The organism is Cupriavidus agavae, from assembly GCF_004217045.1.
Classification (GTDB): Bacteria; Pseudomonadota; Gammaproteobacteria; order Burkholderiales; family Burkholderiaceae; genus Cupriavidus; species Cupriavidus agavae.
In genome coordinates this window covers 55293-111376 of the sequence record NZ_SGXM01000009.1, presented here as the reverse complement: position 1 = coordinate 111376, position 56084 = coordinate 55293, and the positions used below count along the sequence as shown (strand labels likewise).

At 66.9% G+C, this 56084-nt stretch carries 51 protein-coding genes (2 of these 51 cut by a window edge); 27 read left to right on the top strand and 24 right to left on the bottom strand.

Annotation, left to right across the window (positions count from 1 at the left end; all coding sequences use genetic code 11):
* Both EV147_RS22490 and EV147_RS22485 read right to left on the bottom strand, forming a co-directional pair.
* A protein-coding gene (locus EV147_RS22490) for a type II toxin-antitoxin system Phd/YefM family antitoxin (RefSeq protein WP_130393428.1) crosses the window boundary here: on the bottom strand, nucleotides 1–49 show its start. It extends 221 nt beyond the left edge of the window; 49 of the gene's 270 nt are visible here — the first part of the coding sequence; the start codon lies at nucleotides 47–49; its stop codon lies off the left edge, out of view.
* Nucleotides 50–183: 134 nt separating this feature from the next.
* A complete protein-coding gene (locus EV147_RS22485) occupies nucleotides 184–1293 on the bottom strand; it encodes an NADH:flavin oxidoreductase/NADH oxidase (RefSeq protein ID WP_130393427.1) in 1110 nt (369 codons plus the stop codon).
* Nucleotides 1294–1387: 94 nt separating this feature from the next.
* Here EV147_RS22485 and EV147_RS22480 point away from each other — a divergent pair, with 94 nt between their 5' ends.
* Nucleotides 1388–2260 carry a LysR family transcriptional regulator gene (locus tag EV147_RS22480; protein WP_130393426.1) on the top strand — a complete coding sequence of 291 codons (873 nt, stop codon included), beginning with the start codon at nucleotides 1388–1390 and terminating at the stop codon, nucleotides 2258–2260.
* A gap of 17 nt (nucleotides 2261–2277) precedes the next feature.
* On the opposite strand, the gene EV147_RS22475 is transcribed toward EV147_RS22480, so the two are convergent.
* Both EV147_RS22475 and EV147_RS22470 read right to left on the bottom strand, forming a co-directional pair.
* Nucleotides 2278–2580: a Txe/YoeB family addiction module toxin gene (locus EV147_RS22475; protein WP_130393425.1), complete on the bottom strand. Its 303-nt coding sequence runs from the start codon at nucleotides 2578–2580 to the stop codon at nucleotides 2278–2280.
* Nucleotides 2534–2821 carry a type II toxin-antitoxin system Phd/YefM family antitoxin gene (locus EV147_RS22470; RefSeq protein WP_328591149.1) on the bottom strand — a complete coding sequence of 96 codons (288 nt, stop codon included), beginning with the start codon at nucleotides 2819–2821 and terminating at the stop codon, nucleotides 2534–2536. Before EV147_RS22470 ends, EV147_RS22475 begins: the two co-directional genes overlap by 47 nt.
* A gap of 272 nt (nucleotides 2822–3093) precedes the next feature.
* Here EV147_RS22470 and EV147_RS22465 point away from each other — a divergent pair, with 272 nt between their 5' ends.
* The 5 genes from EV147_RS22465 to EV147_RS22445 all read left to right on the top strand — a co-directional run bounded on the left by EV147_RS22465 (nucleotide 3094) and on the right by EV147_RS22445 (nucleotide 8634).
* Nucleotides 3094–4014, top strand: a complete 921-nt coding sequence (locus EV147_RS22465) for a DMT family transporter (RefSeq protein ID WP_130393423.1) — start codon at nucleotides 3094–3096, stop codon at nucleotides 4012–4014.
* The gene (locus EV147_RS22460) at nucleotides 3998–4789 is read left to right on the top strand and encodes a helix-turn-helix transcriptional regulator (protein ID WP_130393422.1); all 792 of its coding nucleotides are present in this window, start codon (nucleotides 3998–4000) and stop codon (nucleotides 4787–4789) included. The genes EV147_RS22465 and EV147_RS22460 overlap by 17 nt, the downstream gene beginning before the upstream one ends.
* An 83-nt stretch (nucleotides 4790–4872) precedes the next feature.
* Nucleotides 4873–7155, top strand: coding sequence for a VTT domain-containing protein (locus EV147_RS22455; protein WP_130393421.1), 2283 nt, complete (start codon nucleotides 4873–4875; stop codon nucleotides 7153–7155).
* A complete protein-coding gene (locus tag EV147_RS22450) occupies nucleotides 7152–7907 on the top strand; it encodes an endonuclease/exonuclease/phosphatase family protein (protein ID WP_130393420.1) in 756 nt (251 codons plus the stop codon). Before EV147_RS22455 ends, EV147_RS22450 begins: the two co-directional genes overlap by 4 nt.
* Before the next feature lie 301 nt (nucleotides 7908–8208).
* On the top strand, nucleotides 8209–8634 hold the full coding sequence (locus tag EV147_RS22445) for a hypothetical protein (RefSeq protein WP_130393419.1): 426 nt from the start codon (nucleotides 8209–8211) through the stop codon (nucleotides 8632–8634).
* Nucleotides 8635–8661: 27 nt separating this feature from the next.
* On the opposite strand, the gene EV147_RS22440 is transcribed toward EV147_RS22445, so the two are convergent.
* The 3 genes from EV147_RS22440 to cls form a co-directional block, all read right to left on the bottom strand.
* A complete protein-coding gene (locus EV147_RS22440; protein ID WP_235844927.1) occupies nucleotides 8662–9168 on the bottom strand; it encodes a hypothetical protein in 507 nt (168 codons plus the stop codon).
* 251 nt (nucleotides 9169–9419) lie between these two features.
* Complete coding sequence (locus EV147_RS22435) at nucleotides 9420–10076, bottom strand: TetR/AcrR family transcriptional regulator (RefSeq protein WP_130393418.1); 657 nt, start codon at nucleotides 10074–10076, stop codon at nucleotides 9420–9422.
* Between the two features lie 93 nt (nucleotides 10077–10169).
* Complete coding sequence (cls, locus tag EV147_RS22430) at nucleotides 10170–11603, bottom strand: cardiolipin synthase (RefSeq protein WP_130393417.1); 1434 nt, start codon at nucleotides 11601–11603, stop codon at nucleotides 10170–10172.
* 367 nt (nucleotides 11604–11970) lie between these two features.
* On the opposite strand from cls, the gene EV147_RS22425 reads away from it, so the two are divergent.
* From EV147_RS22425 to EV147_RS22410, 4 genes are all read left to right on the top strand, one after another.
* Entirely contained in the window at nucleotides 11971–12744 is a 774-nt protein-coding gene (locus EV147_RS22425) for a response regulator transcription factor (protein ID WP_130393416.1), read from the top strand.
* A 202-nt stretch (nucleotides 12745–12946) separates the two neighbouring features.
* Complete coding sequence (locus EV147_RS22420) at nucleotides 12947–14551, top strand: methyl-accepting chemotaxis protein (protein WP_130393415.1); 1605 nt, start codon at nucleotides 12947–12949, stop codon at nucleotides 14549–14551.
* Nucleotides 14552–14725: 174 nt separating this feature from the next.
* Nucleotides 14726–14926, top strand: a complete 201-nt coding sequence (locus tag EV147_RS22415; protein WP_130393414.1) for a hypothetical protein — start codon at nucleotides 14726–14728, stop codon at nucleotides 14924–14926.
* 350 nt (nucleotides 14927–15276) lie between these two features.
* Entirely contained in the window at nucleotides 15277–15927 is a 651-nt protein-coding gene (locus EV147_RS22410) for an HAD domain-containing protein (protein WP_130393413.1), read from the top strand.
* A gap of 88 nt (nucleotides 15928–16015) precedes the next feature.
* Here the strand turns inward: EV147_RS22410 and EV147_RS22405 are convergent, their stop codons facing one another.
* On the bottom strand, nucleotides 16016–16561 hold the full coding sequence (locus tag EV147_RS22405; protein WP_130393412.1) for a carboxymuconolactone decarboxylase family protein: 546 nt from the start codon (nucleotides 16559–16561) through the stop codon (nucleotides 16016–16018).
* A gap of 128 nt (nucleotides 16562–16689) precedes the next feature.
* Between EV147_RS22405 and EV147_RS22400 the strand changes: the two genes are divergently transcribed.
* Nucleotides 16690–17598, top strand: coding sequence for an AraC family transcriptional regulator (locus EV147_RS22400; RefSeq protein ID WP_130393411.1), 909 nt, complete (start codon nucleotides 16690–16692; stop codon nucleotides 17596–17598).
* Here the strand turns inward: EV147_RS22400 and EV147_RS22395 are convergent.
* The 4 genes from EV147_RS22395 to EV147_RS22380 form a co-directional block, all read right to left on the bottom strand.
* Complete coding sequence (locus EV147_RS22395) at nucleotides 17595–19742, bottom strand: TonB-dependent receptor (RefSeq protein ID WP_130393410.1); 2148 nt, start codon at nucleotides 19740–19742, stop codon at nucleotides 17595–17597. The genes EV147_RS22400 and EV147_RS22395 overlap by 4 nt on opposite strands.
* A gap of 188 nt (nucleotides 19743–19930) precedes the next feature.
* The gene (locus EV147_RS22390) at nucleotides 19931–20326 is read right to left on the bottom strand and encodes a DUF3325 domain-containing protein (RefSeq protein ID WP_235844925.1); all 396 of its coding nucleotides are present in this window, start codon (nucleotides 20324–20326) and stop codon (nucleotides 19931–19933) included.
* On the bottom strand, nucleotides 20323–21996 hold the full coding sequence (locus EV147_RS22385; protein ID WP_130393409.1) for a PepSY-associated TM helix domain-containing protein: 1674 nt from the start codon (nucleotides 21994–21996) through the stop codon (nucleotides 20323–20325). The genes EV147_RS22390 and EV147_RS22385 overlap by 4 nt, the downstream gene beginning before the upstream one ends.
* A complete protein-coding gene (locus EV147_RS22380) occupies nucleotides 21996–22295 on the bottom strand; it encodes a DUF3649 domain-containing protein (RefSeq protein WP_130393408.1) in 300 nt (99 codons plus the stop codon). The genes EV147_RS22385 and EV147_RS22380 overlap by 1 nt, the downstream gene beginning before the upstream one ends.
* Before the next feature lie 301 nt (nucleotides 22296–22596).
* On the opposite strand from EV147_RS22380, the gene EV147_RS22375 reads away from it, so the two are divergent.
* The 3 genes from EV147_RS22375 to EV147_RS22365 all read left to right on the top strand — a co-directional run bounded on the left by EV147_RS22375 (nucleotide 22597) and on the right by EV147_RS22365 (nucleotide 25497).
* Complete coding sequence (locus tag EV147_RS22375) at nucleotides 22597–24162, top strand: class I adenylate-forming enzyme family protein (protein ID WP_130393407.1); 1566 nt, start codon at nucleotides 22597–22599, stop codon at nucleotides 24160–24162.
* An 8-nt stretch (nucleotides 24163–24170) separates the two neighbouring features.
* Nucleotides 24171–25052, top strand: coding sequence for an IclR family transcriptional regulator (locus tag EV147_RS22370; protein WP_235844924.1), 882 nt, complete (start codon nucleotides 24171–24173; stop codon nucleotides 25050–25052).
* Between the two features lie 76 nt (nucleotides 25053–25128).
* Nucleotides 25129–25497 carry a 5-carboxymethyl-2-hydroxymuconate Delta-isomerase gene (locus EV147_RS22365; RefSeq protein WP_130393406.1) on the top strand — a complete coding sequence of 123 codons (369 nt, stop codon included), beginning with the start codon at nucleotides 25129–25131 and terminating at the stop codon, nucleotides 25495–25497.
* Between the two features lie 24 nt (nucleotides 25498–25521).
* Here EV147_RS22365 and yjjJ read toward each other — a convergent pair whose 3' ends face one another.
* The 3 genes from yjjJ to EV147_RS22350 form a co-directional block, all read right to left on the bottom strand.
* Nucleotides 25522–26874, bottom strand: coding sequence for a type II toxin-antitoxin system HipA family toxin YjjJ (gene yjjJ / locus EV147_RS22360; RefSeq protein ID WP_130393405.1), 1353 nt, complete (start codon nucleotides 26872–26874; stop codon nucleotides 25522–25524).
* Nucleotides 26875–26980: 106 nt separating this feature from the next.
* Nucleotides 26981–28564 (bottom strand): galactarate dehydratase, encoded by a 1584-nt coding sequence (garD, locus tag EV147_RS22355; protein ID WP_130393404.1) that lies wholly within the window; start codon nucleotides 28562–28564, stop codon nucleotides 26981–26983.
* A 16-nt stretch (nucleotides 28565–28580) separates the two neighbouring features.
* Complete coding sequence (locus EV147_RS22350; RefSeq protein WP_130393403.1) at nucleotides 28581–29939, bottom strand: MFS transporter; 1359 nt, start codon at nucleotides 29937–29939, stop codon at nucleotides 28581–28583.
* A gap of 430 nt (nucleotides 29940–30369) precedes the next feature.
* Between EV147_RS22350 and kdgD the strand changes: the two genes are divergently transcribed.
* Nucleotides 30370–31284, top strand: coding sequence for a 5-dehydro-4-deoxyglucarate dehydratase (kdgD, locus tag EV147_RS22345; protein ID WP_130393402.1), 915 nt, complete (start codon nucleotides 30370–30372; stop codon nucleotides 31282–31284).
* 105 nt (nucleotides 31285–31389) lie between these two features.
* On the opposite strand, the gene EV147_RS22340 is transcribed toward kdgD, so the two are convergent.
* Nucleotides 31390–32631: an NAD(P)/FAD-dependent oxidoreductase gene (locus EV147_RS22340; RefSeq protein ID WP_198680332.1), complete on the bottom strand. Its 1242-nt coding sequence runs from the start codon at nucleotides 32629–32631 to the stop codon at nucleotides 31390–31392.
* A gap of 453 nt (nucleotides 32632–33084) precedes the next feature.
* On the opposite strand from EV147_RS22340, the gene EV147_RS22335 reads away from it, so the two are divergent.
* Nucleotides 33085–34077 carry an isopenicillin N synthase family dioxygenase gene (locus tag EV147_RS22335; RefSeq protein WP_130393400.1) on the top strand — a complete coding sequence of 331 codons (993 nt, stop codon included), beginning with the start codon at nucleotides 33085–33087 and terminating at the stop codon, nucleotides 34075–34077.
* Between the two features lie 129 nt (nucleotides 34078–34206).
* Here the strand turns inward: EV147_RS22335 and EV147_RS22330 are convergent, their stop codons facing one another.
* Both EV147_RS22330 and EV147_RS22325 read right to left on the bottom strand, forming a co-directional pair.
* Nucleotides 34207–34668, bottom strand: a complete 462-nt coding sequence (locus EV147_RS22330) for an HU family DNA-binding protein (protein WP_130393399.1) — start codon at nucleotides 34666–34668, stop codon at nucleotides 34207–34209.
* A gap of 261 nt (nucleotides 34669–34929) precedes the next feature.
* Nucleotides 34930–35427: an Mpo1 family 2-hydroxy fatty acid dioxygenase gene (locus tag EV147_RS22325; protein WP_130393398.1), complete on the bottom strand. Its 498-nt coding sequence runs from the start codon at nucleotides 35425–35427 to the stop codon at nucleotides 34930–34932.
* 148 nt (nucleotides 35428–35575) lie between these two features.
* Here EV147_RS22325 and EV147_RS22320 point away from each other — a divergent pair, with 148 nt between their 5' ends.
* From EV147_RS22320 to EV147_RS22310, 3 genes are all read left to right on the top strand, one after another.
* On the top strand, nucleotides 35576–36469 hold the full coding sequence (locus EV147_RS22320; RefSeq protein ID WP_130393397.1) for an arylamine N-acetyltransferase family protein: 894 nt from the start codon (nucleotides 35576–35578) through the stop codon (nucleotides 36467–36469).
* A 224-nt stretch (nucleotides 36470–36693) separates the two neighbouring features.
* Complete coding sequence (locus tag EV147_RS22315; RefSeq protein ID WP_130393396.1) at nucleotides 36694–37458, top strand: SDR family oxidoreductase; 765 nt, start codon at nucleotides 36694–36696, stop codon at nucleotides 37456–37458.
* Between the two features lie 69 nt (nucleotides 37459–37527).
* Complete coding sequence (locus EV147_RS22310; RefSeq protein ID WP_130393395.1) at nucleotides 37528–39282, top strand: class I adenylate-forming enzyme family protein; 1755 nt, start codon at nucleotides 37528–37530, stop codon at nucleotides 39280–39282.
* Between the two features lie 60 nt (nucleotides 39283–39342).
* Here the strand turns inward: EV147_RS22310 and EV147_RS22305 are convergent, their stop codons facing one another.
* The 3 genes from EV147_RS22305 to EV147_RS22295 form a co-directional block, all read right to left on the bottom strand.
* A complete protein-coding gene (locus EV147_RS22305; RefSeq protein WP_130393394.1) occupies nucleotides 39343–39813 on the bottom strand; it encodes a CreA family protein in 471 nt (156 codons plus the stop codon).
* Nucleotides 39810–40298, bottom strand: coding sequence for an acyl-CoA thioesterase (locus tag EV147_RS22300; protein ID WP_130393393.1), 489 nt, complete (start codon nucleotides 40296–40298; stop codon nucleotides 39810–39812). The genes EV147_RS22305 and EV147_RS22300 overlap by 4 nt, the downstream gene beginning before the upstream one ends.
* Before the next feature lie 179 nt (nucleotides 40299–40477).
* Nucleotides 40478–40759, bottom strand: coding sequence for an HU family DNA-binding protein (locus EV147_RS22295; protein WP_008651272.1), 282 nt, complete (start codon nucleotides 40757–40759; stop codon nucleotides 40478–40480).
* Between the two features lie 552 nt (nucleotides 40760–41311).
* On the opposite strand from EV147_RS22295, the gene EV147_RS22290 reads away from it, so the two are divergent.
* The 7 genes from EV147_RS22290 to EV147_RS22260 all read left to right on the top strand — a co-directional run bounded on the left by EV147_RS22290 (nucleotide 41312) and on the right by EV147_RS22260 (nucleotide 50428).
* Nucleotides 41312–42514 (top strand): ammonium transporter, encoded by a 1203-nt coding sequence (locus EV147_RS22290; RefSeq protein ID WP_130393392.1) that lies wholly within the window; start codon nucleotides 41312–41314, stop codon nucleotides 42512–42514.
* 108 nt (nucleotides 42515–42622) lie between these two features.
* Entirely contained in the window at nucleotides 42623–45142 is a 2520-nt protein-coding gene (locus tag EV147_RS22285) for a type VI secretion system Vgr family protein (protein ID WP_328591147.1), read from the top strand.
* Between the two features lie 2 nt (nucleotides 45143–45144).
* Nucleotides 45145–47049, top strand: coding sequence for a T6SS effector phospholipase Tle3 domain-containing protein (locus EV147_RS22280; protein WP_130393391.1), 1905 nt, complete (start codon nucleotides 45145–45147; stop codon nucleotides 47047–47049).
* Entirely contained in the window at nucleotides 47049–47741 is a 693-nt protein-coding gene (locus EV147_RS22275) for a T6SS immunity protein Tli3 family protein (RefSeq protein WP_130393390.1), read from the top strand. The genes EV147_RS22280 and EV147_RS22275 overlap by 1 nt, the downstream gene beginning before the upstream one ends.
* Complete coding sequence (locus EV147_RS22270) at nucleotides 47738–47995, top strand: PAAR domain-containing protein (RefSeq protein ID WP_130393389.1); 258 nt, start codon at nucleotides 47738–47740, stop codon at nucleotides 47993–47995. Before EV147_RS22275 ends, EV147_RS22270 begins: the two co-directional genes overlap by 4 nt.
* On the top strand, nucleotides 47992–49416 hold the full coding sequence (locus tag EV147_RS22265; RefSeq protein WP_130393388.1) for a hypothetical protein: 1425 nt from the start codon (nucleotides 47992–47994) through the stop codon (nucleotides 49414–49416). Before EV147_RS22270 ends, EV147_RS22265 begins: the two co-directional genes overlap by 4 nt.
* A gap of 145 nt (nucleotides 49417–49561) precedes the next feature.
* Nucleotides 49562–50428, top strand: a complete 867-nt coding sequence (locus tag EV147_RS22260; RefSeq protein WP_130393387.1) for a mechanosensitive ion channel family protein — start codon at nucleotides 49562–49564, stop codon at nucleotides 50426–50428.
* Between the two features lie 14 nt (nucleotides 50429–50442).
* Here the strand turns inward: EV147_RS22260 and EV147_RS22255 are convergent, their stop codons facing one another.
* Nucleotides 50443–51657, bottom strand: coding sequence for a Bcr/CflA family multidrug efflux MFS transporter (locus tag EV147_RS22255; protein ID WP_130393386.1), 1215 nt, complete (start codon nucleotides 51655–51657; stop codon nucleotides 50443–50445).
* Between the two features lie 260 nt (nucleotides 51658–51917).
* Between EV147_RS22255 and EV147_RS22250 the strand changes: the two genes are divergently transcribed.
* On the top strand, nucleotides 51918–52496 hold the full coding sequence (locus EV147_RS22250) for a hypothetical protein (RefSeq protein WP_130393385.1): 579 nt from the start codon (nucleotides 51918–51920) through the stop codon (nucleotides 52494–52496).
* A gap of 72 nt (nucleotides 52497–52568) precedes the next feature.
* On the opposite strand, the gene mdoH is transcribed toward EV147_RS22250, so the two are convergent.
* Together mdoH and EV147_RS22240 are read right to left on the bottom strand one after the other, a co-directional pair.
* Entirely contained in the window at nucleotides 52569–55175 is a 2607-nt protein-coding gene (mdoH, locus tag EV147_RS22245) for a glucans biosynthesis glucosyltransferase MdoH (protein ID WP_130393384.1), read from the bottom strand.
* On the bottom strand, nucleotides 55148–56084 hold the 3' portion of the coding sequence (locus tag EV147_RS22240; RefSeq protein WP_407923272.1) for a glucan biosynthesis protein G. Its footprint extends 653 nt past the window's final position; the window shows 937 of its 1590 coding nt (coding positions 654–1590); its start codon lies off the right edge, out of view; it ends in the stop codon at nucleotides 55148–55150. Before EV147_RS22240 ends, mdoH begins: the two co-directional genes overlap by 28 nt.

The window sequence follows — 56084 nt, the reverse complement described above, 5'->3', positions numbered from 1 at the left end:
TCACCGCCTTGAGGTTATTCCGCGCGTCAGAAAAGTGGACAGTGCGCATCGCAAACTCCAGTACTTGTTCAATTAACTGTACAAGTATAGCCCTTCAACCGGTTGGCCGATACCCGCCATGCAACGCAAAAACCCCGGTCGACGCGATGTCGGCCGGGGCTGGCGAAAACCGTCAAACGGAGGTTACGCCGACTGCACGCGATACCGCTCCAGCCAGTGCGCATATGGCGCCGGCAGCACCCACGACGGGCGCTCCAGGCCCAGCTTGAGCGCTGTCTGGTACGGCCAGTGCGGGTTCGCCAGCATCGCGCGGCCCACCATCACCAGGTCCATCTGGCCTTCCTCGACCACGCGGTTGGCTGCCACCGGGTCATCGATACCCCACGACGACGCCACCGGCAGGCCGGCTTCGCGCTTCACGCGGTCGGACACCGGTGCCAGGAAGGCCGAGCCCCAGGGGATCTTGGCGTCCGGCGTCGAGAAACCGACGCTGACGTTCAGCATGTCGAGACCACCCTCGCGCATGGCACGGACCAGTTCGATCGATTCGGCCAGCGTCTGCTCGTCGCGGCCGTCGTACTCGATCACGCCGAAACGGGCAGTCAGCGGCAGGTTGGCCGGCCAGACCTCGCGCACGGCGGCCAGCGTTTCCAGCAGGAAGCGGCCCCGGCCGGCGGCGTCGCCGCCATAGCCATCGGTACGCGTATTGCCGTGGACCGAGAAGAAGCTCTGCGCCAGATAGCCGTGCGCAAAGTGCAGCTCAAGCCACTGAAAGCCGGCATCGCGGGCACGGATCGCGGCGGCCACGAAATCGGCCTGGACGCGCTCGATGTCCGCCTGCGTCATCGCCTTCGGCATCTTGTTCAGATTCGCACCGAACGGCACCGCCGACGGCGACAGCGTTTCCCAGCCGCGCGGATCGTCTTCGGCGATGTGGTCGTCGCCTTCCCACGGCCGATTGGCGCTGGCCTTGCGGCCGGCGTGGGCAATCTGGATGCCCGGTACGGCGCCGCCTGCCTTGATGGCTGCCGCGATCTTCGCCATACCCACCGCCTGCTCGTCATTCCACAGGCCCGTGTCTCCCGGGGAGATCCGGCCCTCCGGCGAGACCGCGGTGGCCTCGACGATCACCAGACCCGCGCCGCCGCGCGCCAGACCGGCGTAGTGCGACAGATGCCAGTCGGTGGTGAAGCCGTCGACGGCGCTGTACTGGCACATCGGCGGCACCGCGATGCGGTTGCGCAGCGTGACGTCCTTGAGGGTGAACGGCGTGAAAAGTGCGGGCGTAGTCATGTCAAATCCATATTCTGTTGCAATGCAGCGAATATAGTGGCGCCTCGCTATAATGAAAACCGATTCCGCGTTATCCCCTCGATAAGATTTCATTATGCTGAACCCGCAATGGCTGCGTTCGTTCGCCATGTTGGCGCAGGCCGGCAGCTTCACCGCCGCCGCCGACGAACTGAAACTGACCCAGGCCGCCGTCAGCCAGCACATCCGCCACCTTGAAGACGCGCTTGGCCCGCTGCTGATCCGCCGCCCCCGCGCGCTGGAACTGACCCCGGCCGGCAAGGCGCTGCTTGAATACTGCGCCGAGATGGAGCGCGCCAACGAACGCCTCCATGCCCGGCTGGCCGATGACGGCGAGGTCGGCACCGTGGGCCTGATCACGCCCGGCAGCATCGGCCTGTTCCTCTATCCGCGCCTGCTCGACCTGCAGGCGATGACCCCGGGCCTCGTCATCCGCCACCGCTTCGCCCCCGACGCCGAAGTCCTCGAAGCCGTGCTGCACAACCGCTTCGAGATCGGCCTGGTCATGCTCAAACCCGACGATCCGCGCCTCACTGCGAGTGCGTTCAGCGAGGAACCACTCGAACTGGTCTATCCGGCCGGCGAGCGCATCGATTCGTGGCAAGACCTCGAACGCATGGGTTTCATGGACCACCCCGACGGCAAGGCAATGGCCAGCCGCCTGCTGAGCCGCCATTTCCCCGGCAACCCCGGCGTCCAGACCCTGCCCTGCCGCGGCTTCAGCAACCAGGTGGGCCTGATGCTCGAACCGGTGGCGCGCGGCTTCGGCTTCACGGTCATCCCGCGCTACGCCCGCCAGGCATTCGCCAACCAGGAGGCGATCGAAGTCGTGCAGTGCAATGTGCCCGTGGTCGACACCCTCTGGCTCATCCACCGCGCCGAATGGCCACTGTCGCCGCGGGCGGCACGGGTGGTCGAGTACCTGCGGCGGCAGGTGAAGGCGGTGTGAGACCAGATTCCACGTCATCAGTCATGCTGGCGGCATTGCATCACGTGGACGACACCACCTTCCACGATGTAGACCAGCCGGTCGCCCCGGCTGATCCGGCGCGACCAGAAGCCCGAGAGATCCCCCCTCAGAGGCTCCGGCTTGCCCGTGCCGGTGAAAGGCGTCCTGGAGATTTCTTCGATCAGTGCATGGATGTCTTCAACAATGCGCGGGTCGTTCGCCTGCCAAAAGAGATAGTCTTCCCAGGCGTGGCGGGAAAATGCCACTTTGCCCCTACCTGCGACGGACGCTTTGTTCCTTGCTTTCTGCTTCTGCGTCATTCTTCAGCAATTCCCGTTCTACGGTTTTGCCGGCCTTGAACTCGGCGATGGATTCCCGCAGCCGCGCTGCATTTTTCTCGGAGCCCAACAGATGCAGTGTCTCCAGCATGCTGTTGTAGTCCTCGAGCGAGATCAGTACGACATGCTCGCCACGCTGCCGGGTGATAACCGTCGGTTCATGGTCCCTGCACACGGCATCCAGCGCCTGCTTGAAGCTGGCGCGTGCCTCGCTGAAAGTCATTACGTTCATATCTGATGGCGGGGTAGGCGGCGCACATCCCACATGTAAGCGCCAGAGAAACATTGTACTAACTTCTGTACCTACCATGAACAAACTCCCTTGATTGGCCGCGAGGTTGAATACTGCATATCCATACAGTGTTCGGACGTTTTGGCGCAACGCAAATCCTGTGCAGGAATCGCCAAGACAACCCCGCCCACCTCGCATACCCTCTCCACCCAATCTCCACCACTGCGCCCCGAACCGGCAGCCCCCGCTCGCCGATCCACACCATGCCCCGCCCCGTTCCTGCCTGGTTGCCCGTCGTGGGCTTCGTCCTGATCTGGTCCACCGGTTTTATCGTCGGCAAGGCTGTCGTGCCGGTGGCCGATACGAGCCTGTTCCTGCTGGCGCGGTTCGCGCTGGCGGCGCTGCTATTCCTCGGGCTGGCGCTGGCCGCCGGGGTCGCGTGGCCGCCGCTGGCGCAGGTGCCGCGCCACCTGCTGGCCGGGGCGCTGATGCAGGGCGTCTACCTGTGTGCCGGTTACGGCGCGGTGGCGCATGGGATGTCGCCGTCGATCATGGCGTTGCTGGGCGCGCTGCAGCCGCTGCTGACGGCGCTGCTGGCCATTCCGCTGCTCGGCGAGCGGCCGTCCGGGCGCACCTGGCGCGGACTGGGGCTGGGCGCGGCAGGGGTGGCTCTGGTAGTCTTGCCGGCGATGCGGGCCGGCGCGCCGCACACGGTGTCGCCGCTCGTGCTGCTGATCGGCCTGCTGGCCATACTCTCGATCACGATGGGAACGCTGCTCCAGAAAACCTCGATCGCGCGCGCGGACATCCGCGCCAGCTCGGCCTGGCAGAACGCCGGGGCCTTGCTCGTGGCCGTGGTGGTGGTGGGCGTCACGTCGGCAACATCGGGCGGCTTCACGGCGCTGCGCTGGACGCCCGGCGCCACGCTCTGGGTCACCCTGGGCTGGGCCGCGCTGGTGCTGTCCGGGCTCGGCACGTGGCTGTTGCTCGGCCTCGTGCGGCGCGGCCAGGCCGCAAAGGCTGCCGCGCTGATGTTCCTGGCCCCGCCGCTGGCAGCCGTGCAGGCCGCGCTGCTGTTCGGAGACCGGCTCGGGCCGGTGCAATGGCTCGGCATGGCCGTGGCCGGCTTCGGCGTATGGCTGTGCCAGACGCAAGGTAGTGCGCGGCATGCCGAAGCTCGTTGACCACGCCTCGCCGCTGGTCGAGCCGCGCCGCTATCCGCGCCGGCCGTTCGGCCATGCGCACGATTACCACCAGTTGCTGTTTGGCGTCGATGGCGAGATCGAACTCGAAATCGACGGCCACGCCTATCGCGTCGATGCGGGGCGCGGCCTGGTCATCCCGGCGGGTGCCCACCATCTCTGCGCCGGGCTGACCGACAACCTCCAGCTCGTGGCCGATTTTCCGGCCAGTTCCGTGGCGCTGCCCGCACGGCTGATGGCCCGGCCGCGCACGTTCCCGATCGATGGCGCGTTCGCCTCGCGCGTACGCCTGCTCGCCACCGTGCAGGAGGCCGGCAGCACGTCGAGCCAGATGGCCTGGCAGCGGGCGGCCGCGCTGGCCGGGGGGCTGTCCGGCATGCTCGGGCTGCGCGACATGCCGGCTGACGCCGCGCGGTTTCCGGTATCCGATATCGACCGCTACCTGCGCGCCAACCTGGCCACGCCGCTGCGTGTCGAGGCGCTGGCGGCCCGCATTGGCTGGGGCGCGCGCCGCTTTCACACGCTGTTCTGCGAGGCGTTCGGCGACACGCCGCACGGCTACCAGACCCGCCTGCGGCTCGATCAGGCCGTGCAGTGGCTGATGGTCGGCACCATGCCGCTGGCGGAGATCGCCCAGGGGGTGGGCTACCCCGACCAGACCACCTTCACGCGGGCCTTCGCGCGCCGTTTCGGCATGCCGCCCGGCACGTGGCGATCCGCCTCCACGGCGCCCGGCAATATTTACAAAGGCAAGTAAGTAGCACACGGCGCCGGCGCGAGCCGCCACGCAGGCACAAGGCCGGGCCACCGGTACGAAACTTGCGCAGCGTACCCTTCGCCATGCCAAACACCGCCGACGCCCCCCTGCTCCGCCCCGGCCACAACTGCTGGCGCGTGGAACCGTGCAACCGCTTCGCCATGCTCGTCGATGGCGACGCGTACTTTCCCGCGCTGCGCGAGGCGCTGACGCGCGCCGAGCACACGGTCTTCATCCTCGGCTGGGACATCGACAGCCGCATGCGCCTGCTGCCCGACGAGCCCAACGATGGCCTGCCCGCCGAACTGCGGGATTTCCTGATCGCACTGTGCCGGCGGCGCCGCAAGCTGCGCGTCTACGTGCTGAGCTGGGACTTTGCGATGGTGTTCGCGCTCGAACGCGAATTCCTGCCTTCGGCCCGGCAGCACTGGCAGAGCCACCGCCGGCTTTCATTCCATCTCGACGGCAACCATCCGCCCGGCGCCTCGCATCACCAGAAAGTGGTCGTGATCGACCATCAACTGGCATTCTGCGGCGGGCTGGACCTGACGATCCGCCGCTGGGACACCCACCACCACCTGGCCGACGAGCCGCGCCGCGTGGACCCTGACGGCAAGCCCTACACCCCCTTCCACGATGTGCAGTGCGTGGTCGACGGGCCGGCCGCCGCCGCGCTGGGCGACATTGCCGCCGAGCGCTGGTTCAGCGCCACGGGCCGCCGTCCGCGCGTGCCGAAGGCGAAGGCGAAAGCGGTCCCCGGCCCGGACCGCTGGCCGCAGCAGGTCAATCCCGATGTCACGGACGTACGCGTCGGCATCAGCCGCACGTTCCCGCCGCGCGACGACACGCCCGCCATCAACGAGATCCGTGCGCTCTACGTGGATGCCATCGCCGCCGCGCGCGACCACATCTATCTCGAAAACCAGTACTTCAGTTCGGGGCTGATCGCCGATGCCTTCGAGGCGCGCCTGCGCGACGCCGACGGGCCGGACATCGCGCTGGTCTCGCGCCGCACCGAAAGCGGCTGGCTGGAGGAAGCCAGCATGGGCGTGCTGCGCGCGCGCCTGTGCCGCGAGCTGCGCGACGCCGATCCGCAAGGCCGCTTCCAGCTCTACTGCCCCCATGTGCCCGACCTCGGCGATGCCTGCGTGAACGTGCACAGCAAGGTCATGGCCGTGGACGACCGCCTGCTGACCATCGGCTCGGCCAATCTCAGCAACCGCTCGTTCGGGCTCGACACCGAATGCAACGTCACGCTCGAAGCCAACGGCGACCCGCGCGTGGCCAAGGCAATCCGTGCGATGCGCGACCGGCTGCTCTGCGAGCACCTGGCGGTCACCCCCGAGGAACTGGCGCAGGCGGTGCAGGCCAGGCCGCGCCTGAACCAGGCACTGGCCGCGCTGCACCGGCCCGAGGGCCGCACGCTGCAGCCGTTCACGCCGACCGTGCCCGACGACATCGACGCCGCCGTGCCGGACGCCGCGCTGCTCGACCCCATCGAGCCGATCGACACGGACCAGATCATGGCCGAGTTCGTGAGCCACGAGGCGCGTCCGCAAGTGGCCAACCGGGTGGCGGTGCTGATGGCGCTGGTACTCGTGGTGGCCGGCGTGGCGTTTGCCTGGCGCTATACGCCGCTGCGCGAATGGGCCGACTTCCGGCACGTGCTTGGCATCGTGCAGGACATCGGGCGCATGCCGCTGGCCCCGCTGGCGATGGTGGGGGTCTTCGTGGCCGGCGGGCTGCTGATGGTGCCGGTCACGGTACTGATCGTGGTGACAGTGGTGGTGTTCGGGCCGCTCTACGGCGCCGCGGTGGCACTGGCGGGCACCGTGCTGAGCACGGCGGCCACCTACACCGTGGGCCGCCTGCTCGGCCGCAACGCCGTGCAGCGCTTCGGCGGCACGCGGCTGAACCGGCTGAGCCAGCAGGTTGGCCAGCACGGCCTGCTGGCGATGGTGGTACTGCGGCTCGTGCCGGTGGCGCCGTTCACGCTGGTCAACCTGGTGGTGGGCGCCTCGCGCATCCGGCTGCGCGACTGCCTGCTCGGTACGGCCATCGGCATGACGCCGGGCATCCTGCTGTCGGCCTCGCTGGTCAATCGCATCGCCGCGGCGGCGCGCGATCCCAACGCCATCACGTTTGCGCTGCTGGGGCTGGTGCTGCTGATTCCGGCGGGCCTCTGGTGGGTGCTGCGCAGGCGGCGCCGGCGTCGCAGCGATGCGGCAGCCCAGGCCGCCGAGGCCGCGCGCTGGGGCACGCCGGGCCAGGCCTGCTGCACGCCGCGCGCCCCCGGTACGGCCACCACCCGCCCGGCCCGTCGCGCGGCCGGCACGGAGGCTCCGCACGCGGGAGGCGCCCGGTGAACGCACCCCACCCGGCTTCCCACCTTCCCGTGGGCGCGCTCCACGCCGATATCTCGGTGGCCAGCTACAACATCCATGGCGGCGTCGGCACCGATGGCCACTTCGTGCCGAACCGGATCTGCGACGTGCTCTGCGAACTGCGCGCCGACCTCGTGGCGCTGCAGGAGGTGGAGACACGCGGCACGGGCTTCGACATGCTGCAGTTCCTGTCCCAGCGCACGGGCCTGCACGCCATTCCCGGCCCCACGCTCGTGCGCGACGATGGCGACTACGGCAACGCACTGCTCACGCGCTACCGGCCGCTGAGCGTGCGCCACATCGACCTCAGCGTGAAGCGCCGCGAGCCGCGCGGCGCCATCGATGCCCAGCTCGAATGCAATGCGATCGAGTCCGGCACCTTCGCGCTGCGCGTGATCGCCACGCACCTGGGGCTGCTGCCGAGCGAACGGCGCTGGCAGGTACGCCGGCTGCTGACCGCGCTGGCCGAAGCACCCGAGCAGCCCACCATCCTGCTGGGCGATGTCAACGAGTGGTTCCTGTGGGGACGTCCGCTGCGCTGGCTGCACGCGTACTTCGAGCGCACGCCGCATGTGTCCACGTTCCCGTCGCGCTGGCCCTTCCTCGCGCTCGACCGCATCTGGACCTCGCCGCGCGCCCATCTGCTGGCCGTGGCCAGCCACCGCACCGCGATGGCAAGACTTGCATCCGACCACCTGCCGCTGCTGGCACGCATGCGGCTCGTTTCGCGTTAGCGTTGCCGATAGTTCTGGCGTTTTTACGATGTTTGTGGCCCGCTGCGGTGCAATACGGCACGCCTGCGCGCGGCCATCCACCATGGCCGGCACGGTATGCGGCGCAGCGGCAATACGGGTATTTCGCTAGGCTTGCGCGCTAGATCGGGGCATCGTGCATGCCTATACTGAAATTGCGCCCGGTGCGTCGCGTGCAGCGTGCGATGCCGGTGCCGAATAACGACAGGGCAGGCGAATGGCGCTCCCGGGAGGACGCCGCCGATGGTTCGACAGAGCCTGCCCGAACAACAGGAAAGTGGAGATGGGCATGCCCAGCGAACAGTTCCTAGCCATCCAGGAAACCCGCCGCTCGGGGCTACGTGCCTTGCGCGCGGCGCTGCTCGAGGTACACAAGGAAGTGATCGGCTACGACCGCGGCCAGTACGAGAGGCTGCACGGTCCGATTCCCGCCGGGCAATTTGTCCAGCTCATCACCGAAGAGGCGTTCTTCCGCTGGCTCGATCCGCTGTCGCGGCTGATCGTCGAGATCGACGAGGAACTGGACGGCGACGAGCATCACGACGAAACCTGCCGCGCGGTGGCCGGTGCCACGCAGAAGCTGTTCAGCGATCGCGGCGACGAAGCCTTCCGCAAGCGCTATCAGGAGGCCCTGCAGGACGAGGCCTCGGTGACCGTAGCGCATGGCCGGCTGATCTCGGTGATCGGCCAGTTGCGGCAGCTTCCCTGACTGGCTGATGCCAGTCAGGCCGCCACGCTAGCGGCGGCCGCGACCGCCCCCGCCGCCCCGGTAGCCGCCGTGGCCGCCGCCGTAGCCACCTCGATAACCACCCCGATAGCCTCCGCCATACGCGCCCCGGTAGCCGCCACGGTAGCCGTGGTAGCCCCGTCCGCCGTAGTAGCCGGGATAGCCGCGATAGCCCCGGTAACCGTAGTAGCTCCCGCTGCCGATCCACACCCCGCCGTAGACACGCGGGCCGTAGTACGCATTGGGATAACCGTACGGGTAGCCGCCGTAGTAGTAGGTTGAGTAGGGGTAGGTGGGCGGATAGGACGCGTAGCCGGTCGAGTAGGTGACACTTCCCGAGCCGCCCGAGACATAGGCCGACGTGTAGCCCGGCGAATAGGCCGAGGGATAGGCAGTGGAGTAGGCGGGATACCCGTCGTAGCCCGGATACGCCACGCAGCCGGCGAGCACGCTCGCGAACGCGAGCACGATGCCCGCCCTGATCCTCGGCATCGCACCATGCAGGTCACCACGCATACCGGCCTCCGTCGTCTGCTTCGGCGCCGGGTTGTCGCGCCGCAAACGTTAGACACGAATCGGCGCAAAGAAGTCCATATTTAAAGATTCTTCGATTTCGGAATCAGAATCCTCTCCATACACTCCGTCTCACCCGTGCAACACGGGTGACCCAACGGAGTTCAGGGTGACCCCTCCCCTGCGACTCATGCTTCAGATGCCACGTTGCTCCCCGCCGCGTGGCATCCTTTTTTTTTGGGTGTCTGCCGGCCTCAGCCGGCCAGCAATCCCTTCTCCACCATCTCCAGCAACCTTGGCCCGATCTGCGCGGCCTGCTCGCGTGCGTGGCTGCGCAACGGACCGTCGATCAGCATGATCGCGAGCCCGTGCACCGCTGCCCACGCAATGTATTCGGCGCCGGGCCGGCGCTGCGCAGGCAGGATACCGGCGTCGACCCAGCTATCCAGCGCGGCGCCGAGCAACTCGAACGGATTCATGCCGCTGTTGCCGGCCTTGGCGGGATCGGTATCGCTCTCCACATCGTCAGGCACCGAGAACGCGGTGCGGAACAGCCCCGTCTCTTCGAGCGCGAAACGCAGGTAGCCCGTGCCCACCGCGCGCAGGCTGCCGCGCGCCCGCTCGGTGGGGGAGGCATCGGCCGGCAGCGCGGCAAGCTCGGCTTCCATTGCCATGGCCAGGCTCGACAACGCCGCAGCGCGCACGGCCTGCAGCAGATCCTGCCGGTTGGCGAAATGGCGATAGGCGGCGTTCGGCACCACCCCGGCCCGGCGCGTGGCCTCGCGTAGCACGATCGCATCGGGTCCGCCGTGGCGCGCCAGGTCGATGCCGGCTTCGAGCAGCGCCCGGCGCAGGTCGCCATGCCGATAGGTGGTACGGGTGGGCGGCGGGCTGGCGGCGAGTCGGGTCATGCTCCCCCTATGTGGACAGCGTCCATCTCATTGGCATTAATAGTAGACAGTGTACACAAATAGTGCCAGTTTCCCGGGGTGCGCGGGGCGCCGCTAGAGGATGGGCGCGAACAGCTTGGCCACGTGCATGGCCACGCGCAGCACCGCCGGCGCGCCAAGAAAATCGGCGCTGTCGATCCGTCGCGCCTGGGCGAAATCGGCTTCGAGCATGCGCGCCACATCGGCCGCGAACGCCGGATGGGCGGTCATCACCATCATTTCGAAGTTGAGCCGGAACGAGCGATTGTCGAGATTGGCCGTCCCCACGGCCGCCGCCACATCGTCGATCAGCACCACCTTCTGATGCAGGAAGCCAGGCTGGTAGCGGTAGATCTTCACGCCGGCGCGGATCGCCTGGTAGGCGTAGATCGTCGATGCGCCAAAGACCACCAGATGGTCCGGCCGCGACGGGATCAGGATGCGCACGTCCACGCCGCGCAGCACGGCCAGCCGCAGCATGGCGAACACGGCCTCGTCGGGCACGAAATAAGGCGAGGTCATCCAGAGCCGGCGCGTGGCCGACTGGATCGCCTCGACGAAGAACAGCGAGCAGGTCTCCTGCGCATCGGCGGGGCCGGACGGCACCACCTGGCACACCATGTCGCCGGCCTTGCCCGGCGGCGGCATCATCAGGTATGGCACCTCGCGCGCGGCCCAGTACCAGTCTTCCGCGAACGCCATCTGCAAATCCAGCACAGCCGGGCCGCGGATCTCGATATGGGTGTCGCGCCACGGCGCCAGCGGGGCGCGCTTGCCCAGGTATTCGTTGCCCACGTTGTGGCCGCCCACGAAGGCGCGCGCACCGTCCACCACCACGAGCTTGCGGTGGTTGCGGAAATTGAGCTGGAAGCGATTGACAAAGCCGGGATGCGTCGAGAACGGCCGCGCCTGCACGCCGGCCTGGTGCAGCACGCGCACGTACTCGCGCCCTAGCCCGTGGCAGCCGATGCTGTCATAGAGGAAATAGACCCGCACCCCGGCCTGGGCGCGCTCGCAGAGCCGGCGCTGCAACGCGCGGCCGAGTTCGTCGTCGTGGACGATGAAGAACTGGACGATGATCTGTTCGGTGGCGGCGTCGATCGCCGCGAAGATGGCCTCGAACGTGGCGTCGCCATTGATCAGCAGCCGCACGTCGTTGTTGCTCAGGCACGGGATGCCGGTCAGTGCCGGCAACGCGCGCAGGCACGCCTGGGGCGGATGGTGCACGACGCTGGCGCCCAGTGCCTCGCGCTCGGGCACGGTCATCCCCTGGCGGATCTCGCGCAGGCGGTCGTCGTTGAAGCGGCGCGCGTTGACATAGCCGGCAAAGCGGCTGCGCCCGAAGATCAGGTAAGGCACCAGCGCGAAGTACGGCATCATCACCAGCGACCCCGCCCAGGCAATGGCGCCCGGCGCGGTACGCACCGTCATGACGGCGTGCAGGGCAGCCACCACGCCCACGCAGTGGAACGCGACCACGACCGCGGCAATCAGGCTAGGACTCAGCATCGGCAACTGGCGGCCTCGACGGCCTCCCTGATCCGGAGAGCCGTATTCTGGCACGGCAAGTCACTTACCCGCACCCATACCAAGGTGCGGGGCTGCCCATACTGCCCATTTTTTAATCACGCCGACGCGTGGACGGCCCCGCCGGCCCGCCGGGCTGGTCCCGCCCTGGTTATCCACAACTTCTGTGGATAAGCGGCAGTTGGCCGGTTTCATGACAAAAACCTGTCCTTCGCGCGACATCCGGCGACAACTGTGACGCCATCGCAGCCCATTTAAGGAAACCGCGATTGTTGCAGCGCCCCCCCGTCGATACGCTGCGACGAGCGTTTTGCCCTTTTAATGCGTTTTGCAGGATCGATAGTGTCGTATGAATGACCGTGCCAATATCGCGCTGCTCGGCAGCAGCGCCTCCCCCCTCCATCCCATGCAGGAACTGCTGTCGATTGCCGGGTTCCAGTGCAACTATTTTCAGGCCGGCCGTGACCTGATCCACGGCCTCGGCCACGACAACTTCGAGATGCTCCTGATCGACAGGGATCTGCCCGACATCTCCGCCATCGACGTGATCCGCGCCGTGCGCGCGGTGCGCAACCGCGATGTGCCGATCGTACTGTTCGCCGGCCAGGGCAGCGATGACGACGTGGTCGAGGCGCTGGACGCCGGCGCCGACGACTACGTGGTACGGCCCCTGAGCGCACGGGTGCTGCTGGCCCGTCTGAGCGCGCTGCGCCGGCGCGTGGCCGACACCCGCCTGCGCGCGCCGCTGCCGCTGCGCGCCGGCGGCTATGAACTGAACAGCCCGGGCCGCTATGCCACGCTGCACGGCGTGCGGATTCCGATGACGCCCAAGGAGTTCGATCTCGCCATGCTGATGTTTGCCAACGCGGGCCGCATCCTGGCCAGCCAGCGCATCGAGAACACGATCTGGGGCCACGACCTGCCGGGCGATTCCCGGGCGCTGGCCGGGCTGGTTTCGCGCATGCGCCGCACGCTCAATCTGTGTCCGGAGAACGGGGTGACCGTATCGGTGGTCTACGCGCAGGGCTACCGGCTCGACGTGCTCGACCACGCCGCACGCGAGGAATTGTCGAGCCACCGCGAGGTGCAGGCCGACCCGGACACCCCCGCCCTGCACTACTGACCGATCGTTCCGCCAGCACTCCTCCGCGGGGCCGGCAGGTGACGCCGCGTCACGCCGGCGTCACATCTGTCGCGGACCATCTCACCGCGCCGCGAGACTCACCGATGCCACCGCCCGGCTCCCAGCCGGGCCGCAAAGACTTCGGGAGCCGCCGCGCCTGGGTCATGGCAAGGCGGGGCAACGCCCCGGAGGAGTGTTACTCGTGTTTCAAGCCATCAAGCTGGGATTGCCCGCGCGGCGCGGCCAATCCGTGTGGCAGGGGCTCGCGCGGCTGCCGCTGGTCCTGCGGCTCTCGGCCGCGTTCGTCCTGATCTATGCCTTCGGCGCCATCGTCGGCCTGACCGGCATCGTCAACCTGATCGACCTCAAGGAAGATACCGACACGCTGTACCAGCGCGACATGCGCGGCGCGATCTCCGCCGAGCGGGCGCAGGCTTCGCTGGCGATGCTCGGCCGCGCGCAGCTCGCGCTGACGCTGGCCACCTCGGGCACCGAGCGCGACACGGCCGCCGGCGAGATTGCCGCGGCGATGAAGCAGCTTGACGCCGCCGTCGACGGCGTCCGTCACGCCGCGCCCGAACAGGCGCAGGCGCTGCAGAAGGAGCGCGTCGCGGCCGGCGACCTGACCAGCCGCTTCGTCGAACTGATGCGCAAGCAGCCGCTCGACGCACTGCAGTTCGATGCCGCCGTCTCGATCGACAGCCATTTCCTGAACGAACAACTGCAGAAGCTCGGCGCGCTGATCGAGACCACCCGTACCGCGCTGGCACGACAGGCCGCCGGCACCGTGGCGGGCGTCGCCGCCGCGCAGACCCGCGCGCAGCGCGTGATGGCCGGCCTGCTTGGCGCGAGCCTGCTCGCCGCGGCCTGGCTGGCGTGGATTGCCGCGCGCAGCCTGACCCGCGAACTCGGCGGCGAGCCGCGCGACGCGGCGGCGGCCGCCAACCGCATTGCCGGCGGCGACCTGACGGCCCATATCGCGCTGCGCAACCAGGACGACGGCAGCCTGCTGTACTACCTGGCGGGCATGCGCGACCAACTGGCCGGAGTGCTGGCCGGCATCCAGCAATGCGCGCACGAGATCTCTGACGCCAGCCATGGCATCACGCAGGGCAACCAGGCACTGGCGACGCGCACCGGCACGCAGGCCGCCGCGCTGGCCGATGCCGCCAGCAACGTGACGCGGCTGACCACGCTGGTGCAGCAGGCCCACACGCAGGCGCAGGAATCGAGCGGGATGGCGAGCCGCGCGCGGCAGGCTACCGGCACGGGCATGGCGGCGGTGCGCGACATGAGCGCGGCCATGGCCAATGTCCATGCGCAGTCGCGCAATATCTCGGACATCGTTGCGGTGATCGAGAGCATCGCCTTCCAGACCAACATCCTCGCCCTCAACGCTGCCGTGGAAGCGGCCCGCGCCGGCGAGGCCGGGCGCGGCTTCGCCGTGGTGGCCCAGGAGGTGCGCGCGCTGGCGCAGCGCAGCGCCACGGCCGCCCGCGAGATTGGCACCATCATCGGCGACGCCGCGCGCGAGATTGCACGCGGCGCGGAACTCAGCACGCATGTCGAGTCTGCCATGTCAGGCATCGATACCGCTGTGCAGCATAGCCACACGCTGGCGGCCGAACTTAGCGAACTGGCCGACGAACAGGCCGCCGGCATCCGCACCGTGACCGACGCGCTGGCGCGCCTGGAACAGACCAGTGCCGACAACGCCCGGCTCGTGGACAGCCTGACCGGGCAGGCGGCGCGCCTCGACGAGCAGGCCGAGGCGCTGGAGGGCGACGTGGCGCGCTTCCGGTTCTAGGGCGCACCCGCGGGGAATTGTGGCTTCAGCCTGCTCCCGCGCTGCCGTAAATAGTGTTGATCCGATTTGCCGATGCCGGCTGGCCGGCTAGGATATCTGCCTGCCCGCTGGTTCCTGCGGGCGCGGCAGACCCGATCAACACTCACGCGCAGGTGGCGGAAAGGCAAAGGACGCATGCTACGCAAGGCCGGACAGGACGACAGCACATTCGAGGAAGACTTCGAAAACGCCGGGCGCGACTGGGCGCCCCGCCTGAAGCCTTGCGGCACCTGCCACGCCTGCGAGCAGCCCATCGGCCGGGCGGACCTGTTCTGCGGGATTGCCTGCCAGTACGCGTTCGAGCATTTCGAAATGCAATTGCTGCGCCGCCGCTAAACTCCGCCGCCTTCCCCATCCGCCCTCGTATCACGGCCTGACATATCTGCCGCCATGCCCGGCTGGCCGATTGCCGTACATTTCCTTTCAACTTCCTGTCAACCGCCCGGCCTTGCGACCCGTTGAGGCGATCATTGCGGCAGCTTCCGTCGTCCGCGCCGGCCCGGAATCCCAGGCTGGAGGCGGCAGATGTGTCCGCAGGAAACAATTGCGGGAACGGGGTAACCGGTATTTACGGATGGACGGATCAAGTTACACAACTGTTGCACTTACGCACACTTTGTGTCGTCCGGATCGTAAAAAAGCCAGATACGCTAGACCCATCCCATCACGACTGACCACGAAACATCATGTCTGAACGCCTCATCATGCTGGACGTACCCGGTGTCCTGTACTCGGACCGCTCCGCTGCCCGCCTGGGCGGTACGCCCAACACGGGCACGCTCCGGGATGTCAGGTTCTTCGACCCCATCGCGCTCGGTTTCCTGCGCCGCCTGTTCGGCATTGCCGGGGCCCGCGTGGTGGTGTCCGATGCGTGGCGCCGCGGCACCCCGGCGGCGATCTTCCAGCAGCTCGACCTGCAGGTGGAAGGCATGACGCCCCCGACGCAAGGCGGCCACGGCGCGGAAATCGACGCCTGGTTCGGCCAGCATGCGGCGCCCGGCGCCTGGGTCATCATCTCGACGGCTCCGGCCGCCTCGTTCAGCGCCGGGCAGCGTGCCCGGCTGGTGTCGGTCGATCCGGCCGAAGGACTGACGGTCGACAACTTCCGGCAGGCGCTCGACATCCTTGGCGTGGCCTGCCCGTCCACGGTAACGCCCGATTCGCGCGTCGAGCCGGGCCTGAAGGCCAAGCTGCGCCACCTGCAACGCCTGGCCCGCGACGAGCCTGAGCGCTTCACGCCCTCCCCGGCTGCCGACGGCGCCCGCGAGCAGGCCATGGCGGTAGCGGTGGCCAGCCTGACCGGCAAGCAGCTCGCTCCGTCGGTCATCCACGCCTGATCGTTTCCTTTCTCCGGTTTCGCCAGTCGTGACACGTGACAAAGGCCGCCCCTCGGGGCGGCCTTTTGTCGTTTAAGGAACTGGCGAATCAGCGAGCCGTCAGCTTGACCTGCGGGAAGTCCACGGGCACCGCGAACGCCACATTGATGTAGTTGGTGAACAGGTTCAGCGCAACATGGGCGACGATCTCGACGATTTCCTCGTCGTTGAAGCCCACTTCACGCAGGCGGGCCACATCGGCGTCGCTGCTCTGGCCACGCGACTCCACCAGTTGCAGCGCGAAAGCCAGCGCGGCGGCGGTCTTCGGATCGTTCGACTGGCCTCCCTGGGCCGCCGTCATCTCGTCGGCGCTGGCGCCGGCCTTGCGGCCCAGCGCGGTGTGCGCGGCCAGGCAGTACTCGCAGCGGTTGCGGTCGGCCACGGCCACGGCGATCTGCTCGCCCAGCTTGGCCGGAATCACGCCGCCGCCCAGCGCACCAAACGCGCCCCACATCGATTGCAGCGCGGCGGGCGAGTTCGACACGGCGCGGAACATCTTGGGAACGACGCCGAAAGCGCCGTGGATTTGCGCCAGCGCAACCTGGCTGCCTGCGGGGGCCGATTGGGGATCGAGTACGGGGATACGTGCGGTCATGATGTGCTCCTGGGTGGTCTGGGTTTCGGGACGCTGGTTTGTTGCTGTCCTTGGAGACCATAATGGTGCCAATCCGCGCACGCTGAGATACCATCCGTCCAGGAAACATATCCAATCGTCCAAGGACCATGGCTACCCCGTCCCTGACCAACTCGACCTCCCTCGCCGCCCCGTCCGCGCCGGTGGATCGGCTTTCAGCGCTGCTCGAACGCTTCCGCATCCGCGCCCACCTGTTCCACAGCGGCCCGCTGTGCGGCATTTCGCGCTTCAACGAGCCCGAGCGCGGCTTTCTGCACGTGATGCGCGATGGCGAGATGACCGTGACGCACCACAGCAAGGGGCTGCCCCGCGAACTGGCAATCCGCGAGCCGTCGCTGCTGTTCTATCCCCGCCCCGCCGTCCACACCTTCCATAATCCGCCAGCCGAGGGGTCGCACTTCGCCTGCGCCACGGTCGAGTTCGCGGGCGGCGCCCGCAACCCGCTAGCGCGCGCCCTGCCGCCACTGGTGGTGCTGCCGCTGGCCAGCGTCGAGGGGCTCGGCCCGGCGCTGTCGCTGCTGTTCGCCGAGACCGAGCGCGTGCGCTGCGGGCAGAGACTGCTGGCCGACCGGCTGTTCGAGGTGGTGGTGATCCAGCTGCTGCGCTGGATGCTCGACCACCCGGACACGGCCGGCATCCAGCCGGGGCTGATCACGGGCCTGTCGGACCCGCGTCTGGCGCGCGCGCTGGTGGCGATGCACGAGGCACCGGGGGAAAGCTGGAACCTGGAGAAGATGGCGGCCTGCGCGGGCATGTCGCGCAGCGCATTTGCCGAGGCGTTCCGGCAGATCGTGGGCCAGACTCCGGCCGACTACCTGACCGACTGGCGCGTCAGCCTGGCGCAGTCGCGGCTGCGCGATGGCGCCCCGCTGAAACTGCTGGCCGACGAGCTGGGCTATGCCAACCCGTCGGCCCTGTCACGCGTGTTCCTGGCCCGGGTGGGCCAGTCTCCGCGCGACTGGCTGCGCGCGGAGCAGAACGTGCCGACCGGCGCTTAGTAGTCGACCGTCATCGAGACCTTGAAGGTGCGCGGCGCGCCAACGAACAGCACGTTGTTGGAAGTCGAAACCCCGGCCCAGTAATCCTTGTTGGCGATGTTCTCGACAGCCGCGCGCATGGTGTAGCGCATCTGCGAAGCCTTGAAGGTGTACCGGGCACCAAGATCGAAACGGTTCCACGATGGCAGGCTGATCGTGTTCGACGTATTGGCGGCCTGGCGGCCCGTCTGGATATAGCGCGCCGATACCGTCGAGCCGGCCAGGAACGGCAGGTCGTACTCGCCGCTCAGCGTCAGCGTGTAGTTGGGCACGCCAACGCCCTTCTTGCCGTCCAGCAGCGGATCGTTCTGGTACTTGGAATCGATGTACGACACACCACCCAGCAGGCGGAAGCCGCGCAACGGCTCGCCGAACACACTCAGTTCCACACCGCGGTTACGCAACTCACGCAGGCCGAAGACGCTGCCCGTCAAGGTCGTTCCCTGCGGCTGCTCGATCTGGAAGATCGCCAGCGTCGTGCCGAACTTGCCGGCGTCGTACTTCACGCCCGCTTCCTGCTGCTTCGACTTCACCGGCGGGAAGATCTCGCCACGATTCACCGCAGTATTGCCGGCCGTGGGGCCCTGGGCCAGGCCCTCGATGTAGTTGTAGTACACCGACACATTCTGCAAAGGCTTCACCACGAGGCCGAACATTGGCGAGGTGGCGGAATCGTTGTAGGTGGAGGTCTGCGCACCCGTTCCGGTGGCATACCCGCGCACGTTGATCACCTGGTGGCGTACGCCGCCGGTGACCAGCACGCGGTCATTGAGGAAGCCCAGCGTGTCGGAGATCGACACGCCATTGAGGTTCGTGCGACCGGTGGTGTACGGGTCGGCGAAGCTGCCGGTGATGGTCGAGGCCGGATAGGCCACGGCCGGCGCATTGTAAAGGTTCGTCGAGAATGTGCCGGAAGACCCGAACGCCGAAGCCTTTTCCTGCTTCAGGCCAGACCAGCTGAGGTTGACCGTATGGTTCACCGGACCGGTGGCAAACTTGCCACGAACGCCCACCTCACCGGTGATCGTGTCCTGCTTGTAGGGCACCGAAAGGAGCGATGCCGTGCCGAAACCGTTACTACCGACGTTGGCGCCGCTGTAATTGCCGAATTCATTGGTGTGGTGCGCACCAAAGGCGGCGTAGGTGGTCCAGTCCTTCGTGATGTCGTACTCGGCGCGGATCGTCCCGTAGGTGTCTTCGAGCTTCGAGTTCGTCCACTGCTGCGCCCAGTTCGTGGTGGAGGACGGCACCGGCGGCAGTGCGGTAGCGGCTGCGGTCAGATTGATCGTGCTGCGGCCCTGGAACACCGACTGCTTCTGGTAGCCGAAATCGGCGTTCACGCGGAACGCGTCGCCCTGGTAGTCAAGGCCGAGCGTAAACAGGCGTTGCTGGCGGCTCTCGTTATCGACCGCGGTGTCGCCGCCCCGTGCCATGGCATTGACACGCACGCCGAACTGCTTTTTCTCGCCGAAACGGCGGCCCACGTCGATATGGCCGCCCACCTGGCCGTCGCTGGTGTAGTCGATCGTGCCCTGCGTGATCGGCGTGGCCAGCGCGTATTTGGGCACCAGGTTGATGGAGCCGCCGATTGTCGTACCTGCCGGCGAAACGCCGTTCAGGAACGCGTTGGCACCGCGGAACACTTCCACGCGCTCCAGGCCCTCGGGAGAAACCAACTGGCGCGGAGCGATACCGTACAGGCCGTTGTAGCTGATGTCGTCGCCGCTCAGCGTGAAGCCGCGTACCACGAAGGCTTCTGAAAAGTTGCCAAAACCCGATGTCACACGCACGGCGGGATCGTCAGCCAGCACGCCGCCGAGCGTACGCGCCTGCTGGTTCTGCATCTGCTCGGACGTGTACGACGTGACGCTGAACGGCACGTTCATGAAATCCTGGTTGCCGAGCACGCCCAGGCGGCCGCCACGGGCCACCTGGCCGCCGGCGTACGGCGCGGGCAGTTGGTCGGGCGACGACGCGCCGCGCACGGTCACCGTGGGCAACGTGGTGCCGGCGCCTTGCGCCGTGGCGTCGGCCGTGGCTTCCTGGGCGAAGGCCAGCGTCGGCAGCAGGCCGGCCGCGGCGAGCGCGGTCACGAGATGACGCATGGGGGTACGCGAAGAACGCGGCGAGCGCGAGGCAGGCGCCTGCGCGCGGTGGTGGATAGACAAGGTGACACTCCCTGAAGAAAAAATTGGTCCTGCGCCGCGTTTCTCCTCCGCAGCGGCAGGCTGAACCCGAATCCCGATTCCGTGAACATGCGGCAACGCTCTGCCGGCGTTGCTCGGTGACAAACCTATGGCTGCAGCGGCGCCTGCATGAGCCAGGGCGACAGCACCGCCGCCACGGCCCCGACAGCCGTGGCAATCCGCGCCAGGCGCGGCGTGGCCTGCGGCGCCCACGAGAACGCACCGACCACGGTCAGGGCGCCCAGCGTGAGCACGCCGGCCCAGTACACCACGCCGAAGGCCCAGCCTTCGGCCAGTACGCACGCCGCCAGTGCCAGCGTCAGGGCGATGGTGCCCTGCCAGCGCAGCCGCCTGACCCGCGCCGGCTCCGGCGAGGTACCGCGTCCGTACATGTCGGCGTGGTGGCGGTCCAGCGCCTGGGCAAGCCAGGTGAAGCCGCCCACCGCAAACCCCAGCCCGGCCACGCAGGCCGGACCCACCGAGATCATCGCGGCGCCGCTCATTGCGATACCTCGATGCCGTTGACGTTGCGCACGGCACCGGCCGGCCGGGCACCCTTCGCCGTGGCCTTGGCGCCCTTGGCGGCCGCCTTCGGCGCGGGCTTGCGCCTGCCAACCATCCACGCGGCACTGCCCAGGCCGATGCCGAGCGCCAGCACCGTGAGGTCGAAGCCCGCCACGACGGCCGGACCGTGGACCAGCGTCACGCCAAGGTGGGTGGCGGTGGTCAGCGCGTTGAGTACCGGCAGGCCCGCGAACAGCGCCGCGCCCACCCACAGCTGCACGGCCCACATGCCGCGCGTGGGCCGGATCTGCGCCAGCACCGCCGCGACGGCCCAGGCGGCGAAGAATGCCTGAACCTCGACACCCTGGCGTTGCGCCAGATCGACCGGCAGCAAACGATTGGCCCAGAAGTACGCGGCCATGGCGATCGGCAGCCCGGCGATGGCCCCCAGGTTCAGCGCTTCCACCAGCCGCAGCCCGAACGGCGTGCGGCCCGTGGCGGCGATGCGCCTGGCGTGGTGCTGGCGCGTCTTGACGCCCCACAGCACCGCGCCGGTGGCCACCATCAGCGCCCCGGCGATTCCGGACAGGAAGAACAGCGCGCGCAGCAGCGGCGGCGCGAAGTGGGCCACGTGCAGGCCCACCATCGTGAAGCGGGTGGCGCTGGGGCCCGAGATCTCGTCGCCCAGCTTCGCCTTGAGTTCGCCAGTCGGGCCGGCGAACACCATCGACGGCGGCGTGGTCCGCATGCTGCGCTCGTCGTGGCGCGTCAGGGCCACGGTGGCGCCGGCGTTGTTGGGCTGCTCGACCGTGATGCGCTCGATCCCGCTGCCGTTCCAGTGCGCCTTGGCCTGCGCGATCATCGGGGCGATCGGGGCCAGCGGCGCAGACTCCTTCGACGGCTTGACGCGTGGCGCACGGGCGGCCAGTTCGGTGTTGAACGCCTGGTTGTCGCCCTTGTACACGGCATCGATGCCCCACGGCATGTACATGAACATCAGCGTGACCAGCCCGGTGTAGGTGATCATCAGGTGGAACGGCAACGCCAGCACGGCCACTGCGTTGTGGGCGTCCAGCCAGGAGCGCTGCCCCTTCTTGCGCCGGAACGTGAAGAAATCCACGAAGATGCGCCGGTGCATGATCACGCCGCTGACAATCGCCACGAGCATGAACATCGTGCAGAAGCCGATGATCCAGCGCGCCCACAGCGCGGGCATGTAGTGCAGGTCGAAGTGCAGGCGGTACAGGAATTCGCCGCCGCGGGTCTGGCGGGCGCCGGGGATCGGTTCGCCGGTGGCGGCGTCCAGCGTGCGGGTTTCGAGCCGGGCCCGGTTGTTCTTGCCCTTGTCCTCGGGGGTCGGCTGGCGCAGCCAGAACAGGGAAATGGCGGGATTACGATCGTCGGGCAGCGTGATGAACCAGCGCTCGGCATTGGGCGCCTCGCGCTGCAGGAAGCTGTAGGCCCGCTGCGCGGCATCGACATCGGATACCCGCGTAGTCAGCGACGCGTGCAGCTCGGGCTTCATCCAGATCGTGATCTCGTCCTTGTAGTAGCTGGCGGTTCCGCCGCAGAAGACGAGGAACAGGAACCAGCACACCAGCAGGCCGGACCACGTATGGAGCCACGCCATCGCCTGGCGCAGGCCCTGATCTTTCCGGAGTTCAGTCATCACGCACCCCGCAAGGCAAACCAGCCAAGGCCGAGCACAGCGGCCGGCACGGCCAGGCCGATCCACGCGCGCGTGGCGGTACCGGCCGCGAAGACCCAGACCACGGCCAGCGCGAACCACAGGAACGACAGCAGCGAGGCCGTCACGACGGCATCGGCGCGGGCCATGCCCGTCCATCGGGCGAGAACCAGCGACAGGCATCCGGTGGCCAGCGCGGCGACGGCGTAGCCGCCCAAGATGGCCGCGAGCGCGCGCGAGGCGACGCCCACGCGATATCCGACCGTGATGCCCTGCTTCATATTTCTACGATGTCCGAAAAATTAACGCACATGATAATCGTTCCCATTGCTGATGTCTGCCGGGAGATATGACGAGTGCGCATGGGAGCGGGCAGACATTGGCAGACATGTCGCAAAACCGACAACTGCCAGGCAGGCCGGCAAGTGCCGCCGGTGCGGTGTTCGCACAAAACCTGAGCATGAATTCCGCTCTGCGGAATCGTCATTCCGCCACGCGGTTGACGATGGCCCGAGATCGATGGGACGATCCTCCACATCGAATACCGGCGGAATCCACGCCGGAAGCCTGTCTGGAGACACCATGAGCAGCACCGCCGCACCGGCGGGCCATTCCGGCCCGACGTCCTCCCCTTCCTATCAGCCCAGGTTCGACCGCCTGCACCAGACCATGGCACCGTGGGTGGCCAGCGAGCCTGACCGCATCGCCGTGATGGACGCGCACCGGGCACTGCGCTATGCCGAACTCGACGTGGCGGTGCGCGACACGGCCCGGACGCTGGCCGAGCTCGGCGTGCGCGGCGGCGACCGCGTGGTGCTGGTAACCGAGAACAGCGTGGGCTGCTCGGTGCTGCTGCTGGCGCTGAGCGCGCTCGATGCATGGTCGGTGCCGGTCAACGCCCGGTTGTCGGCGCGCGAGATCGCCAACATCGTCGAGCATGCCGGCGCCCGCGTGACGCTGTACCTCGACAACGATTTCCCCGAAGCCCGCGAGCATGGCGTGGCGCGCGGCGCGCAGGATGCCGAATGGACCCACGTGGGCCGCCTGCTGGTCAGCGCGGTGGACGAAGCGGCGGTGCCGGAGCCCGTCGAGGCCGATCCGCGCCGGCAGGTGGCGGCGCTGATCTACACCACCGGCACCACGGGCGCGTCGAAGGCCGTGATGCTGACGCACGCCAATCTGATGTTCATCGGCCATTCCAACCGGCTGCAGTCGCGCGTGACCGCCGGCGACCGTGTTTATGGCGTTTTGCCGATCTCGCACGTCTATGGGCTGTCCGTGCTGCTGGTAGGCCCCGTGTCGAACGGGGCCACGGTCTACTACGAACCGCGTTTCCGGCCCGAGAAGCTGGCGCGGGCGCTGGTGGACCAGCAACTGACCGTGCTGCACGGCGTGCCGGCCATGTACGCCAAGGTCATCGAATGGGGCCGCGCCAACGGCCAGTCGCTGCGCACGCCAGCGCTGCGGATGGCGCAGTCCGGTGGTGCCCCGCTGACGGCCACGCTGAAGGCCGCGTTCGAGGACGCGTTCGGCATCGTGCTGCACAACGGCTACGGCATGACCGAGACCTCGCCCACGGTCTGCCAGACCCGCGTGGAACATCCGCGCCAGGATTGCTCGGTGGGCCCGGTGGTGCCCGATGTCGAGATCATGCTCGGCGCCCCGCTGCCCGACGGCAGCGGCGAACTGCTGGTGCGCGGGCCGAACGTGATGAAGGGCTACTACCGCCGCCCCGACCTGACCGCCCAGACCATCGACGCCGACGGCTGGCTGCATACCGGTGATCTGGCGAAGATCGATCCTGACGGGGCGGTGTCCATCGTGGGCCGCTCCAAGGAGATCATTATCCACTCGGGCTTCAACGTGTATCCCGAGGAAGTGGAGCAGTCGCTGAACGCCTTCCCGGCGGTGCTGCAGTCGGCCGTGGTGGGCCGCGCGGTGGAGGGCAACGAGGAAGTCATCGCCTTCGTCGAGGTACGCGGCGGCATGACGCTCGACGAGCCCGCGCTGCGCGCCTTCCTGCGCGAACGGCTGTCGCCGTACAAGATGCCCGCCGAAATCCGCGTCGTGGCACAACTGCCCGCCGCACCCTCGGGCAAGATCCTCAAGGCCAGGCTGCGCGAGCAACTGGCCGCCGGCAACCTGTGAGCGCCACCATGGAACAGACCCTGACCGCCATGGCGGACGATTCCGCTGACAACCACGCTGACAAGCACGCTGACGCCCTCGCCCTCGCCCCCGCCCTGCCCGGCAAGCCCGAAAGCCGCCGCAAGGAAGACCGCCACTTCGTCACCGCGCTGGCCCGTGGGCTCGATGTGCTGGCGTGCTTCCGCGCGTTCGACAGCGAACTCGGCAATGCCGAACTGGCCCAGCGCTGCGGCCTGCCGAAATCGACGATCTCGCGCCTGACGCACACGCTGACCGAACTTGGCTACCTGCAGGCGCTGACGGAGCCGGTGCGCTACCGGCTCGGCAGTTCGGCCCTGGCGCTGGCGCCGGCCGCCCAGCAAGGCGCGGATGTGCTCTCCGTGGCACGGCCGTTCATGCAGGAGCTGGCCAATCTCTCGCAAGGCGTGGCCTCGCTGATCGTGCGCGACCGGGGCCGCATGCTGATTTTCGAGAACTGCCAGGCCGAGAGCTACCTGACGCTGCGCGTGCCCGTGGGCAGCCGCGTGTCGGGGCTGGCCACGGCGGCCGGGCGCGCCTACCTGCTGGCGCTGCCACCCGCCGAGCAGCGCCAGGCGCTGAGTGCGTTCCGCACCGACGACAAGGCCAGCGCGGCGCAGGCCGAGACGATGCTCGAACAGTGCCGGGACGAACATCGCCGGCTGGGTTGCACCACGTCGTTCGGCGAGTGGCTGCCCGACATCAACTCGATTGCGCTGGCCTTCCGTCCCGGCCCCTCGCTGCCGCCGATGACGCTGAGCTGCAGCGGCCCCAACGCCGTGGTGCCGCCCGCGCATCTGCTGGAGAAGGTGCGGCCGCTGCTGCAGCAGCACGTGCGCCGCATCGAGGCCACTTTCGGCGTGACCGCCTGACGGGTTCCGGGGGGCAGCGGGAACGTCGCGTTTGCCGTACGATGCGGTTTCCCCTGGCCCCACCGGATAACCCGCCATGCCTCACCTCGTCGTCGAGATCACCGAAAACACCCGCCTGACGCGTTCGAAGGAAGAACTGCTCGACGAATGCAACGCCGCGCTGCTCGCCAGCGGCCATTTTGACGAACCGGCCATCAAGTCGCGTTGCGTGACGCTGACCACGTTCCGCCAGGGCACCGGGGAAGCCGAGCGCGCGTTCGTGCACGCCACGCTGCAGATCCTCGACGGCCGCGACCAGGCCATCCGCAAGCAGGTGGGCCAGATCGTGGTCGATACCATTGCGGAAATGGTGCGCCCCGGCACGCCGGGACAGGTCGTACACGTGACCGCCAATGTGGTGGAAATGGAGCGCGCGACGTTCGCCAAGCAGGTGGTGGGCGGCTAATGGTGGAAGGCTGGGCGCCCGCGCTCAGCCAAGCCGTGCGACCTTGGCACCGGCGGTGTCCAGATGCGCGTCCAGGGCGTCCAGGCAGGGCCGGAACGCCGCCGTGACGCGGTCGTCGGCACGCAGCCGGGCCGTGAACTGGAGCGCCAGGCCGTGCGCCCGGCTCCAGAGCGCGTTCGGCACCCCCGGATGCAGCCGGGCCGGCGGCAACTCGTTCGACAGGAACCCGCTCGCACGCGGTGCGAACCCCATCGGCAGCATGTCATAAGCAGGCGCCAGCCGATAGGGACGCGCATGCCGCTCGTCGCCATTGCTGAACGACACGTTGCCGTTGTGCATGTCGGTGTTGCCGATCATGACGCCGAACGCGTAGAGCAGCGCCACGCCATCGGCCGATTCCTGCGTGATGTGCCCCTCGGCGGCCAGCCGCGCCGCGATGACGGGCCAGATGGCGGCGCCCTCCCCCGCGAACTCCGCATCGACCGATGCCAGCGAGAACAGCGCCCGCCGCCCCAGCGGCCCGATCCGGTCGAAGCGTTCCACCTCCAGGAACCGCTGCCCGCCGTGATCGATCACCTGCGAACGGGCCGCCGAGACGCCCGCGGCCGTCAGCGTTTCCAGCGCGTGGTGCTCGGTCAGCAGCAGGTCGCGCCAGCGCCCGGTGATCTCGTTGGCGTCCGGCAGCGTGAACTTGACCAGCACATGGCGGGCACCGGCTGGCGTGTCGGCATAGGCGGCGAATTTTGGCTGTTCGCCACCCGCCGACGACCCCGGCAGTTCCCCGCGCGCGGCCTCCATCGCCAGGCGGGCATAGACCTCGCCCTTCCCGGCCTGTGCAATCGGCTCGGGTATCGGGGAATCGAGAAACCGCTCGCGCGCCTTGTCGCCCAGCAGCAGGTTGCCCACTGCGTCATGGCCCTGCGCGATCAGGGCGCGCAGCACGTGGGTATCGCTCCACTCGGCCACGTTGGCGGGGAGCCCGAGCGGCTCGGCATGGCGGGCGGCATAGGCCCGGCCCAGGAAACCCTGCGGGCGCATGTCCAGCAGCCACCACGGCAGGCTGTCGCTGAACCGCGTCAGGCCATCGGTTTCGCGCATCACGAACCCCTCCGGCCGCACCGGTATCAGCTCGCCCAGCGGATGGATCGTGCCGTCCGGACAGACCCGGTAGATCGGGATGTCGCCCAGCCCACGTTGGGGGTCGCGGAGCGCGTAATGAATAGATCGGGCGGCGCCCAGCCGCACCAGTTCCTCACCCATCGCCCCGATCGCACGCGACAACGTTGGCTGGGAAACCCCTGTATCTTCAATGAGTTGCCGCGCACTGGCGGGCCCATGCGCAAGCTTGAGACGAAGACGTTCGGCGAGCGGAGCCATATCTGAATAGATTCTTGAATAGAATCATGAATAGATACTGGAATATACCACTCGCCGACCCATCCTGTTTTTGGTGGCGTTTACAGCACTTGTCGGAATCGAAGTCTCAGGTCACCGGCGCCGGGTTGAACAGCGCGAGCGAGTTCTGCAGCCCATGGTGCTCGGCCCACGTTTTCTTGCGGCCGCTGGCCACCTCGATCATGAGGTTGAACAGTTCCCAGCCCACGTCCTCGATGGTGGCGTCGCCGGTGGCGATGCTGCCGGCGTTGATGTCCATCAGGTCATGCCAGCGGCGGGCCAGGTCGCTGCGCGTGGCAACCTTGATGACCGGCACTTCGGCCAGGCCGTACGGCGTGCCGCGGCCCGTGGTGAAGACGTGCAGGTTCATGCCGGCCGCCATCTGCAGCGTGCCGCAGATGAAGTCGCTGGCGGGGGTGGCGGTGTAGTTCAGGCCGCGCGTCTTGACGCGCTCGCCCGGCGAGACCACGCCGGCAATGGGTGCGCTGCCCGACTTGACGATCGAGCCCATGGCCTTCTCGACGATATTCGACAGGCCGCCCTTCTTGTTGCCCGGCGTGGTGTTGGCGCTGCGGTCCGCGCGGCCGCGATCCAGATAGCGGTCGTACCAGTCCATCTCGCGGATCATGGCCTCGGCCACTTCGGGCGTGGCGGCGCGCGAGGTCAGCTGGTCGATGCCGTCGCGCACTTCGGTCACTTCCGAGAACATCACGGTGGCACCGGCACGCACCAGCAGGTCGGTGGCAAAGCCCACGGCCGGGTTGGCGGTCACGCCCGAGAACGCATCGCTGCCGCCGCACTGCACGCCCACCACCAGTTCGGAGACCGGCACGGTTTCGCGCTTTCGGGCGTTGAGCGTCTTCAGGTGCGTCTCGGCCATTGCCACGATCGAATCGATCATCGAGGCAAAGCCCACGTGCTTGTCGTCCTGCAGGCAGACCACGCCCACCTGCACCTCGCCGGCACCGGTCTGGATCGGGATCGTTCCCGGCGGCATCAGGCGGTCCGGCTGCAGCTTCTCGCAGCCCAGGCTCACCATCATCGCCGTTCCGCCAAAATTGGGGTTCAGCGCGATGTTGCGCAGCGTGCGGATGGGGATGATGGCGTCGGGCGCGTCGATGGCCACGCCGCAGCCGTAGGTGTGTTCGAGGCCCACCACGTCATCGACGTTCGGGTACTTCGGCAGCAGTTCGGCCTTGATCCGGCGCACCGCGAAGTCCACCACGCCCGACACGCACTGCACGGTCTCGGTGATGGCCAGGATGTTGCGCGTGCCCACCGAGCCGTCCGGATTGCGGAATCCCTCGAACGTGTAGCCTTCGAGCGGCGGCAGCGGCTCGGGCACGCGCGTGCCGATGGGCAGGTCGGTCAGGCCGGGGGCCGTCGGCATGCGGATCACACGCTCGTTGACCCAGCTGCCGCGCGGCAGGTCCTTGAGCGCGTAGCCGATGGTGACGTTGTAGCGCGTCACGGCATCGCCTTCCCTGAGGTCCACCAGCGCCACCTTGTGGCCCTGCGGCACGTGCTCCACGAGCGTCAGGCCGCACGGGAACACCGTACCGGCCGGCTGTCCGCCGTCGTTGGCGACAATGGCCACGTTGTCATTGGCGTGGATGCGGATGTAGAGCGGCTTGGGCGCCGCCGCCACGTTCTGTACCGACAAGTCCGACATTTGGGGGATTCCTTCTTTATTGGGGGTGCTTCAGTTCCACGCGGCGAATGTCCTTGACGATCACCAGGTAGCTCAGCACGCAAACCAGGGCGTTCACGCCGACGAACACCAGCGCGCCGTTGAACGAGCCCGTCGTGCTCAGGATATAGCCGATCACGATCGGCGTCACGATGCCGGCGATATTGCCGAACGTGTTGAAGATGCTGCCGGCCATGCCGATCACTTCCTTGGGCGCCGTATCGGCCACCACGGCCCAGCCCAGCGCGCCGATACCCTTGCCGAAGAACGCCAGCGCCATGATGCCCACCACGAGCCACTCGGCATCCACGTAGTTGCAGGCGATCATCGACATCGACAGCGCCATGCCGGCCACGATCGGCACCTTGCGCGCCAGCGTCAGCGAATGGCCACGGCGCAGCAGCGCATCGGAGATCACGCCGCCGAGCACGCCGCCCAGGAAGCCGCAGATCGCCGGCAGCGACGCCACGAAGCCCGCCTTCAGGATCGACATGCCGCGCGCCTGCACCAGGTACACCGGGAACCACGTCAGGAAGAAGTACGTCAGCACGTTCACGCAGTACTGGCCCAGGTAGACGCCGGCCAGCATGCGGTTCGAGAGCAGCTGCTTTGCATAGAACCAGCCGGTGGGGCTGGCTTCCTTCGCCTTGCCCTCGCCCTCGTTCATGTGGATCAGCCCGCCGCCCTGCTCGATGTGGGCCAGTTCGGCCGGGTTGACCGCCGGGTGGGTGGCTGGGCTGCGCATGACCTTGAGCCAGACCAGCGCCAGCAGCATGCCCATGATGCCCATCCACAGGTAGACGTGGTGCCAGCCCCAGCTATGGACGATCCAGGCCATCAGCGGCGTGAACACCACGGCGGCAAAGTACTGCGCCGCGTTGAAGATGGCCGAGGCCGTGCCCCGCTCGTCGGTGGGGAACCAGCTCGCCACCACCTTGGCGTTGGCCGGGAAAGCCGGGGATTCCGCCAGGCCCACCGCGAAACGCAGGCCGAACAGCGCGGCCAGCGTGGCGCCGGCGGTGCCGAAGATGCCGATCCAGCCCTGCAGCAGCGTGAAGAACGACCAGGCGAAGATGCTCACGGCGTAGATGCGGCGCGCGCCGAAGCGGTCGAGCAGCCAGCCGCCCGGGATCTGGGCCATCACGTAGGCCCAGCTGAACGCCGAGAAGATATAGCCCATCTGCACGGCCGAGAAGCCGAACTCCTCGCGCATGGCGGGACCAGTGATGGAGAGCGTGGCACGATCGGCGTAGTTGATCGTGGTCACGATGAAGATCAGGGCAAGAATCCAGTAGCGGACATTGGTGCGGCGGGCGCCGGTGGCGGCGGTCGCGCTGGTGCTTGGTGTTGCGGTCATCGGGTCTCCTCACAGCCGGGGGCCTGGGGCAGGAATGCGTTGGGACCGGCCTGTGATATGTCGTCGTACGACTCAGATTATAGAGACGGCGTTCCCTTCGATGTACCACGCGTTTACCCTGACTCGGTGCACGATGCCCCGGCAGCGTGCAAAGACGAAAAAACCGCACCTTTCAATTGGCTTGCGGGCTGGCGGGCGATCGGGGCAATCTGGCACGTGCGGCGGCGAAGTCCTTGCAACCTCCCCGAATGGCGCCGAAGCGCTGCCCCAATTCGGGGTTTTCCCTCGAATCCGACCTTATCGCTTGCATGGTCAAGATGTTAGTTGTACGATGACTTATCTCGAAGCCATCCACACGATGGAGCGAGGTACAACCGGCCTTGTTCCACACAAACCACCCATTCGCCATGTGGCGATCAGGAAGAGCGACATGACTACACCGCAAGAACTGAAGCAGATTATCTCGGAAGGCCTGCTCTCGTTTCCGATCACGGATTTCGACCAGCAAGGTAACTTCCGCGCCGATACCTACGCCAAGCGCCTGGAATGGCTGGCCCCCTACGGCGCATCTGCCCTGTTCGCTGCCGGCGGCACGGGCGAATTCTTCTCGCTGACGCAGCAGGATTACTCGAACGTGATCCGCACCGCCGTGGAAACCTGCCGCGGCAAGGTGCCCATCCTGGCCGGCGCCGGCGGCCCGACCCGCGTGGCCATCGAATACGCCAAGGAAGCCGAGCGCCTGGGCGCGCACGGCATCCTGCTGATGCCGCACTACCTGACCGAAGCCAGCGAAGACGGCATCGCCAACCACATCGAAGAGGTCTGCAAGGCCACCAAGTGCGGCGTGATCGTCTACAACCGCGCCAATTCGCGCATCGGCGCCGACCTGCTGGAAAAGGTGGTGGACAAGTGCCCGAACCTGATCGGCTTCAAGGACGGCGTGGGTGACATCGAGGCCATGGTCCGCGTGCGCCGCAAGCTGGGCGACCGCCTGGCCTACCTGGGTGGCCTGCCCACCGCCGAAGTCTACGCCGCCGCCTACAAGGCGCTGGGCGTGCCGGTGTACTCGTCGGCCGTGTTCAACTTCATCCCGAAGACCGCGATGGACTTCTACCGCGCCATCGCCGCGGACGACCACGCCACCGTGGGCCGCCTGATCGACGACTTCTTCCTGCCGTACCTGGACATCCGCAACCGCAAGCATGGCTACGCCGTCTCGATCGTCAAGGCCGGCGCCAAGCTGGTGGGCTACGACGCAGGCCCGGTGCGCGCACCGCTGACGGACCTGACCGAGGAAGAACTGGGCATGCTGGACGCCCTGATCAAGAAGCTCGGACCGCAGTAAGCCGGCGCAGTCAGCCGGTGTTGCCCCCCGTCCGGCGGACGGGGGGTGTAGTGAGTGAGTTGTGAGTTGAAGCATTGCAGCCGGCTTGTGCCGGCTTTTTTTCGTTCAGGCGCCTGAGATCGGCTTCAACACGGGAGGCCGCTGCAGCGCGGGCGCCGCCGCCTCAAGGATATCGGCCCGATTGCCATGGCGCGGCGGATAGATGCGCTGGCAGTTGATGACCTGCTTCGTCGCCTTGGCCTGCTCGCCCACGGCCACGACTTCGCGGTCCCATCCCTGGCTGTAGACGGCACCGGCCGGCCCGAGGTCGATGATGTTGGTGTACCAGTCGATGTTCAGCGCCAGCAACGGCTCGCCAAACAGTTCGCAGACCGCGTTGTGGCCCGCGTAGCGCCCCATGGGCCGGGCGTGCTGGCAAGACATGACCGACGGGTGCTCGCCGTCGATCAACGCATGCGCGACGTCGCCGGCGGCATAGACGTCGCCCACACCTGCCACGCGCATATACGCATCCACCATCAGCCGGCCCTGTACGTCGCGCTCGGCTTCGAAGCATGCCGTCAGGTCGCTGGCGCGCATGCCGGCGCACCAGACGACCGTCGCCGTGGGGATATGGGTGCCATCGCCCAGCGTCAGGCCATTGGCATCCACGGCCTGCACCGTGGCGCCCGGCACCAGTTCGATGCCCAGGTCCCGGCAGCTTTGTTCGATCACGGCCTGGGCACCGCCCAGATGCCCTGCAATCCTGGCATTGCTATCGACCAGCACCACGCGCACCGGCGGCGCGGCGCCGGCCCGGCCATCGGCCGCCGCGGCTGCCACGGCGCGCAGGCGGGCCGGCAGTTCGCAAGCCAGCTCCACGCCCGTCGCCCCCGACCCGACCACCACTGCCGTGTATTGCCCCGCAGAGGGAGCCCGGGCCGGCAGCGACGCAATATGCTCATGCAGCCGGCGCGCCTGCCCATAGGTGTCGATATCGAAGGAGCAGACGTCCACGTTGGCGATCTGCGGGCGCACGAGTTTGCTGCCGCTGGCAAGAATCAGCTTGTCGTAGGGCAATGAGATCGCGCCGCCCTTGGTCTCGATCTTCACCGTCCTTGCCCGGGCGTCGATGTCGGTCACGTTTCCGACCTGCAATGCCACGCCGATGGGGTCCAGCACCTCGCGCAGCGGCACCAGCGTGGCGGCCAGGTCCTCCTCATAGTTGCGGACGCGTATGCTGTGCTGGTCGTCGCGGTTGACGAGCGTGACCTGCACCGGCCTGTCCAATGATTCCGCCATGCGCACGGCAGCGGCCGCGGCCCAGAGGCCGGCAAAGCCGCCGCCCACTACCACTATTGTCTTCACTGCGTGATCCTCGCGGTTCGGGGCAGGTCTCCCCGTGTTGGCTGGCCGGTCGACGTAGTAATAATGCGAGTCATCGCTCGCGTTTTCAACTTGCACTCCGACCGAAAGGTGCTCGATGCATCTCACGGGCAGGGCTTGGGCGGGGCCGTGGCGAGCAATGGCCGCGCGGCAACGCGCACCATTCCCGCCCATCCCTCGCACCAGTCAGCGCCCGCGGGCGCCCCGAACCGGTGAATACAGCGTCCGCGCCAGCCAGCGCACCGGGCCGGAGCTGGCCCGATATCTGCTAATTGCTTTCCGAAGAGTAGAAGCGTTCAACCGCCCCTCCCCTGCGAGGCAGCGGCAGGAAATTGCTCTTGATCCCCGTGCCCACGGCGGAATCGAGAGCGCCCTACCCTGGCATTCCGCATCCCCGTCGGCCGGCCCGTTCACCCTTCCTGAACCCCGAACGACATGACCGACACCACCCTCCCCCTTCACGAACTGGCCCGCGAATCGCGCATGGGCGCCCATGGCCGCGAGACCGACGCCCGCGAGATCCGGCGTATCGACCTTTCGGATTTCTCCGAGCGCAAGGCCGAGATTGCCGACCAGCTCTGGTACGCCGCCACCGACATTGGCTTCTTCCAGCTGGAAAACCACGGCATCGCGCTGCAGGCCGTGCGGCAAGCGTTTGCCATGGCCGAGCGCTTCTTCGCGCTGCCGGAGGCCGTGAAGGCCCGCTATCCGCTGCAGAAGGCCAACAACGCGGGTTGGGAGTCGCGGGCGCAGGTGCGGCCGTCCACCGGCACGCCGGACCAGAAAGAGTCGTACCAGATTACCCGGCCGCATATGGCGCCGCTGTGGCCTTCGGAAGAGGAGCTGGCGGGCTTCCAGGCGACCATGCTCGCATTCGAGCGGCAGGCATGGACGGTTGGCATGAAGGTGCTCTCGTGCTTTGCCGACAAGCTGGGCTTCGACAGCGACTTTTTCACGCGCGCCCACGATCCGTCCGCGCCGGACTACCAGAGCACGCTGCGGCTGCTGCATTACTACGCGATTCCACCCGAGGCGCAGGCCAGGCTCGAACTGTGGCGCGCCGGCGCGCATACCGATTTCGACTGCCTGACGCTGCTGTTCCAGCGCCAGGGGCAAGGCGGCCTGCAGGTCTGCCCCGGCAAGGAAATGGAGGCGCAGGCCTGGACGCCGATCCCGCCTGACGAGGACGTCATTACCTGCAACATCGGCGACATGCTGATGCGCTGGAGCGACGACCAACTGCCGTCCAACTTCCACCGCGTGCGTAACCCGCTGCCCGGCGAGTACATGGGGCCGCGTTACAGTTTGGCGTACTTTTGCCAGGCGAACCGGGAGGCCGTGATCGAGGGCGCGTCCGGAAAGTATCCGCCGATCAGTGCCGGCGATTTCCTGAAGCAGCGGGTAGCGGCGAACTTCAAGGCGTATTGACGCACTGCAAACCCGAAAACAAAAAACCCCACGCTCTCTCAAGCACGGGGTTTCAAGCCGCCCGGCTCCGGACGAGCCGGAGCCAGGCAAACGACTACCAAAGAAATCGGACTATCGGGCCGCGGGCTATCAGGCCGCGGCGTCCTTCAGCTTCTTCAGCGGACGGACCTTGACCTTGACGCTGGCCGGCTTGGCCGGGAACCAACGCTCTTCACCGGTGAACGGGTCCTTGCCGAAGCGCTTCTTCTTGGCCGGCACTTGCTGCGCGGTCACCTTCAGCAGGCCCGGCAGCGTGAATTCGCCAGCGCCCTTCTTGTTCAGCGCGCTGACGATGGTGTTTTCGAGGTGGGCCAGCACCGACTTCACGGCCTTGGCTTCGAGCTGGGTTTGCGCTACCAGGTGAGCGACCAGGCTCGACTTGTTGAAGGTGTCCTTCAGCGGCTTCGGAGTCGGAGCAGCGGCCGGAGCAGCCTTCTTGGCCGGAGCGGCGGCCTTCTTCGCGGCAGCCTTCACGGGTGCCTTGGTTGCTACTGCCTTCTTGGCAGCAGGCTTGGTTGCAGTCTTCGCGGTCGGTTTCGCTTTGGTCGCCATGTCGATATACGAGAGTTGAAGATTGTCGTTCCGGCCGGTTCCGCGCTGCTTGTTGCATTGCTGGTAACCATGCTGGCCGGCACGCACTGAATCATAGCGGAAACAGCCAGAAGTAAAGGGGTTTTCTCACATGCGGTAGGTCAAACCAAGTGAAAACCCCGGGTTTTGTCGCTGCTTTGCGTCAGCGAACACGCTGCGGAGCGCTACGTCCCCCCACTTTCGCGTGTGACAGACGCTGCAAACACGCAAAAGTTCGATGGCTCAGTGCGCGTGAGCGGCCATCGCATCGCGCGTTTCGCGCGCCAGGCCCAGCGCGAAAGCGGTCTCCGCCACCAGGAAAAGCGGACCCACCAGCAGGCCCACGAGGTCGTCGACGAAGGCCGGCTTGCGTCCTTCAAAATAGTGGCCAACGAACTGGATGACCCATCCCAGTACGAACAGTCCGATGCCGCTGGCCAGCCATGCCGTGGTGGAAAGCGCGGCGAGCCATGCGCCGAGGCAGACGAACGCGGCAAGGATGGCCGCCATCGCCAGGCCGAAACCGAGCGACAGCCGCAGGTAGAACAGGCAGGCCAGCGCGTAGACCACCACGGCCGGCGTCAGCAGCAGGCCACTGTCGCCCAGCGGCATGCCGGGGCGGCCCAGCAGCGTGGTCACGGCCAGCACGATCATCGGGATGCCGACGAAATGCGTGACGACATTGCGCGCGTCGCGGTGGTAGGCGGCGTACTGGGACAGATGGTCGATCAGGGTTTTCACGTGGGGTCTCCTTGTCTGCGTGCGGCGTCGGGGCGTCGGTCCGGGCCGGGTTTTTACAGTGGATTTATAGTAGTCATGCGAGACGCGCCCCGGAATAGCATTAACCCGCCGTTCGAGGCACCCCACTAATTCCAGCCGGAACGCCCCCATGCACGCCGTCGACGACATTCCCGCCCTGCCCCCGGATCAGCGCGACGCGTGGCTGCGCCGCATCGGCTTCGAGCAGCCTCCGTTGCCCACGGGGGAGTCCCTCGACGCCCTGATCGGCGCCCACCTGATCCATCTGCCGTTCGAGAATCTGAATGCCCTGACGGGCCGCCGCGTGGCGATCGACCTGCCCGCGGTCTTCGACAAGCTCGTGCGGCACGGGCGCGGCGGCTACTGTTTCGAACTGAACACGCTGTTCTGCGCGGGGCTCAAGGCGCTGGGCTATCGCGTGACGCCGCTGGCCGCACGCGTGCGCTGGAACGTACCGGCGCAGACGCCCGCGGGGTTGTCGCACATGCTGCTGCGCGTGGAAGTGGCCCACGAAAGCCATATTGCCGACGTCGGCTTCGGCGGGCCCACGCCGGGCTGCGCGCTGCCGCTCTCGGCGCCTGCTGCCGGCAACACCCCCTACCGGCTGCTGCCGTTGCCGCCTGCCGAGTCCGGCACGAGCTTCCACCAGTACGAACTGGCCGTCGAGGACAACACCGATGCGGCCGCCGAGCCATGGCGCGTGCTGTACCGGTTCGACCTCACCCCACAGCCCCAGATCGACTACGTGGCCCGCAACTGGTACGTCTCGACCCATCCCGACAGCCATTTCACGCACGGGCTGATTGCCGCGCGCACGGCGGAGGATGGCACGCGGCTGGCGCTGGCCAATGCCGAACTGAGCCGGCGCACGCCCGACGGGCAGGTGCGGCGCGAAGTGCTGACCTCGGCGTCCGCCGTCATCGAAGCGCTGGCCGCGCAGTTCGGCATCCGGATCGACCCCGATCTGCGCGCGGCACTGGCGGCGCGCCTGCCGCAGGTGATTCCGGGCCTGTCCGCCCACTGAACGCCAGCCCGGTGCCGCCCGGCGCCCGGCGCCCGGCGCCCGGTTCCGCGCTGCGGCACATAGCCATGCATCGCGCGCATTGCCCGCAGAAAGTTTCCTGATAACGCCGCCGCCATGGCCTTCCGGCCATGGACTGGCCCGGCACCGCTGCCCATAATGTCCCGGCTCATTCCACGCATCAGGCGGCGGCCAGGACCGCTGCCATCCACCAGGAGACACCCACCATGTCATTGTTCGATCTGTCGGGCAAGGTAGCCATCATCACCGGATCGTCGCGCGGCATCGGCCAGGCCATTGCCGAGCAACTGGCCGTGCAAGGTGCCAAAGTCGTCATTTCCTCGCGCAAGATCGAGGCTTGCCAGGAGACCGCCGACGCCATCAACGCGCGCCACGGCGCCGGCACCGCGCTGGCCGTGGCCGCCAACATCTCGTCCAAGGAAGCGCTGCAGCATCTGGTGGACGAGACCAACCGCGTGTTCGGCAAGGTTGACGTGCTGGTCTGCAATGCGGCATCGAACCCCTACTACGGCCCGATGAGCGGCGTGACCGACGAGCAGTTCCGCAAGGTGCTCGACAACAACGTGATTTCCAACCACTGGCTGATCCAGATGGTGGCGCCGCAGATGATCGAGCGCAAGGACGGCTCGATCATCATCGTGTCGTCGATTGGCGGCCTGCGCGGCTCTCCGACGATTGGCGTCTACAACGTCTCGAAAGCCGCCGATTTCCAGTTGGCGCGCAACCTGGCCGTGGAGTTCGGGCCGCACAACGTGCGCGTGAACTGCATCGCACCGGGCCTGATCAAGACCGATTTCGCCCGCGCGCTCTGGGAAGATCCGGTGCGCTACAAGCAATCCACCGAGAACGCCCCGCTGCGCCGCATCGGCGAGCCCGTGGAGATCGCCGGCGCGGCCTGTTTCCTGGCCTCAGCGGCCAGCACGTTCATGACCGGCCAGGCCATGGTCGTGGATGGCGGCGTGACGATCTGAGCGGTTCCCCCGGGGCGGCCACCCGGCCGCCTTTCGTGCCAGCAGCATGATCTTCGCGGGAGGCAAAGCATGTCGCAGCAGCCGCAACAAGCGCAGCAAGCCGGCCAGTGGCCGGCCATGTCGATCGCCGAGGCCCACGCCCGGCTCACCGCGCCCGGCGCGCCATTCGAAACCGAGACCCGCCTGATCCGGGGCGTGCCCACCACGGTCTGGAAAAACGCGCCGCCCACCCTGCGCGACCTGTTTCTCGTGGCAGCCGCCTGGGGCGAGCGCACCTTCATCGTCTACGAGGGCGAGCGCGTCACCTACCGCGCCTTCGCGCTGGCCGCCACGGCGCTGGCGCACCAGCTCGTGCGCGACGGCGTGCGCCGTGGCGACCGCGTGGCAGTGGCCATGCGCAACCTGCCCGAGTGGCCCGTGGCGTTCTATGCCGGCCTGCTGACCGGCGCCATCGTCACGCCGCTGAACGCCTGGTGGACCGGCCCGGAACTGCAGTACGGGCTGGCCGATTCGGGCAGCCGGGTGGCCATCGTCGACTTCGAGCGGCTCGACCGCATCCTCGAACACCTGCCGCAGTGCCCGGCGCTCGAACGCGTCTACGTTTCGCGCGCACCGGCGGACGCCAGCTTCGGCGACCCGCGCATCGTGCCGCTGGCGTCAGTGATCGGTGAAAGCGGTGCCTGGGAGCGCCTGCCGTCGCAGTCGCTCCCCCACGTGGCACTGGACCCCGAGGACGACGCGACGATTTTCTACACCTCGGGCACCACGGGCCAGCCCAAGGGCGCCGTGGGCACCCATCGCAACGCCTGCTCGGTAGCGGTCTGCGCCCAGTTCAGCCCGCTGCGCAACCTGCTCCGGCGCGGCGAAGCGGTGCCCGAGCCGGACCCCGACGCGCCGCAGAAGGCCGCGCTGCTGGCAGTGCCGTTCTTCCATGTCACCGGTTGCATGTCGGTGCTGAACGGCGCGCTGGCGGCCGGCAGCAAGGTGGTGCTGCAGCATCGCTGGGACACGCTGCGCGCCATGGCGCTGATCGAGCAGGAGCGCTGCACGTCGGCGGGCGGCGTGCCGACCATTGCCTGGCAGATCATCGAGCACCCGCAGCGCGCGGCGTTCAATCTGTCATCGCTGGAGAACATGCACTACGGCGGCGCCCCGGCCTCGCCGGAGCTGGTGCGGCGCATCCGCGAGGCGTTTCCGCAGGCGGCGCCCGGTATCGGGTGGGGCATGACAGAGACCTCGGCCACGTTCACGAGCCATAGCGCCGAGGAGTACGTCCACCGCCCCGACAGCAGCGGGCCGGCGCTGCCGATCGGCGAGATGAAGATCGACGACGGCTTTGGCAACGCGCTGCCGGTGGGCGAGGTAGGAGAACTGCTGGTGCGCGGCGCCAACGTGGTGAGCCGTTACTGGAACAAGCCGGAAGCCACGGCCAGGACCTTCGCGGACGGCTGGCTGCGCACCGGCGACGTGGCGCGGCTCGACGCCGAGGGCTTCGTGTACATCGTCGACCGCATGAAGGACATGCTGATCCGCGGCGGCGAGAACATCTACTGCATCGAGGTGGAAAGCGCGCTGTACGCCCATCCGGCGGTCATGGACGCCGCCGTGGTCGGCATCGCGCACCGTACGCTGGGCGAGGAGCCGGCGGCCGTGGTGGGCCTGAAGCCCGGCATGCGGACCACCGAGGCCGAACTGCAGGGGTTCGTGCGCGGGCGGCTGGCGGCATTCAAGGTGCCGGTGCGTATTCTGGTGCTCGATGAGATGCTGCCGCGCAATCCGAACGGCAAGATCCTGAAGTCCAACCTGAGGAAGTTGTTCGACTGAGGCGGCGCGGCCGGGCGCTCTCCGGGAGTCCCGAGGATTCCGGAGCGTCCCGGCCGTTGCTTACTTGACCGGGATCGGCGTGGCCGCCGGCACCGGCACGGCCGTCACGGCGTTCTGCGGACTGCCGCTGACGATGCGGTCAGAATAGGTCAGGTAGACCAGCGTGTTGCGCTTGCGGTCGACCGCGCGTACCACGTGCAGCGTCTTGAACAGCACCGACATGCGCTCGGAGAACACGTCCTCCTGCTGCTTGACGGGGCCCTTGAAGGCGATATTGCCGACCTGGCGGCAGGCAATCGACGCTTCGGGCGGGTCCTCGGCCATGCCGAGCGACCCCTTGATGCCGCCGGTGCGGGCGCGCGAGACGTAGCAGGTGATGCCCTCCACCACCGGGTCGTCATAGGCTTCGATGACCACCTTGTCGGACCCTGTGACCCGGAAATGGGTCGAGACACTGCCGATTTCCTCGGCGTGTGCCGCCGCGCCAGCCAGCCCGGCCAGCGCCATGCACAGCCCGATAACGCCCTTCATTCGCTCGTCGCTCCCTTGATCTCGTCGTGCCGGCGTTCCATTTCCTGGCGCAGCGAGCGGCGCTGGCGGGCGGCCTCGAAGCGCTGGCGCTCCACCTCGTCGCGCGGCTGCAGCGGCGGCACCTCGGCCGGCGCGCCGTTGTCGTCCACCGCGACCATCGTGAAGTAGCAGCTATTGGTATGGCGCACCACCTTGCTGCGGATGTTCTCGGTCACCACCTTGATGCCGATTTCCATCGAGCTGCGACCCGTGAAGTTGACCGCGGCCAGGAATGTCACGAGTTCGCCCACGTGGATCGGCTGCCGGAACATGACCTGGTCGACCGACAGTGTCACCACGTAGCGGCCAGCATAGCGGCTGGCGCAAGCATAGGCCACCATGTCCAGGTACTTGAGAATGGTGCCGCCGTGCACATTGCCGGAGAAATTGGCCATGTCCGGCGTCATCAGCACGGTCATGGAAAGCTGGTGGGACAAATCGTTCATCGCTGAATATCCAGAATCGAGCCTGAGGCGCGGGCAGTGTAACGCGACACGCCCGGCAATGGCACGCCTGGACATGGTAATTCAGCGAAGAAATGCGCTCGTGCATCGCCTTTGCCCGAGCGCAAAAAGAAAAGCGGCCCCGCAGGCCGCTTTCTGTACTTCCGGGACGCGAGACGCGCTTACTTCTTCTTGTTCACGGCGTCCTTGAAGCCCTGGCCAGCCGAGAACTTCACCGTCTTGGCAGCCGGGATCTTGATCGTTTCGCCGGTGCGCGGATTGCGGCCGGTACGGGCGGCACGCTTGCCCGAGCTGAAGCTGCCAAAACCGACCAGCGTGACCGAGTCACCCTTGGCCACTGCCTTCTTGATACTGTCCAGCGCAGCATTCAGCGCGCGCTCGGCGGCGGCGTTGCTGAGTTCTGCTTCCGCGGCGATGGCCGATACCAGTTCACCTTTATTCATGGCTTGATTTCCCTTGTTGGTCGTCGTCACCGGTCTTGTGCCAGGTGGCATTAAAGTCCGATCGGCGCAGTCTAATCTGCCCTTTACGGCTTGAGCAATCCCCAGTGGCACCGATGCAACGAAAACCGCCGGAAAACCTTCTGTGGCAAGACTTAGCGGGTGTTTTACCCCTCTGTTTTGCGAATCGAAACAGCACATGAAACCGATTTCAAGCAAAGTACGGCGCACTCGGCGGACCAGCCCCGAAAATGCCCGAAAAGTGGCGCCGCAGCAATAATACGTTTCCCCGGGACCGATTGTTCCAGGCCGGCCCGGCGCCTCATCGTGGTGCAGAAATACCGCATGCACCGTTTCGGACCGCCCGGGCACCGAAATCGGCGCCAAACTGGCGCATTGCCCGCCGGTGCCCCGGCACGCTGCCGCAGCGCACCAACGCCGAAAACGCCAACGCAGTGCAATCCGCACCGCGCCTGCGCGACGTTTGCCCGGTTTTGCACCGAATCAGGAACACTAATTGCTTACCGATGCTCCCATTTCGAGCATGGGGTAACGATGGATAACCTGAAGACTGGCACGGATGCGCTGTTTATCCTGCTCGGCGCGATCATGGTGCTGGCCATGCACGCCGGATTCGCATTTCTGGAATTAGGCACGGTGCGCAAGAAAAACCAGGTCAATGCACTGGTGAAGATTCTGGTGGATTTTGCGGTTTCCACGCTGGCGTATTTCTTTATCGGTTATACGATTGCCTACGGCGTACAGTTCTTCTCCAGCGCCGAGGTACTGGCCGAGAAAAACGGCCACGAACTCGTGAAGTTCTTTTTCCTGGCCACGTTTGCTGCCGCCATTCCGGCGATCATTTCGGGCGGGATTGCCGAGCGCTCGCGCTTCAATCCGCAACTGATCGCCACCTTCGTGCTGGTGGGATTCGTCTATCCGTTCTTCGAAGGCATCGTCTGGAACAACCGCTTCGGCCTGCAGGACTGGCTGGCGCGCGTGGCCGGCGCCCCGTTCCACGACTTCGCCGGCTCGGTGGTGGTACACGCCGTGGGCGGCTGGATTGCCCTGCCGGCCGTGCTGCTGCTGGGCGCGCGTCGCGGCCGCTACCAGAAGGACGGCCGCATCAGCGCCCATCCGCCCTCGAACATTCCGTTCCTGGCGCTGGGTGCCTGGGTGCTGGCGGTGGGCTGGTTCGGCTTCAACGTGATGAGCGCGCAGACCATCGACAAGATCAGCGGCCTGGTGGCCATCAACTCGCTGATGGCGATGGTCGGCGGCACGCTGGCAGCCTGGGCGGCCGGCCGCAACGACCCCGGCTTCTCGTACAACGGCCCGCTGGCCGGACTGGTGGCGGTCTGCGCTGGCTCCGACGTGATGCACCCGCTGGGCGCCCTGGTCACGGGCGTCGTGGCCGGCCTGCTGTTCGTCTACCTGTTCACGCTGGCCCAGAACAAATGGCATATCGACGACGTGCTCGGCGTCTGGCCGCTGCACGGCCTCTGCGGCGCCTGGGGCGGCATCGCGGCGGGCATCTTCGGGGCGCGCTGGCTGGGCGGCATGGGCGGCGTCTCGCTGGTGGCGCAGTTCGCCGGCACGCTGGCCGGCATCGTGATCGCGCTGATCGGCGGCACGCTGGTCTACGGCGCGCTGAAGAAACTGATCGGCATCCGGCTCGACGCCGAAGAGGAATTCAACGGCGCCGACCTCACGCTGCATCGTATTTCCGCCACGCCGGAGCGCGAGACGAACTGGTGAGTGGCCGCATCGGGCCGCAACCCCGATTTTCGTAGCAATTCTATATACACCCCACGTCACTTTAATGGACGCTTGTGCACCGGTCAGGCAGCCGCCTGACCGGCAGCGTTGCGCGCCACACTCCCGGCGCGCCAGCACGAGGGCATCCAGATGGCGGAAGGAGCGGGCGTCGCCGACAAGGCGATCACGGGTCGGCAGTCGTACTTTCTTGAAGTTCCGGGCGCGGCCCATGCATCCGGCACGTCGGTCGTCTCGTTCAACGCCACCGAGCGGCTAGGCGAGCCCTATCGGGTCACGCTGGTCCTGACCCACGCCGAAGAACTGTCGCGCGCCGAGTTCCTGCGCCGTGACGCCGTGTTCGCCATCGATCCCGGCGATGGCAGCGAACCCCGCCGCTTCTCCGGCTGCATCGTCCGATTCTCGCGCATCCGGCGCACGCGCGATTTCCATCTCTACGAATTCGAGATCGCGCCCCGGGTGGCGCTGCTCGCCCTGACGCGCGCCAGCCGGGTCTTTCAGCGCCAGACCGGCCCGCAGATCATCGAGGCCATCCTGCGGCGGCACGGGCTGACCGGGCATCAGTTCGTGTTCAAGCTGCGCCGGACGTACCCCGAGCACGCGTTCCGGCTGCAATACCAGATGTCGGACTGGGACTTCATCCGCCTGCTGATGGAGCAGGAAGGAATCTACAGTTACTTCCTGCCCAACCGCTTCGATCCGCTGTTCGGCGACCAGCTCGTCTTTGGCGACGACATCGACCACTATATCTATCAGCCGACGCTGGCGGCGCCCTACCGCGAGGCGTCCGGCCTGTCAGCGGACACCGAAGCCGTCTTCAGCCTCCGGACCCATGCCACGACCATCGAGCAGTCGTTCCGGACCGCCGACTACAACCCGGCTGACTCCTGGGAGCGCAAGGACGGCGAGGCCAACGTGGCGCGAGGCGACAAGACGACGTACGGCCAATCCTATGTCTATGGCACGCACCATCTCGATTTCGAGCAGGCGCGGTGGGAAGCCCGCCTCCGGCACGAAGCGGCCGTGGCCCGGCAAGTCGTCTACGAGGGCGAAAGCAACATCCTGGCGCTGCGTCCGGCGCGCATCCTCGGTCTGGATATCGAGCTTCCCGACGCCCCCGACGGCCAGGTCGTCACCGAGGTTGTCCACGCCGGCGCGCGCGACGCCGCGTATTCCAACCGCTACCGCGCCATCCCTTCGGACCGGCCGTACCGCCTGCCGATCGACGACCGCCAGTGGCCCCGCATCGCCGGCACCCTGAGCGGCCGGGTCACCTCGCCAAACCAGTACAAATACGCCTACCTGACCCGGCAGGGCCTGTACACCGTCAGGCTGGACCTCGATTTCGACGACTGGCCGAAAGGCACCGAATGCGTGCCACTCCGGTTCGCCAAGCCGTTTGCCGGCGCGCGGGAGACCGGCTTCCACTTTCCGCTGATCGACGGCACCGAGGTGGCCATCGCATTCCGGGACGGTAATCCGAACAAGCCCTATATCGCCCATGCCCACCATCACCAGCGCCACGAGGACCCGGTCACGGGCCGGGATCGCTGGCTGTCGCGGAACGTCATCCGTACGCAGAGCAACAACAAGCTGCGCATGGAGGATTGGGAGGGGCAGGAAGGCATCAAGCTGTCGACCGAACACGGCGGAAAGACGCAACTGAACCTTGGCCACCTGGTCACCCGGGATCGAAAGCGGCGCGGCGAAGGGTTCGAGCTTCGCACCGACCTCCGTGGCAGCCTGCGGGCCGGCGGCGGCGTGCTGGTCAGCGCCGACCGGCAGCAACGCGCCGGGGGCCAGCAACTCGACATGGCGCCGGCCCTCGGCCAGTGGCAGGTGTCGATGGCGCTCGCCACCGGGCTGAACGACGCGGCGCGCCTGGCGCGCGCCGAAGTGGCCGACCTGCGCGCCGAGAACGCGTGGCTCAGGGAGAGCGTGAACGAACTGAAGCAGGCCGTCATCGCCCTGTCGGCGCCCGCTGGCATTGCCGCCGCCACGCCCGAGCGGATCTCGCTGGCGGCGGGCAACGACATCGGCGTGAAGACCGGCCGGACGTTCCACGTCAACGCCATGCGCAACGTGGCCCTGGCAGCCAGCGAAGCGATCTCGCTCTTCGCCCACAAGCTCGGCCTGCGGCTGTTCGCGGCCCGCGGCAAGGTACTGATCCAGGCACAGTCCGACGCGATGGAATTGGTGGCCGCCCAGAACATGCAGCTGACCAGCGCCAACGGGACGCTGACGGCCAATGCGAAGAACGGCGTCGTCATCAGCGGCGGCGGCAGCGCCTACATCAAGGTGCACGGCGACAACGTGGAGATCGGCGGCGCCGGCCGGCTGATCCTGAAACTGATAGAGATCCAGAAATCCGACCCGGGCTCCCTGTCACTGCCCCTTCCCGCGTTCGGCCAGGTCAGCACCGCCAACAACGAGCACTTCGTGCTCAACGACGCCGTCACCGGCGCCCCCGCCGCCAATCGCGCCTACCGCATCGAACTCGCGGACGGCAAGATCGTCGAGGGCATCACCGACGCGAACGGACATACCTCGCTGCTTACCGGCGAGGTCGCGCAGGGCATGAAGCTGCTGCGCGTGAAATTGGACTTTTGACGATGAACACTGGAGACCAAGACGCAATCGTCGCGCCGGAATCTGGCGAAATTCCGATGGCAACCCGCCCGGTACCGATGCAGCGAGACGTACACGGCAACCCGTTCTGGGAATCGTTTCTCACCCCGGAAAGCTACGCCGTCAGGGCCGAGGCCCGCATTCCGCCGCATATGCCGGGGGTGATCATCTTCGTCCATGGCGTGAATTCCGAGGGGGAGTGGTATGACCGGGCGGAAAAGGCGTTGTGCGATGGGTTGAATGAGCGGCTGGGGTTGGGGGATACGGAGTTCAAACTACGATCGAACACTTACGTCGAGCGCAGTACGGAGACGCGCCTTAGGCACGAGCGCCGATATGACGTTACGAAACCCGGCAACTCTCCCATAATCCGCTTTTTCTGGGGCTATCGAGAACCGGACGAGAACTGCGGGCAGTATAAGATTCCCCTCCGCAACATCTGCGGCACCGACTATTGGAAGCGTGGCGAAGGCGATCGAGGTCCATGGTTCTGGGGCGGCGGCCCCTTCCAGAACGGCACTAACAGCCTCCAGCAGATGTGGAGCGGCAAGGGTTTCAGCCGCTCGCTAATGGGGTTCATCGACCTCGAATCGCTGAACACCGAGCCCGAACGGCAGCTACAGAATGCGCCGTCCCGCGATTACTACCCTCATGCAGCCCAGCGCTTGGCGAATCTGATCGATAAGGTCCGCCGCGCCTATCCCCACGACACCGTGACGGTCATGTCGCATAGCCAGGGCACCATGATCGCCATGGCTGCCACCGCGCTCTGCCGAACCCGGGCGCCCGATGCCCTGTTCGTCATGAATTCGCCGTTCTCGCTCGACGACAAGGTGACCGACTGGGCGACATGTGGCAGCGAGAGGCCGACTAGCGACGCGCGGGTCAAAACATTCCGCAATATCGCTAACCGGATCAAGAACGACAAGCGCGCACTGGACGACCGACTCAAGGCGCTATTAATGGTCGGTAAATGCCGGGATGGCGGGCCTTGGCGCCCCGATTCTTTCATTACCCCGGAGATCAGCGAGCGCGATAACCATGGGCGGCTCTACGTCTACTTCAGCCCTCACGATCGGGTGATGGGGATCACCGCGCTAACGAGCATCGGATGGCAGGGTCTCGGCGATGCTTTACTGGACGAACTTGGTGATACGGTCAAGCAGCGCATGGTGGCAAGGCTAACCCCATGCGGAGACGCGCCAGGCCATTGGCCGTTCGGAACCCTTCCGGACATGGCGGGCGGAACGCGCGCCAATCCAGAGGACTTCAAACCCTTCTGGGATGGGAACCGGGGGCCTTTCTTCAATGCGATCGAGTTATGGGCAGTGCCCCCGAAGCATCAAAAGGTGAAGATCAATGCGGAGAAGGTGGCGGTGCCATTGAGCGGAGATGATTTGAACGCCTTCGATGAACCGAGAACCGAAGCTCCACAATTGGGAGAAATCAATCCTGCAACCGGGGAATACCGCGACCGATCGTACCCCTACTTCGAGTCGATTTATGAGCCGTCGTTGGATATCGATCGGGGAACAGACATCTATAACGGGGACCGGCGAATTCGCTCCAGAGAAACCCGCGAGGAAGCACATGCGCGATTAAAGCAATTGCAGGCCGAGCCCACAGACCACAGCAGCCTCCCATCCCACCCGCTATTCATGAGCCGTGTGGTGGCTTACGACTTGCCAATTGGATTCTGCGAGTCGTTCGAGGACCGCGATTTCTGGAACACTTTGATGAGCGAGGCGGATTGGACGCAGTGCACTGATTCCTATTTCAATCAGAACGTCCTCATGCGGCCCGGTATGCCTGATGCAATTGACTGGGAAACGGTAGCGGACGTTCTTGCCGACGCGCGGGCCGAGCGCGACACATGGAGAAAATCCTGATGAAGCTGAGACTCGCCTTTATCACTGCGACCATAATGGCCAATGGCTGCGCCGTCAAGCAGCAGACACCCCCTCGGAAAATCCGCAACTACGACGTCCCACCCCAGGTCATTTACCGCATCGATGACCAGCGCTTCGTCACGCTGGAGAATTACAGAGACTGCCACCATGGTACGACCTACTACAACGACACGCGGCAGGGTATCCGAACCAAACTCGGCACGGACAGCTTTGAAAATTATCAGGGACGGCTGATTAACGCCGATCCGTCTGGGCAGAATCTTGCCTTTCCCGCTTCGGACCCGCCCGAAAGGTCGAGCCCGGAAAGGGGTAGCAATATGACCGTCCTGTATTCGACGGATGGTGGTAGGTCATTCATTGGCACTTACTACATGTACAACTCCTGGCAGGTCTTTCGAGACTCCGCTGACTACATTATTGCTGTCACGTCCGATCGGCTATATATCGCAAGTAAGGTCGGCAGAACTGTTGACGATTTCGGCGTCGATCAGCTCCCACTAAATCCGGGCATTGATTTGCGTAAGGCTTATCCCCCGGGCGTAAGAGGGGATTCTTTCCTCGCCTCCCGCCGCCCGAACTACCTCAACGGCCTCCGCACCCCCTCCGGCCAGGAATATCTCTCCTGCGATCCCTCGATTCGTCCGACCAACCTGCCGGAGAAGAAAAAATGAAGACGCCTGCCCTGCTCGGCGACCGTACCAGCCATGGCGGCAGCGTGAAGACCGCGTCGTCCACCTTCCTGATTCACGGCCGGCGGGTTGCGCTGGTGGGCGACGTGGTTTCGTGTCCGGTCCACGGTGATAACCCGATTACCGAAGGCGGCAACGGCTACAGCGAGAATGCCCGGAAACTCGTGGTCGACGGATGCCGCACGGCGTGCGGCAGCACGATCATCGCCGGTGCCCCGGGAGCGAAATTCTCATGAGGATGCAGTGGGAGAAGCCAGATATTCCACAGTACGCCGAACCCGACCCTCCGCCCGCCTGGCTGCTGCTCACGCTGCTGGTGTTGACCTTGGGAATTGGCGCGACCTATGTGGTGGTGTCCTGGCCGGCCGGCCAGGCGATGCGAGGCGGTGACTTCGTCATGCGCGCCCTGATCCTGCCGCTGACGGTCTACGTCGCCGCCGTTTCCTTGCTGACTTACCTCTGTTACGAGGAGCGGGTCAAGGCCGCGCGCTGGTGGAACCTGATGCTTTTCTGGCGAAATTACGATTGGCTTTGCTGGGCGCGGGGCCACGCCGTGCTGGTGGACAGTGTCGTGCTGACGCCGGAGCCTGACGTGGCCGAGCGCATGCTGGGTTTGGAAGGTATGCCGCCTGCGAACGCTGGCAAGGTGCTGAAGCTCGATATCGCAGCGTCTCCCGGCGCCACACGCATGGCACATGTCCTGACACAACTGCTGACGCCGCTGCTTGACGCCATCCATACCCACTCGAAGCGCGGCCGCTTCAGGATCGTGCTGCAGTCGTCTGCCGGGTCCGATGAAGCGGAGCTGCGCAGGATCATGCGCCAACTCGGACTTTCTCCACAGCTGGAAGTGGTCTGGAAAGCCGCCGGCGCCTCGGCGCCGATGGATTGGCTCTGGGATGAGGGCTGGGGGCCGTCCGGAGCGCATCTGCTGCTGGCGTGCCAGCTTCATCAGGATGACCAATCGGCAGCGGACTCCGAGATGGCCGCAGCGCTGTTGCTGTCGGACGATGCGGGAAGAAGCGCCGGCGCTCAGGCTTGCCTGTTCCGGCCGGTTTTTGCCAGATCCGATGCCGTGGGGTCTGCGCTGGCGACGCTGCTCAAGGCGGGCCAGGCGCCGGTCGATCGCATCCGGCAAATCTGGCACGCCGGACTCGGCAAGCCGGCCACGCATGCCGTGGCAACCGCTGTCAGGGACGTCCCGCTCGATGCCGCCTCGCACGTACTGGACACGGCACTGGGCAAGCCCGGCCCGGCCAGCGGCTGGGTTGCCCAGGCGCTGGCTGCCCGGATGGTGCAGTACGCCCAGGGCGCCCAGCTGATCGCCACACCATGCCGGGAGGGCGTCTCTCTGAACCTGATCGGCTCACCGCCTGCCCTGCCCGACGAGCCGTCCGCCGACGCGCCGCCGCCCCAGTCGCTGCTGTGGGCCGCCGGCGTCGCCGCCACACTGCTGGCGCTGTTCTTTCTCGAAATCGACACCGCCGCGCCGGGCTCGGGTCCGCCTGCCGAGCTCTGGCGTTATCCGGCATTTCTGGCGACCGCCATCGTTCTGCAGATCGGGGCGGCGCTGTGGCGGCTGCGTGGGCTTCGCAACGAGTTCTCCGGGCTGGCACGCGACAATCCAGTAACGCCGGGATCACAAAGTTTGCCTTGAACTTTTGCTGCGGCGCGTCCAATAATGCCCTTGCCCATCCCAAAACGCCGCAACAGGCGTGTCTCGCAATCCTGACATTCCCAACAGCGTTCTCTCATTCGCCGTCCCTGGTTTTTTCCTGCCCGACAAAACTGGAGCGTGTCTCATGGATACCACCTCGCTGCAAAGCCTCCGCGACATCGTCTATGGCTACGCCACGGTGTTCGGCGTCAAGATCCTGGCCGCGCTGGCCTTCTGGGTCGTCGGCCGCTGGCTGATCCATTTCGTGGTCCGGCTGGTGCAGAAATCGCTGGCCAAGCAGAGTGTCGATCCCACGCTGCTGCGCTATGTCGGCTCGATCGTCACGGTCACGCTCAACGTGGTGCTGGTGATCGGCATCCTGGGCTACTTCGGCATCCAGACCACCACGTTCGCGGCGCTGATCGCGGCGGCCGGCGTGGCCATCGGCATGGCGTGGTCCGGGCTGATGGCGAACTTCGCGGCGGGCGCGTTCCTGGTGGTGCTGCGGCCGTTCAAGGTGGGAGATTTCGTGACCATCGGCGGGGTGACCGGCACGGTGAAGGAAATCGGCCTGTTCTCCACCACGCTCGATACGCCGGACAACGTCATGACGGTGGTCGGCAACAACAAGATCTTCTCCGACACGATCCAGAACTTCACGGCCAACGCATTCCGGCGCGTGGAACTGAAGGCGCAACTGGCCGGCTCCACCGATGTGGCTGCCGCCGTGGCACTGCTCAAGGAGAAAATCGCCGCGATTCCCAACGTGCTGCCCGAGCCCGCCGTCGAGGTCGAGATTCTCGAATTCACGCTGGTCGGCCCCGTGCTGGCCGTGCGGCCGTTCTGCCATAACGACCACTACTGGCAGGTCTACTTCGATACCAACCGGACCATCCGCGACAGCTTCGGCCAGGCCGGCTTTGCCGCGCCCATGCCGGCGCAGGTGGTGGTCATGCAGACCGCGCCGGCCGTACCGATCGCACCGGCCGAGCCGGCCAATCAGGCCGCCTGAGCACGGGCCGGCGCTCAGTGCGCCGGCTGCAGTCCGGCGCGCCCGTAGCGGCGCAGCAGCACCGCGCCGCTGCCGCAGATGGCCATCACCACCGCCAGCGGCAGCGCCGTACCGTCGTGCCAGACGCTGACGGCCGCGCCCGCCAGCGTGCCGAAGCCGAACTGCAGCGTGCCCATCAGCGCTGACGCCGTGCCGGCGCGATGGCTCTGGCGAGAAAGCGCCAGCGCCGACGCATTGGGCGTGATGCAGCCGAGCCCTGCCAGGAACACGAAGAAGCAGCACAGCAGCAGCGGCAGTGGCGCTACGCCAAGCAGTTCGGCGCCCGCCAGCACCAGTCCGGCCAGGCATGGCGCAAGCAGGGCCACACGCAGCACATCGTCGAGCGCGCGCGTGCGCACCAGCCGCGCGTTGACCTGCGACATGGCGATCAGGCCGAACGCATTCGCGCCAAAGACAAAGCCATAGTGGGAGGGATCGATGCCATGCAGTTCGATCAGCACGAATGGCGAGCCGGCGATGTACGCGAACATGCCCCCCTGCACGCAACCGGCAGACAGCGAGTAGCCCAGGAACTCGCGGTCGCGCAGCAGTTCCCAGTAGCCGCGCAGCACGGTGCCGGGATGCAGCGTCCGGCGCCGCTGCGGGTCGAGCGATTCCTCCATGCGGCTGTGCACGAACCAGAGCAGCAGCACCGCCGCGCCGCAATGGATCCAGAAGATCGCGCGCCAGCCGGCCGACGCCAGCACGGCACCGCCGATCAGCGGCGCGAGGATCGGCGCCAGCCCCATCACCAGCATCAGCGACGAAAAGGCCCGCGCCGATTCGCGCGCTTCCAGCCGGTCGCGGATCACGGCGCGCGAGACCACCAGGCCCGTGCAGCCGCCAAGCGCCTGCAGAAAGCGCCACAGCATCAGCGCCTCCACATCGGCCGCCAGCGCGCATCCGGCGGCGGCCACGCCGTACAGCGTCAGCCCCACGTAGAGCGGCGGCTTGCGCCCGAAACGGTCGCTGACCGGCCCGTAGAAAGCCTGCCCGAGCGCCAGCCCCACCAGGAAGGTGCCGAGGGTGAGTTGCACCTGGCCGATGTCGGTATGCAGGTCCGCCGCCAGCGCCGGGAAGGCGGGCAGGTACATGTCGATGGAAAGCGGCGCGATGGCGGTGAGCGATGCGCACACCAGCAGCCAGAGGGGAAAGCGCGCGGAGGCCGGCGCGCTCGTCTTGGACGTCATGTGGGGATTCCGGAAAGTCTGGGCGCAATTGTTGCACAGGGCAAGCGCTTCGCGGGCCTTCCGTCAAGCCGCTGCAAGTACCGTGGAAATTCCGCCTCAACCTCCGTGCCGGCGCGAAATCGATATGTGCCGCGGCTTTCGCGTGCACCAAGGTGGAGGGTACAATGCCTGCCTGTCGGTACGGATGTTATCCAGACCAAGCAGTCAGACGCATCGCGGAAGACGGATCACGGGACCCGTCCCCGGCACCGTTATCCTGCATGACCATACGATCCAAGCCGTTTATTGCCTCGCTGAGCCTGGTTGCGTTTGCAGCCTTGCCGCCGCTGCCCGCAGGGGCCGCTCCCGGCCGGCCCGCCGTGGCTTCCGCTTCCTCGCCCGCGCCCGTGGCGGTCGATGAAGCCGAAGCCCTGTCGCGCATGCTCAAGGGCGCCGCTACCGGCCAGAACACCGGCGCGGCCGGCGTGCCCGAACTCCTGCGCAGCACCAACCGCCCGGACAGCGTGCTGGCCCGCGCCTGCCGGCAGCTCAATGACGCGCTGCCGATCGAGATCGACGGCGAGACGCGCCTGCGCCGCTGCCAGTCGATCCCCGGCAAGCATGTGCTGTTCCAGCTCGAACTCACCAACTATCGCGGCCCGATGCTCGACCTCGCCAGCTTCGAGGTGAACTATGCCGCGCCGCTCCAGCGCAACATCTGCGCCAACCGCGACGTGGAAATCCTGACCAAGATCGGCGTCAGCATGATGTTCCGCTACATGACCCGCAACGACCGCGGCGAGCGCCGGGTGGGCGACGTCTACATCAACGCCCCGATCTGCGTCTCCGCGCTGCGCTGACCGTTTCAAACGAGCGGAAACAAAAAACGGCAGGCCAGCGGCCTGCCGTTTCCACATCGGCGCCCTGCTCCGTCAGGCCGGGCGCGGGCGCAGCGGCAGCACGTTCGGGGCGCGCCGCAACAGCACGCGCGTCTCTTTCCACGCGGTGTCGGCCAGCGGCGATCCCCACACCAGTTCGTGCAGCCGGGACAGCGCGAACGGATCGCCAAGCAGCACATGCTTCTGGGCCGGCGAGAGCGAGCCGGGGCCGTTGGTCAGCGCGTGCTGCACCAGCGACGCGTGCTGCAGGCGCGCCGGCTCGGGCTGGATCGTGCGCGCGGTACCGGTGGCGCACATCAGCGCATTGGTCACCGGGTCCACCACGGCATCGACGAAACCCGGCGTCGGCTGGGCGTTCTCCACGTGCTGCTGCGTCTCGACGATCTCGCGCGGGACGATGGTCTCTTCCGGGATCATGAACAGGCCGGCCCGGCGCGCCGCACGGCCCAGCGAGACCCGCGAGAGCATGACCGACAGCGGGATCGACAGCGCCAGCGAGCCCACGATCGGCAGCAGCCACCAGATGAACCCCGGGCTCAGCCAGTAGACGCCGGCGCCCCAGACCAGGCCCAGCGCCGTGTGCCAGCCGTGGCGGCGGAAAGCCTCGCCCCAGTGCGTCTCGGCGTCCTCGCGCGGCGGCGATTTCCACGAGATGCCCCAGCCGCTGTAGGCGGCGATCACGAACTTCGTATGGAACAGCATGCGCGTGGGCGCCAGCAGCGCCGACAGCGCCATCTCGATCAGCATGCTGAGGAACAGCCGCACCGGCCCGCCGTATTGCTTCGCGTCCTTCATCAGCAGGATCACGCTGAACAGCTTGGGCAGGAACAGCAGCGTGGCGGTGGCCGAGAACAGCGCCAGCGCCTTCTCCGGATGCCACTCGGGCCAGGTCGGGAACAGCTGGTACGGCCGGGTGAAGTACTCGGGCGGCACCAGCGCGTGCTTGGCCAGCGCGGCCGTGGATAGCAGCAGGAACAGGAACCAGAGCGGCGCCGAGACATAGGCCATGATGCCGGTCAGGAACACGGCGCGGTGCACCGCGTGGAAGCCCTGCTTCATCCACAGCCGGAAGTTCATCAGGTTGCCCTGGCACCAGCGGCGGTCGCGCTTGACCTCGTCGAGCAGGTTCGGCGGAAGTTCCTCGAACGAACCCGGCAGGTCGTAGGCGATCCACACGCCCCACCCCGCCCGGCGCATCATCGCGGCCTCGACAAAGTCATGCGAGAGGATTTCGCCCGAGAGCGGCCCCTTGCCCGGCAGCGGCGCCAGCCCGCAGTGCTCCATGAACGGTTTCACGCGGATGATGGCGTTGTGGCCCCAGTAGTGCGATTCGCCCAGTTGCCAGTAGTGCAGCCCGGCCGTAAACAGCGGGCCGTACACGCGCGTGGAGAACTGCTGCACGCGGGCATAGAGCGTATCGCGCCCCACGGCCAGCGGCGCGGTCTGGATGATGCCGGCGCCCGGATTGGCTTCCATCAGGCGCGTCAGCGTGGCCAGGCAGTCGCCGCTCATCACGCTGTCGGCGTCGAGCACGATCATGTAGCGATACTTGCTGCCCCAGCGGCGGCAGAAGTCGGCCACGTTGCCGGTCTTGCGCTTCACGCGGTGGCGGCGCCAGCGGTAGAACACGCGGCCAAACCCGCCCACGGCGCGGCACAGCTCCATCCAGGCATCGTGCTCGGCGGTGCGCAGGTCGGGGTTGCCGCTGTCGGACAGCACGAAGAAATCGAAATGCTGGAGTTCGCCGGTGCGTTCGAGCGATTCGTACGTGGCCCGCAGGCCCGCGAACACGCGCGTCACGTCCTCGTTGGCGATCGGCATGATGATCGCCGTGCGCGCGGAGGGGTCAATCGGGGCGTCGGACGCCGCCGAGCGCGAGATCAGGTGCCGGTCGCCGCCCTTGGCCAGCACCAGGAAGCCCATCATCGCCGTCCAGAAGCCGGCCGACACCCACGCGAACAGCACCGCGAACAGCGTGAGAATGGCTACTTCGAGCGGATCGGCGCCGTGGTACGGCAGCACGTTCGACATCGCGTAGGTGGCCATGATGGTCTGCACCACCACCAGCACCAGCAGCACCCAGCGCCGGTGCGAGCCGGCCGGGTGCCACTTGCCCTCGGCGTCGGGGCCATCGTGCAGCGTATCCCAGGTCTCCGGCACCGGCGCGCGGCCGGTCAGCTTGCGCCAGCCGTTGCGGATGCCGCCCCAGACGATGTGGGGCGGCCACTGGCGCGGCACCATCGACGCGCGCTCGGGCTCGGGGCCGGTATGCACCCTGACCGTGCCGTCGTCGTGCTTTTCGAGCAGCGGTTCGCCGTCGATCTGCGGGTTGCCATAAGCCATCGAGAAACGACGGCTGACCGAAGCGTAGGTGGTCCCACCGGGGGTACTGCGTGCATCCAAATCGGTAGCTTCCTTGTCCTTCGGGTCGCGGCCAGCCAGCCGCGCCTGCAATTCCATCATGGCCGATGGCACTTCGATGCCTTCGGCGGGCACGGTGGAGATCACCGGCTTCGGGGTATCGGCCAGCAGTTCGCCGCGCTGTTCGGGCGAGACCGGCAAGCGATCGACATAGCGCTCGCATGCGGCCGCCGCCTGGGCGGGGCGCTGCTTCAGCCTGGAGGTAAGATGTAGCTCCATGTCTCGGATAGGGTTGTATTGCCGTTGCGAAGGTAGCCGCGCAACTCAACCGGCTTGCTCTCGTCCTTGCGCCGCATGAACATCGTCATGCGCCAGCCACCCGTGGCCTCATTGCGCTGAACTATTGTTTTCAGCAGCTCGCCGTTGGCGTCCGCGGACACCACCGGATCGAGCCTGACCTCTTCGCCCAGCTTCTTGAACGCCGGGCCTTCGAAATCCACCACCAGCGAGAAGCTGGTGTCATCCTGCTTGCGCGTGAGGCCCTGGCCCCGGCGCGTCTGCGTGACCCACGACAGCGGCGGCAGGTTCTCGCCGTCCTTCTGCCACTTGAGCCGGTACTCGTAGTCGAACGCCTGCTTCGGCTTGGGCGGGTTGTCCGGCACCCAGAACGCCACGATGTTGTCGTTGGTCTCGTCCGGCGTGGGAATCTGCACCAGTTCCACGCGGCCGGCGCCCCAGTTGCCCTTCGGTTCCACCCACGCGCTCGGCCGGCGCTCGTACCACGAGCCGATCTCCTGGTAGTTGTCGAAGCTGCGGTCGCGCTGCATCAGCCCGTAGCCCTGCGGATTCGTGGCGCCGAACGACGTCACCAGCAGCCGCTTGGGATTGACCAGCGGACGCCAGATCCACTCGCCGGTGCCCAGTTGCACGGACAGGCCGTCCGAGTCGTGCACTTCGGGACGGAAATCGGCCTGCGCCGACGGCTGGTTCTCGCCGAACAGGTACATGCTGGTCAGCGGCGCCAGGCCGAGCTTGGTCACGTGCTCGCGCAGGAACAGGCGCGACTTCACTTCCATCACGGTCTCGTTGCCGGGCTTGATGACGAAACGGTAGGCGCCGCTGATGCGGCGCGAATCCATCAGTGCATAGATCGTCAGTTGCTTGTCGTTGGCCGACGGGCGCTCGATC

Excerpts from the sequence above, each read along its gene's own strand:
- EV147_RS22485 (WP_130393427.1), bottom strand. The coding sequence starts at position 1,293 with ATGACTACGCCCGCACTTTTCACGCCGTTCACCCTCAAGGACGTCACG.
- EV147_RS22480 (WP_130393426.1), top strand. The coding sequence starts at position 1,388 with ATGCTGAACCCGCAATGGCTGCGTTCGTTCGCCATGTTGGCGCAGGCC.
- EV147_RS22475 (WP_130393425.1), bottom strand. The coding sequence starts at position 2,580 with ATGACGCAGAAGCAGAAAGCAAGGAACAAAGCGTCCGTCGCAGGTAGG.
- EV147_RS22470 (WP_328591149.1), bottom strand. The coding sequence starts at position 2,821 with ATGACTTTCAGCGAGGCACGCGCCAGCTTCAAGCAGGCGCTGGATGCC.
- EV147_RS22465 (WP_130393423.1), top strand. The coding sequence starts at position 3,094 with ATGCCCCGCCCCGTTCCTGCCTGGTTGCCCGTCGTGGGCTTCGTCCTG.
- EV147_RS22460 (WP_130393422.1), top strand. The coding sequence starts at position 3,998 with ATGCCGAAGCTCGTTGACCACGCCTCGCCGCTGGTCGAGCCGCGCCGC.
- EV147_RS22455 (WP_130393421.1), top strand. The coding sequence starts at position 4,873 with ATGCCAAACACCGCCGACGCCCCCCTGCTCCGCCCCGGCCACAACTGC.
- EV147_RS22445 (WP_130393419.1), top strand. The coding sequence starts at position 8,209 with ATGGGCATGCCCAGCGAACAGTTCCTAGCCATCCAGGAAACCCGCCGC.
- EV147_RS22440 (WP_235844927.1), bottom strand. The coding sequence starts at position 9,168 with ATGCGTGGTGACCTGCATGGTGCGATGCCGAGGATCAGGGCGGGCATC.
- EV147_RS22435 (WP_130393418.1), bottom strand. The coding sequence starts at position 10,076 with ATGACCCGACTCGCCGCCAGCCCGCCGCCCACCCGTACCACCTATCGG.
- cls (WP_130393417.1), bottom strand. The coding sequence starts at position 11,603 with ATGCTGAGTCCTAGCCTGATTGCCGCGGTCGTGGTCGCGTTCCACTGC.
- EV147_RS22425 (WP_130393416.1), top strand. The coding sequence starts at position 11,971 with ATGAATGACCGTGCCAATATCGCGCTGCTCGGCAGCAGCGCCTCCCCC.
- EV147_RS22415 (WP_130393414.1), top strand. The coding sequence starts at position 14,726 with ATGCTACGCAAGGCCGGACAGGACGACAGCACATTCGAGGAAGACTTC.
- EV147_RS22410 (WP_130393413.1), top strand. The coding sequence starts at position 15,277 with ATGTCTGAACGCCTCATCATGCTGGACGTACCCGGTGTCCTGTACTCG.
- EV147_RS22405 (WP_130393412.1), bottom strand. The coding sequence starts at position 16,561 with ATGACCGCACGTATCCCCGTACTCGATCCCCAATCGGCCCCCGCAGGC.
- EV147_RS22400 (WP_130393411.1), top strand. The coding sequence starts at position 16,690 with ATGGCTACCCCGTCCCTGACCAACTCGACCTCCCTCGCCGCCCCGTCC.
- EV147_RS22395 (WP_130393410.1), bottom strand. The coding sequence starts at position 19,742 with ATGCGTCATCTCGTGACCGCGCTCGCCGCGGCCGGCCTGCTGCCGACG.
- EV147_RS22390 (WP_235844925.1), bottom strand. The coding sequence starts at position 20,326 with ATGAGCGGCGCCGCGATGATCTCGGTGGGTCCGGCCTGCGTGGCCGGG.
- EV147_RS22385 (WP_130393409.1), bottom strand. The coding sequence starts at position 21,996 with ATGACTGAACTCCGGAAAGATCAGGGCCTGCGCCAGGCGATGGCGTGG.
- EV147_RS22380 (WP_130393408.1), bottom strand. The coding sequence starts at position 22,295 with ATGAAGCAGGGCATCACGGTCGGATATCGCGTGGGCGTCGCCTCGCGC.
- EV147_RS22375 (WP_130393407.1), top strand. The coding sequence starts at position 22,597 with ATGAGCAGCACCGCCGCACCGGCGGGCCATTCCGGCCCGACGTCCTCC.
- EV147_RS22370 (WP_235844924.1), top strand. The coding sequence starts at position 24,171 with ATGGAACAGACCCTGACCGCCATGGCGGACGATTCCGCTGACAACCAC.
- EV147_RS22365 (WP_130393406.1), top strand. The coding sequence starts at position 25,129 with ATGCCTCACCTCGTCGTCGAGATCACCGAAAACACCCGCCTGACGCGT.
- yjjJ (WP_130393405.1), bottom strand. The coding sequence starts at position 26,874 with ATGGCTCCGCTCGCCGAACGTCTTCGTCTCAAGCTTGCGCATGGGCCC.
- garD (WP_130393404.1), bottom strand. The coding sequence starts at position 28,564 with ATGTCGGACTTGTCGGTACAGAACGTGGCGGCGGCGCCCAAGCCGCTC.
- EV147_RS22350 (WP_130393403.1), bottom strand. The coding sequence starts at position 29,939 with ATGACCGCAACACCAAGCACCAGCGCGACCGCCGCCACCGGCGCCCGC.
- kdgD (WP_130393402.1), top strand. The coding sequence starts at position 30,370 with ATGACTACACCGCAAGAACTGAAGCAGATTATCTCGGAAGGCCTGCTC.
- EV147_RS22335 (WP_130393400.1), top strand. The coding sequence starts at position 33,085 with ATGACCGACACCACCCTCCCCCTTCACGAACTGGCCCGCGAATCGCGC.
- EV147_RS22330 (WP_130393399.1), bottom strand. The coding sequence starts at position 34,668 with ATGGCGACCAAAGCGAAACCGACCGCGAAGACTGCAACCAAGCCTGCT.
- EV147_RS22320 (WP_130393397.1), top strand. The coding sequence starts at position 35,576 with ATGCACGCCGTCGACGACATTCCCGCCCTGCCCCCGGATCAGCGCGAC.
- EV147_RS22315 (WP_130393396.1), top strand. The coding sequence starts at position 36,694 with ATGTCATTGTTCGATCTGTCGGGCAAGGTAGCCATCATCACCGGATCG.
- EV147_RS22310 (WP_130393395.1), top strand. The coding sequence starts at position 37,528 with ATGTCGCAGCAGCCGCAACAAGCGCAGCAAGCCGGCCAGTGGCCGGCC.
- EV147_RS22305 (WP_130393394.1), bottom strand. The coding sequence starts at position 39,813 with ATGAAGGGCGTTATCGGGCTGTGCATGGCGCTGGCCGGGCTGGCTGGC.
- EV147_RS22300 (WP_130393393.1), bottom strand. The coding sequence starts at position 40,298 with ATGAACGATTTGTCCCACCAGCTTTCCATGACCGTGCTGATGACGCCG.
- EV147_RS22295 (WP_008651272.1), bottom strand. The coding sequence starts at position 40,759 with ATGAATAAAGGTGAACTGGTATCGGCCATCGCCGCGGAAGCAGAACTC.
- EV147_RS22290 (WP_130393392.1), top strand. The coding sequence starts at position 41,312 with ATGGATAACCTGAAGACTGGCACGGATGCGCTGTTTATCCTGCTCGGC.
- EV147_RS22280 (WP_130393391.1), top strand. The coding sequence starts at position 45,145 with ATGAACACTGGAGACCAAGACGCAATCGTCGCGCCGGAATCTGGCGAA.
- EV147_RS22275 (WP_130393390.1), top strand. The coding sequence starts at position 47,049 with ATGAAGCTGAGACTCGCCTTTATCACTGCGACCATAATGGCCAATGGC.
- EV147_RS22270 (WP_130393389.1), top strand. The coding sequence starts at position 47,738 with ATGAAGACGCCTGCCCTGCTCGGCGACCGTACCAGCCATGGCGGCAGC.
- EV147_RS22265 (WP_130393388.1), top strand. The coding sequence starts at position 47,992 with ATGAGGATGCAGTGGGAGAAGCCAGATATTCCACAGTACGCCGAACCC.
- EV147_RS22260 (WP_130393387.1), top strand. The coding sequence starts at position 49,562 with ATGGATACCACCTCGCTGCAAAGCCTCCGCGACATCGTCTATGGCTAC.
- EV147_RS22255 (WP_130393386.1), bottom strand. The coding sequence starts at position 51,657 with ATGACGTCCAAGACGAGCGCGCCGGCCTCCGCGCGCTTTCCCCTCTGG.
- EV147_RS22250 (WP_130393385.1), top strand. The coding sequence starts at position 51,918 with ATGACCATACGATCCAAGCCGTTTATTGCCTCGCTGAGCCTGGTTGCG.
- mdoH (WP_130393384.1), bottom strand. The coding sequence starts at position 55,175 with ATGGAGCTACATCTTACCTCCAGGCTGAAGCAGCGCCCCGCCCAGGCG.